The 54,421-nt window shown below is 69.2% G+C and carries 58 protein-coding genes (1 of these 58 running past the window's edge); 29 read left to right on the top strand and 29 right to left on the bottom strand.

Translation table 11 applies throughout. The features are described from left to right. The first annotated feature begins 280 nt into the window (after window positions 1–280). On the top strand, window positions 281–1,468 hold the full coding sequence (locus tag ACZ3HL_RS04545; RefSeq protein WP_465528756.1) for a DDE-type integrase/transposase/recombinase: 1,188 nt from the start codon (window positions 281–283) through the stop codon (window positions 1,466–1,468). A gap of 112 nt (window positions 1,469–1,580) precedes the next feature. Here the strand turns inward: ACZ3HL_RS04545 and ACZ3HL_RS04550 are convergent, their stop codons facing one another. After that, window positions 1,581–2,825 carry an alpha/beta hydrolase gene (locus tag ACZ3HL_RS04550; RefSeq protein WP_465528760.1) on the bottom strand — a complete coding sequence of 415 codons (1,245 nt, stop codon included), beginning with the start codon at window positions 2,823–2,825 and terminating at the stop codon, window positions 1,581–1,583. Window positions 2,826–2,890: 65 nt separating this feature from the next. Between ACZ3HL_RS04550 and ACZ3HL_RS04555 the strand changes: the two genes are divergently transcribed. The 7 genes from ACZ3HL_RS04555 to ACZ3HL_RS04585 all read left to right on the top strand — a co-directional run bounded on the left by ACZ3HL_RS04555 (window position 2,891) and on the right by ACZ3HL_RS04585 (window position 9,841). After that, window positions 2,891–4,282, top strand: coding sequence for a WS/DGAT/MGAT family O-acyltransferase (locus ACZ3HL_RS04555; protein ID WP_465528762.1), 1,392 nt, complete (start codon window positions 2,891–2,893; stop codon window positions 4,280–4,282). A 202-nt stretch (window positions 4,283–4,484) separates the two neighbouring features. Beyond that, on the top strand, window positions 4,485–5,549 hold the full coding sequence (locus tag ACZ3HL_RS04560; protein ID WP_465528764.1) for an acyl-CoA dehydrogenase family protein: 1,065 nt from the start codon (window positions 4,485–4,487) through the stop codon (window positions 5,547–5,549). Window positions 5,550–5,553: 4 nt separating this feature from the next. Continuing rightward, on the top strand, window positions 5,554–6,726 hold the full coding sequence (locus ACZ3HL_RS04565; protein WP_465412097.1) for an acyl-CoA dehydrogenase family protein: 1,173 nt from the start codon (window positions 5,554–5,556) through the stop codon (window positions 6,724–6,726). After that, the gene (locus tag ACZ3HL_RS04570; RefSeq protein ID WP_465528766.1) at window positions 6,723–7,637 is read left to right on the top strand and encodes a bifunctional MaoC family dehydratase N-terminal/OB-fold nucleic acid binding domain-containing protein; all 915 of its coding nucleotides are present in this window, start codon (window positions 6,723–6,725) and stop codon (window positions 7,635–7,637) included. The genes ACZ3HL_RS04565 and ACZ3HL_RS04570 overlap by 4 nt, the downstream gene beginning before the upstream one ends. Continuing rightward, window positions 7,634–8,029, top strand: a complete 396-nt coding sequence (locus tag ACZ3HL_RS04575) for a MaoC family dehydratase (RefSeq protein ID WP_038516056.1) — start codon at window positions 7,634–7,636, stop codon at window positions 8,027–8,029. Before ACZ3HL_RS04570 ends, ACZ3HL_RS04575 begins: the two co-directional genes overlap by 4 nt. Continuing rightward, window positions 8,029–9,198, top strand: coding sequence for a lipid-transfer protein (locus tag ACZ3HL_RS04580; RefSeq protein WP_465528768.1), 1,170 nt, complete (start codon window positions 8,029–8,031; stop codon window positions 9,196–9,198). Before ACZ3HL_RS04575 ends, ACZ3HL_RS04580 begins: the two co-directional genes overlap by 1 nt. A gap of 73 nt (window positions 9,199–9,271) precedes the next feature. Beyond that, complete coding sequence (locus ACZ3HL_RS04585; RefSeq protein ID WP_465412100.1) at window positions 9,272–9,841, top strand: DUF5134 domain-containing protein; 570 nt, start codon at window positions 9,272–9,274, stop codon at window positions 9,839–9,841. Window positions 9,842–10,000: 159 nt separating this feature from the next. Here ACZ3HL_RS04585 and ACZ3HL_RS04590 read toward each other — a convergent pair whose 3' ends face one another. From ACZ3HL_RS04590 to kstD, 7 genes are all read right to left on the bottom strand, one after another. Next, window positions 10,001–10,462, bottom strand: a complete 462-nt coding sequence (locus ACZ3HL_RS04590; protein WP_465412501.1) for a riboflavin kinase — start codon at window positions 10,460–10,462, stop codon at window positions 10,001–10,003. 101 nt (window positions 10,463–10,563) lie between these two features. Next, window positions 10,564–11,313 carry a class I SAM-dependent methyltransferase gene (locus ACZ3HL_RS04595; RefSeq protein ID WP_465412503.1) on the bottom strand — a complete coding sequence of 250 codons (750 nt, stop codon included), beginning with the start codon at window positions 11,311–11,313 and terminating at the stop codon, window positions 10,564–10,566. A 52-nt stretch (window positions 11,314–11,365) separates the two neighbouring features. Beyond that, window positions 11,366–12,229 (bottom strand): MaoC/PaaZ C-terminal domain-containing protein, encoded by an 864-nt coding sequence (locus ACZ3HL_RS04600; protein WP_465528770.1) that lies wholly within the window; start codon window positions 12,227–12,229, stop codon window positions 11,366–11,368. A gap of 213 nt (window positions 12,230–12,442) precedes the next feature. Beyond that, entirely contained in the window at window positions 12,443–13,468 is a 1,026-nt protein-coding gene (locus tag ACZ3HL_RS04605) for a 2Fe-2S iron-sulfur cluster-binding protein (protein WP_465528772.1), read from the bottom strand. Continuing rightward, window positions 13,465–13,725, bottom strand: a complete 261-nt coding sequence (locus tag ACZ3HL_RS04610; protein ID WP_465528774.1) for a hypothetical protein — start codon at window positions 13,723–13,725, stop codon at window positions 13,465–13,467. Before ACZ3HL_RS04610 ends, ACZ3HL_RS04605 begins: the two co-directional genes overlap by 4 nt. Then, the gene (locus ACZ3HL_RS04615; protein WP_465412103.1) at window positions 13,722–14,861 is read right to left on the bottom strand and encodes a Rieske 2Fe-2S domain-containing protein; all 1,140 of its coding nucleotides are present in this window, start codon (window positions 14,859–14,861) and stop codon (window positions 13,722–13,724) included. Before ACZ3HL_RS04615 ends, ACZ3HL_RS04610 begins: the two co-directional genes overlap by 4 nt. Then, window positions 14,858–16,528 (bottom strand): 3-oxosteroid 1-dehydrogenase, encoded by a 1,671-nt coding sequence (gene kstD, locus ACZ3HL_RS04620; RefSeq protein ID WP_465528776.1) that lies wholly within the window; start codon window positions 16,526–16,528, stop codon window positions 14,858–14,860. The genes ACZ3HL_RS04615 and kstD overlap by 4 nt, the downstream gene beginning before the upstream one ends. A gap of 99 nt (window positions 16,529–16,627) precedes the next feature. Here kstD and ACZ3HL_RS04625 point away from each other — a divergent pair, with 99 nt between their 5' ends. The 5 genes from ACZ3HL_RS04625 to hsaB are packed head-to-tail and all read left to right on the top strand — an operon-like array spanning window position 16,628 to window position 21,755. Then, window positions 16,628–18,226 (top strand): FAD-binding protein, encoded by a 1,599-nt coding sequence (locus ACZ3HL_RS04625; protein ID WP_465528778.1) that lies wholly within the window; start codon window positions 16,628–16,630, stop codon window positions 18,224–18,226. Window positions 18,227–18,266: 40 nt separating this feature from the next. Then, window positions 18,267–19,442: a 3-hydroxy-9,10-secoandrosta-1,3,5(10)-triene-9,17-dione monooxygenase oxygenase subunit gene (gene hsaA / locus ACZ3HL_RS04630; protein ID WP_465528780.1), complete on the top strand. Its 1,176-nt coding sequence runs from the start codon at window positions 18,267–18,269 to the stop codon at window positions 19,440–19,442. After that, window positions 19,442–20,290, top strand: coding sequence for a 4,5:9,10-diseco-3-hydroxy-5,9,17-trioxoandrosta-1(10),2-diene-4-oate hydrolase (gene hsaD / locus ACZ3HL_RS04635; protein ID WP_465528782.1), 849 nt, complete (start codon window positions 19,442–19,444; stop codon window positions 20,288–20,290). The genes hsaA and hsaD overlap by 1 nt, the downstream gene beginning before the upstream one ends. Further along, a complete protein-coding gene (hsaC, locus tag ACZ3HL_RS04640; protein WP_465412108.1) occupies window positions 20,290–21,204 on the top strand; it encodes an iron-dependent extradiol dioxygenase HsaC in 915 nt (304 codons plus the stop codon). The genes hsaD and hsaC overlap by 1 nt, the downstream gene beginning before the upstream one ends. Then, the gene (gene hsaB, locus ACZ3HL_RS04645; RefSeq protein ID WP_465528785.1) at window positions 21,201–21,755 is read left to right on the top strand and encodes a 3-hydroxy-9,10-secoandrosta-1,3,5(10)-triene-9,17-dione monooxygenase reductase subunit; all 555 of its coding nucleotides are present in this window, start codon (window positions 21,201–21,203) and stop codon (window positions 21,753–21,755) included. Before hsaC ends, hsaB begins: the two co-directional genes overlap by 4 nt. Here the strand turns inward: hsaB and ACZ3HL_RS04650 are convergent. Next, window positions 21,721–22,752, bottom strand: coding sequence for a fatty acid desaturase family protein (locus tag ACZ3HL_RS04650; RefSeq protein ID WP_465528787.1), 1,032 nt, complete (start codon window positions 22,750–22,752; stop codon window positions 21,721–21,723). The genes hsaB and ACZ3HL_RS04650 overlap by 35 nt on opposite strands. Window positions 22,753–23,337: 585 nt before the next feature. Here ACZ3HL_RS04650 and ACZ3HL_RS04655 point away from each other — a divergent pair. Beyond that, a complete protein-coding gene (locus tag ACZ3HL_RS04655) occupies window positions 23,338–24,375 on the top strand; it encodes an HNH endonuclease signature motif containing protein (protein ID WP_465529107.1) in 1,038 nt (345 codons plus the stop codon). 471 nt (window positions 24,376–24,846) lie between these two features. On the opposite strand, the gene ACZ3HL_RS04660 is transcribed toward ACZ3HL_RS04655, so the two are convergent. Continuing rightward, window positions 24,847–25,215 carry a nuclear transport factor 2 family protein gene (locus ACZ3HL_RS04660; protein ID WP_465412112.1) on the bottom strand — a complete coding sequence of 123 codons (369 nt, stop codon included), beginning with the start codon at window positions 25,213–25,215 and terminating at the stop codon, window positions 24,847–24,849. A gap of 62 nt (window positions 25,216–25,277) precedes the next feature. Between ACZ3HL_RS04660 and ACZ3HL_RS04665 the strand changes: the two genes are divergently transcribed. Beyond that, on the top strand, window positions 25,278–26,183 hold the full coding sequence (locus ACZ3HL_RS04665; protein ID WP_465412113.1) for an RNA polymerase subunit sigma-70: 906 nt from the start codon (window positions 25,278–25,280) through the stop codon (window positions 26,181–26,183). On the opposite strand, the gene ACZ3HL_RS04670 is transcribed toward ACZ3HL_RS04665, so the two are convergent. Genes ACZ3HL_RS04670 through ACZ3HL_RS04695 form a run of 6 tightly spaced genes read right to left on the bottom strand, consistent with a single transcriptional unit; the run spans window position 26,174 to window position 31,933 of the window. Further along, window positions 26,174–26,581 carry an HIT family protein gene (locus ACZ3HL_RS04670; protein WP_465528789.1) on the bottom strand — a complete coding sequence of 136 codons (408 nt, stop codon included), beginning with the start codon at window positions 26,579–26,581 and terminating at the stop codon, window positions 26,174–26,176. The two genes, ACZ3HL_RS04665 and ACZ3HL_RS04670, sit on opposite strands and share 10 nt — an antisense overlap. A gap of 4 nt (window positions 26,582–26,585) precedes the next feature. Continuing rightward, entirely contained in the window at window positions 26,586–27,557 is a 972-nt protein-coding gene (locus ACZ3HL_RS04675) for an acyl-CoA dehydrogenase family protein (RefSeq protein ID WP_465528791.1), read from the bottom strand. Continuing rightward, the gene (locus tag ACZ3HL_RS04680) at window positions 27,554–28,483 is read right to left on the bottom strand and encodes an acyl-CoA dehydrogenase family protein (protein WP_465528794.1); all 930 of its coding nucleotides are present in this window, start codon (window positions 28,481–28,483) and stop codon (window positions 27,554–27,556) included. The genes ACZ3HL_RS04675 and ACZ3HL_RS04680 overlap by 4 nt, the downstream gene beginning before the upstream one ends. Continuing rightward, on the bottom strand, window positions 28,480–29,613 hold the full coding sequence (locus ACZ3HL_RS04685) for an acyl-CoA dehydrogenase family protein (protein WP_465529109.1): 1,134 nt from the start codon (window positions 29,611–29,613) through the stop codon (window positions 28,480–28,482). The genes ACZ3HL_RS04680 and ACZ3HL_RS04685 overlap by 4 nt, the downstream gene beginning before the upstream one ends. Next, on the bottom strand, window positions 29,613–30,446 hold the full coding sequence (locus ACZ3HL_RS04690) for an enoyl-CoA hydratase (protein WP_465528796.1): 834 nt from the start codon (window positions 30,444–30,446) through the stop codon (window positions 29,613–29,615). Before ACZ3HL_RS04690 ends, ACZ3HL_RS04685 begins: the two co-directional genes overlap by 1 nt. Then, the gene (locus tag ACZ3HL_RS04695) at window positions 30,443–31,933 is read right to left on the bottom strand and encodes a FadD3 family acyl-CoA ligase (RefSeq protein WP_465528798.1); all 1,491 of its coding nucleotides are present in this window, start codon (window positions 31,931–31,933) and stop codon (window positions 30,443–30,445) included. The genes ACZ3HL_RS04690 and ACZ3HL_RS04695 overlap by 4 nt, the downstream gene beginning before the upstream one ends. A gap of 72 nt (window positions 31,934–32,005) precedes the next feature. Here ACZ3HL_RS04695 and ACZ3HL_RS04700 point away from each other — a divergent pair, with 72 nt between their 5' ends. Genes ACZ3HL_RS04700 through ACZ3HL_RS04715 form a run of 4 tightly spaced genes read left to right on the top strand, consistent with a single transcriptional unit; the run spans window position 32,006 to window position 35,642 of the window. After that, window positions 32,006–33,124, top strand: a complete 1,119-nt coding sequence (locus ACZ3HL_RS04700) for an acyl-CoA dehydrogenase family protein (protein ID WP_465528800.1) — start codon at window positions 32,006–32,008, stop codon at window positions 33,122–33,124. Further along, the gene (locus ACZ3HL_RS04705) at window positions 33,121–33,888 is read left to right on the top strand and encodes an SDR family oxidoreductase (RefSeq protein WP_465528802.1); all 768 of its coding nucleotides are present in this window, start codon (window positions 33,121–33,123) and stop codon (window positions 33,886–33,888) included. The genes ACZ3HL_RS04700 and ACZ3HL_RS04705 overlap by 4 nt, the downstream gene beginning before the upstream one ends. A 7-nt stretch (window positions 33,889–33,895) precedes the next feature. Beyond that, complete coding sequence (locus ACZ3HL_RS04710) at window positions 33,896–34,498, top strand: TetR/AcrR family transcriptional regulator (RefSeq protein ID WP_016332873.1); 603 nt, start codon at window positions 33,896–33,898, stop codon at window positions 34,496–34,498. Next, the gene (locus tag ACZ3HL_RS04715) at window positions 34,491–35,642 is read left to right on the top strand and encodes an acetyl-CoA C-acetyltransferase (RefSeq protein WP_465528804.1); all 1,152 of its coding nucleotides are present in this window, start codon (window positions 34,491–34,493) and stop codon (window positions 35,640–35,642) included. Before ACZ3HL_RS04710 ends, ACZ3HL_RS04715 begins: the two co-directional genes overlap by 8 nt. Here the strand turns inward: ACZ3HL_RS04715 and ACZ3HL_RS04720 are convergent. Continuing rightward, the gene (locus ACZ3HL_RS04720; RefSeq protein WP_465529111.1) at window positions 35,626–36,768 is read right to left on the bottom strand and encodes an MFS transporter; all 1,143 of its coding nucleotides are present in this window, start codon (window positions 36,766–36,768) and stop codon (window positions 35,626–35,628) included. The genes ACZ3HL_RS04715 and ACZ3HL_RS04720 overlap by 17 nt on opposite strands. 67 nt (window positions 36,769–36,835) lie before the next feature. Here ACZ3HL_RS04720 and ACZ3HL_RS04725 point away from each other — a divergent pair, with 67 nt between their 5' ends. Further along, a complete protein-coding gene (locus ACZ3HL_RS04725) occupies window positions 36,836–37,288 on the top strand; it encodes a winged helix-turn-helix transcriptional regulator (protein ID WP_465528806.1) in 453 nt (150 codons plus the stop codon). A 505-nt stretch (window positions 37,289–37,793) separates the two neighbouring features. On the opposite strand, the gene ACZ3HL_RS04730 is transcribed toward ACZ3HL_RS04725, so the two are convergent. From ACZ3HL_RS04730 to ACZ3HL_RS04750, 5 genes are read right to left on the bottom strand one after another with little or no spacing between them, the layout of a single operon-like run. Beyond that, window positions 37,794–39,116, bottom strand: coding sequence for an NAD(P)/FAD-dependent oxidoreductase (locus tag ACZ3HL_RS04730; RefSeq protein WP_465528808.1), 1,323 nt, complete (start codon window positions 39,114–39,116; stop codon window positions 37,794–37,796). Beyond that, entirely contained in the window at window positions 39,109–39,345 is a 237-nt protein-coding gene (locus ACZ3HL_RS04735; protein ID WP_007033644.1) for a ferredoxin, read from the bottom strand. The genes ACZ3HL_RS04730 and ACZ3HL_RS04735 overlap by 8 nt, the downstream gene beginning before the upstream one ends. 18 nt (window positions 39,346–39,363) lie before the next feature. After that, a complete protein-coding gene (locus tag ACZ3HL_RS04740; RefSeq protein ID WP_465412124.1) occupies window positions 39,364–39,969 on the bottom strand; it encodes a ferric reductase-like transmembrane domain-containing protein in 606 nt (201 codons plus the stop codon). Continuing rightward, window positions 39,962–40,729 carry a DUF4142 domain-containing protein gene (locus ACZ3HL_RS04745; RefSeq protein ID WP_465412125.1) on the bottom strand — a complete coding sequence of 256 codons (768 nt, stop codon included), beginning with the start codon at window positions 40,727–40,729 and terminating at the stop codon, window positions 39,962–39,964. Before ACZ3HL_RS04745 ends, ACZ3HL_RS04740 begins: the two co-directional genes overlap by 8 nt. Then, complete coding sequence (locus ACZ3HL_RS04750; protein ID WP_465528810.1) at window positions 40,713–41,273, bottom strand: hypothetical protein; 561 nt, start codon at window positions 41,271–41,273, stop codon at window positions 40,713–40,715. Before ACZ3HL_RS04750 ends, ACZ3HL_RS04745 begins: the two co-directional genes overlap by 17 nt. Window positions 41,274–41,531: 258 nt before the next feature. Between ACZ3HL_RS04750 and ACZ3HL_RS04755 the strand changes: the two genes are divergently transcribed. From ACZ3HL_RS04755 to ACZ3HL_RS04770, 4 genes are all read left to right on the top strand, one after another. Continuing rightward, the gene (locus ACZ3HL_RS04755; protein ID WP_465412127.1) at window positions 41,532–42,083 is read left to right on the top strand and encodes a sigma-70 family RNA polymerase sigma factor; all 552 of its coding nucleotides are present in this window, start codon (window positions 41,532–41,534) and stop codon (window positions 42,081–42,083) included. Next, window positions 42,080–42,835 (top strand): anti-sigma factor family protein, encoded by a 756-nt coding sequence (locus ACZ3HL_RS04760; RefSeq protein ID WP_465412128.1) that lies wholly within the window; start codon window positions 42,080–42,082, stop codon window positions 42,833–42,835. Before ACZ3HL_RS04755 ends, ACZ3HL_RS04760 begins: the two co-directional genes overlap by 4 nt. Before the next feature lie 203 nt (window positions 42,836–43,038). Beyond that, window positions 43,039–44,154 (top strand): DUF1996 domain-containing protein, encoded by a 1,116-nt coding sequence (locus ACZ3HL_RS04765; protein WP_465528812.1) that lies wholly within the window; start codon window positions 43,039–43,041, stop codon window positions 44,152–44,154. A 207-nt stretch (window positions 44,155–44,361) separates the two neighbouring features. Further along, window positions 44,362–44,919, top strand: a complete 558-nt coding sequence (locus ACZ3HL_RS04770) for a sugar O-acetyltransferase (RefSeq protein ID WP_465528814.1) — start codon at window positions 44,362–44,364, stop codon at window positions 44,917–44,919. Here ACZ3HL_RS04770 and ACZ3HL_RS04775 read toward each other — a convergent pair. Beyond that, on the bottom strand, window positions 44,916–45,383 hold the full coding sequence (locus tag ACZ3HL_RS04775; protein WP_465528816.1) for an Lrp/AsnC family transcriptional regulator: 468 nt from the start codon (window positions 45,381–45,383) through the stop codon (window positions 44,916–44,918). The genes ACZ3HL_RS04770 and ACZ3HL_RS04775 overlap by 4 nt on opposite strands. Window positions 45,384–45,486: 103 nt before the next feature. Here ACZ3HL_RS04775 and ACZ3HL_RS04780 point away from each other — a divergent pair, with 103 nt between their 5' ends. Beyond that, on the top strand, window positions 45,487–45,963 hold the full coding sequence (locus ACZ3HL_RS04780; protein ID WP_465528818.1) for a DUF2000 domain-containing protein: 477 nt from the start codon (window positions 45,487–45,489) through the stop codon (window positions 45,961–45,963). Window positions 45,964–46,164: 201 nt separating this feature from the next. Here the strand turns inward: ACZ3HL_RS04780 and ACZ3HL_RS04785 are convergent, their stop codons facing one another. The 5 genes from ACZ3HL_RS04785 to ACZ3HL_RS04805 are packed head-to-tail and all read right to left on the bottom strand — an operon-like array spanning window position 46,165 to window position 50,362. Next, window positions 46,165–46,956, bottom strand: a complete 792-nt coding sequence (locus ACZ3HL_RS04785; protein ID WP_465528820.1) for an alpha/beta fold hydrolase — start codon at window positions 46,954–46,956, stop codon at window positions 46,165–46,167. 31 nt (window positions 46,957–46,987) lie between these two features. Then, a complete protein-coding gene (locus tag ACZ3HL_RS04790; RefSeq protein ID WP_465528822.1) occupies window positions 46,988–48,034 on the bottom strand; it encodes an NAD(P)H-dependent flavin oxidoreductase in 1,047 nt (348 codons plus the stop codon). Next, window positions 48,031–48,756, bottom strand: a complete 726-nt coding sequence (locus tag ACZ3HL_RS04795; RefSeq protein ID WP_465528824.1) for a CoA-transferase subunit beta — start codon at window positions 48,754–48,756, stop codon at window positions 48,031–48,033. Before ACZ3HL_RS04795 ends, ACZ3HL_RS04790 begins: the two co-directional genes overlap by 4 nt. Beyond that, entirely contained in the window at window positions 48,753–49,613 is an 861-nt protein-coding gene (locus ACZ3HL_RS04800) for a CoA transferase subunit A (protein WP_465528826.1), read from the bottom strand. Before ACZ3HL_RS04800 ends, ACZ3HL_RS04795 begins: the two co-directional genes overlap by 4 nt. Further along, the gene (locus ACZ3HL_RS04805; RefSeq protein WP_465412136.1) at window positions 49,613–50,362 is read right to left on the bottom strand and encodes an enoyl-CoA hydratase family protein; all 750 of its coding nucleotides are present in this window, start codon (window positions 50,360–50,362) and stop codon (window positions 49,613–49,615) included. The genes ACZ3HL_RS04800 and ACZ3HL_RS04805 overlap by 1 nt, the downstream gene beginning before the upstream one ends. 91 nt (window positions 50,363–50,453) lie before the next feature. On the opposite strand from ACZ3HL_RS04805, the gene ACZ3HL_RS04810 reads away from it, so the two are divergent. After that, window positions 50,454–51,251, top strand: coding sequence for an SDR family oxidoreductase (locus tag ACZ3HL_RS04810; protein ID WP_465412137.1), 798 nt, complete (start codon window positions 50,454–50,456; stop codon window positions 51,249–51,251). Further along, the gene (locus tag ACZ3HL_RS04815) at window positions 51,248–52,153 is read left to right on the top strand and encodes an SDR family oxidoreductase (RefSeq protein ID WP_465528828.1); all 906 of its coding nucleotides are present in this window, start codon (window positions 51,248–51,250) and stop codon (window positions 52,151–52,153) included. Before ACZ3HL_RS04810 ends, ACZ3HL_RS04815 begins: the two co-directional genes overlap by 4 nt. A 157-nt stretch (window positions 52,154–52,310) precedes the next feature. Here ACZ3HL_RS04815 and ACZ3HL_RS04820 read toward each other — a convergent pair whose 3' ends face one another. Beyond that, window positions 52,311–53,180 carry a GNAT family N-acetyltransferase gene (locus tag ACZ3HL_RS04820; protein ID WP_465528830.1) on the bottom strand — a complete coding sequence of 290 codons (870 nt, stop codon included), beginning with the start codon at window positions 53,178–53,180 and terminating at the stop codon, window positions 52,311–52,313. 63 nt (window positions 53,181–53,243) lie between these two features. On the opposite strand from ACZ3HL_RS04820, the gene ACZ3HL_RS04825 reads away from it, so the two are divergent. Together ACZ3HL_RS04825 and ACZ3HL_RS04830 are read left to right on the top strand one after the other, a co-directional pair. Continuing rightward, window positions 53,244–54,089, top strand: coding sequence for an SCO6745 family protein (locus tag ACZ3HL_RS04825; protein ID WP_465528832.1), 846 nt, complete (start codon window positions 53,244–53,246; stop codon window positions 54,087–54,089). Between the two features lie 40 nt (window positions 54,090–54,129). Continuing rightward, window positions 54,130–54,421, top strand: partial view of a pyridoxamine 5'-phosphate oxidase family protein gene (locus tag ACZ3HL_RS04830; protein WP_465412141.1) — the 5' portion only. The gene runs 194 nt beyond the window's last position; only the first 292 of its 486 coding nucleotides appear in the window; its start codon is at window positions 54,130–54,132; its stop codon lies off the right edge, out of view.

Consider the following 54,421-nt stretch of genomic DNA (forward strand, 5'->3'; position numbering starts at 1 on the left):
TAGCTCAGGGGTGGGGGGCGCGCACCCCCATGTGCGTGACGGGGGGTGCCCCGAAAGTGGCTTTCGCGACGCCCGGCGGAGAGCGTTGGGGCACCCTGGGGCCACGATCGGCCGCGCTGGCCTCGCCCCAGGCCACAGGTTGCGAAAGCCACTTTCGCAACCTTCAACGTTGTGTTGAGTCTCAGCTGTTGTGACACGGTTGGTGTCTCGCGGCTGGTGACACACCCTGGTCGGGTGATGGTGCGTGATCTGTCGCCTGAGCGGCGTTGTGGTGATGGCCATGGCGCGGAACAGGGCGATGATGCGGTTCATGGACGCGATGCTGACGGCTGAGGTGTCGATCGAGAATGTGTCGGAGTGGTGCCGGGTCAACGGTGTCGATAGGCGGACGTTCTATCGGCATCGTGCCCGGATCCGGGCCGAGGGGCAGTGGCAGCGGCGCTCGACCCGGCCCAAGACGACGCCGCATGCGACGCCGGAGCCGGTGGTGGCCGAGATCGTCCGGCTGCGGAAAGCACTGGCCCCGGAGAACGGGGCGGACCCGATCCGTGACCGGCTGCTGGACCTGGCCGCCGAGCAGGACTGGGCCGCGCGGGGCTGGCCGGTCCCGGCACGGGCCACGATCAACCGGATCCTGGCCCGCAAGGGGCTGCTGGAGACGAACTCCCGTAAACGGCCCCGGTCCTCCTATCGCCGGTTCTGCTATGCCCGGCCCCGGGACTGCTATCAGATCGATGCCACCGAGGTCACCCTGACCACCGGGGCCACCGCGGTGGCGTTCGAGGTCCTCGACGATCACAGCCGGATGCTGGTGGCCAGCCACGCCGCCCTCGCTGAAACCGCCCGTGACGCGATCACCACGATCACCCAGGCGGTCAATGACCACGGCGCGCCCGCGATCGTGTTGTCCGACAACGGATCCGCGTTCACGTCACGCTCCCGGCGCCCGAACACCGGCCCGTCACAGTTCGCCCGCACCGTCACCGGCTGGGGCACACGCCTGATCCATTCCAGCCCGTATCACCCGCAAACCTGCGGCAAAGTCGAACGGCATCACCAAACCTTCAAACGCTGGCTCGCCCACCACCCCGCCCAACCCGGGACCCTGACCGAACTCCAAACCCTGCTCGCCGTCTATCGCCAGCACTACAACCACCGCCGCCACAGCGCCCTCGGCCGGCGAACCCCAGCCCAGGTCTGGGCCACCGCCGACTGCCACGGCGGACCCCAGCACCTGCCCATCCAGGACGACGCCACCGTCCACCGGCTCAAAGTCAGCACAGCCGGCACCGTCAACCTCGGCAAACGAGCCCGGCTACTCATCGGCCGCGACCACGCCGGACACACCATCACCATCATCCGCGACACCCACCACGCCACCGCCTACACCACCAACGGCAACCCCATCGGCCACATCCACCTCGACCACACCAAGACCTACCAAGGCCAACTCACCCCAGCCGCCTAACCTGTGACACAACAACCAAGACAAACCCGCGGCAGATCTACCGAGACACGACACAACCTTCAACGTTGCGAAAGTGGCTTTCGCAACCTCGCACCGCGGCGGCAACCGCCACTCACGACCCGGAGCGGCGCCGCCAGGTGCGGTAACTCCACTCCAGGAACCGTTCCACCCCGCGGACGACGTGGGCGCTGCGGATCGAGGGGAAGACGTCGAAGGCGTGCTGCGCGCCGGAGATCTCCGCGTACGCGACCTCACGCCGGGACTTGTCCCGCAGGCGCCGCACGAATTCGCGGGCCTCGCCCACCGGCACCAGCGAGTCGTGGGCGCCGTGGATGACGAAGAACGGCGGCGCGTCCTCGGTGATCCGGTCCAGCGGTGACGCCGCGATGTAGTCGTCGAGGAACTTCACCGGATCCCGGTCCGCCTCGAAGACGTGCCGGGCGATCAGCGTTTTCAGCCGGGCCTGGCTGGAGCGCCGTCCGCTGGTCGCGGCGAAGTCGTACACGCCGTAGTGCGGGGCGCACGCCTGGATGCTCGTGTCGGCTTCGGTGAAGCCGGGCTGCAACGCCGGGTCGTTCGCGGTCAGGGCCAGCAGCGCGGCGAGATGCCCGCCCGCGGAACCGCCGGTGACGGCGACGAACGACGGGTCGCCGCCGTAGGACTCGGCGTTGTCCCGGATCCAGGCCAGCGCGCGTTTCGCCGCGACGATATGCGCGGGCCAGCGGGCGGCGGGGGAGAGCGGGTAGTTGATCGCGATGCAGATCCAGCCGCGTTTGGCCATGTGCAGCATCAGCGGGAGGCCCTGCTGGTCCTTGTTGCCGATCACCCAGGCGCCACCGTGCACCTGCAGCAGGATCGGCGCGCCGGTGACCGGCTCGCGCGGGGCGTAGACGTCGAGCAGGAACCGCTTCCCGCCGGGCGCGTAGGCGATGTTGCGGGTCCGGCGGACGTCGGGGTCGCGCATGCGGAACGGCATGGCCAGCTGGCCCCACGGCGTCGCGAGGTCGGTCGGGCTCGGCGGGTGCTCTAGTTCCTCGATGTAGGCCTCGCCGATGCCTTCGGTGAGCGCCGTCTCGATCTCGTCGCGGGCTCGCTGGGACTGGGCGATCAGGGTGCCGAGCCCGGCCGCCGACGCCGCCGCGAGCGCGAGCCCGGCCTTGCTCGAACCGCCCCGGTGCCGGGCGACATGCGCCGCCGCGTCGGCTGCGGTGAGCGCGAGCAGATGCGGCGCGAGCTCCCCGGTGAGCCAGCCCGCGAAGAACGCCGGGATCGCCGTGCGGGCACCCCTCGGCGGCTTCAGCGCGTTCGCGGTGAGCGCGAGCTGGAGGGCCTGGCGGACGACGAAACTCGGCTGCATGGGCACCGATCCTACCGCCGGGTGACCGCCTAGAACGGGTTGCAAAGTTCACTTAAGGTGCTCTTATGCAGAGATTGAGCGGTCTGGACGCGAGTTTCCTCTACTTGGAGACACCGGCCCAGGTCCTGCACATCTGCGGGCTGCTCACCTTGGACGGTTCGACCATGCCCGGCGGCTACGATTTCGAACGCTTCAAGGAGAAACTGGCCGAACGGGTCGAGCTGATCCCGGCGTTCCGGCGCAAACTGCACAATCCACTCTGGAATCTGGCGCATCCGGTCTGGGTGGAGGACGAGGACTTCGACCTCGAAGCCCACGTTCACCGGATCGGCGTACCCGCGCCCGGCGACCGGCGGGAACTGGCCGAACTCTGTGCCCACATCGCGGGACAACGACTGGACCGCGCGCAGCCGCTCTGGCAGTTGTACGTCATCGAAGGCCTGGCCGGCGGCGAGGTCGCGGTCCTGCTGAAGATGCATCACGCCAGCGTCGACGGGGTCGGCGGCGCCAGCCTGATCAGCTACCTCGCCGGGCTCGAACCGGATGCCCCGCCGCCGGAGATCGCGCGGAACGAACGGGACAACGCGAGCGTGCCCGGTAGGCGCGCGCTGTTCGGCGCGGGGCTGACGTCGTTCGCGAAACGCCCGGTCGAGCTGGTGAAGCTGCTGCCCGACCTGCTCGAACTCGTGCCGAGATGGCTGGGGAAAGCGTTGCAGGGCAAGGGAATGCCGGTTCCGTTCACCGCGCCGCGCACGTCGTTCAACGGGACGATCACCGCGCACCGCAGTGTCGCCTATGCCTCCCTCGACCTCGACGACGTCAAGCAGATCAAGGACGCCTTCGGGGTGACCGTCAACGACGTCGTCCTCGCCGTGGTTTCCGGCGCGCTGCGGCAGTTCCTGCGAGACCGGGGCGAACTGCCGGAGGATCCGCTGGTGGCGACCGTGCCGGTGTCGGTGCACGGCCGGACCGAACGCGAGCACGGCAGCAACAAGGTCTCGGCCTTCTTCGCCTCGTTGCCGACCCATCTCGACGATCCCGCCGCGCGGGTGTTCATGCTCGCGGAATCCAACCGGCTGTCCAAGGATCATCACCACACCATCGACGCCGACATGCTCCAGGACTGGGCGCAGTTCTCGGCGGCGACCATGTTCGGCCTCGCGGTACGCGCGTATTCCGCGCTGCGCCTGGCCGAACGGCATCCGGTGGTGCACAACCTGGTGGTCTCCAACGTGCCGGGGCCGCCGATGCCGCTGTATCTGCTGGGCTGCCAGGTCACCGGGCTCTATCCGCTCGGCCCGGTGTTCCACGGCGCCGGGCTGAACGTCACCGTGCTGTCCAACGCGGGCCGGGTCGACGTCGGCCTGCTCGGCGCCCGCGAACTCACCGGTGACCTGTGGCCGCTCGCCGACCACTTCCCCGACGCGCTCGCGGAACTGCTCAAAGTCATGCCCTGAGAACCCTCCTGCCGGGAGCCTGCCGCCGGTGTGTCGTCCATCCAGTCACGCGTGTCGTCCGGCTGATCACGCGTGTCGTCCGTTTCGGCACGGGAAATGCCGCCGTCCTCGGTTTCCCGAGGGGGTTGCCGTCACGCCTCCTTCCGGTTAAGACTAGAACAGGTTTCAATATTGTGCCCGTTCGCCCCGGTGAGGAGCCAGTGTGGACTTCCAGTTCGACGAGACGCAGACCGAGGTCACCGCGCTGGCCGCGCGCGTCCTCGGCAAGGAGCGCGAGCCCGGTGACACGTGGCGCGCGCTCGCCGACGCCGGTCTGCTGGCGCTGGCGCTGCCCGCCGAACTCGGCGGTGACGGGCTCGGCGTCGCCGAAGTCGCCTTGGTGCTGACCGAACTCGGGCGCGTCGCCTCACCGACGCCCGCGCTGGCGTCTCTGGCCTTCGGAGTCCTTCCGGTGACCGCGCTCGGAGGCGCCGATCAGCGTTCGGCGCTGCTCCCGCCGGTCGCCGCGGGCGACGCCGTGCTCACCGCCGCGCTGCACGAGCCTTCCTCGCCGTTCACCACCCGGCCCGCGACCGTCGCGGAATCGGCCGGGGACTGGCGCCTGAGCGGCGTCAAGATCGGCGTGCCGTTCGCGGCGGAGTCGGCCCGGATCCTGACGCCCGCCTCGCTGCCCGGCGGTACCGGCGTCTTCCTCGTCGATCCCCACGCGGACGGCGTGACGCTGACGCCCACGAGAACCTCTTCCGGCACACCGGATTACACGATGACGCTCGACTCGGTGACCGTCACCGACGCCGATCTCCTCAACGGGCACGGCCCCGGCGAGTCGATCGCGACGTTGCACCGGTTCGCGCTCGCGGGCGCCGTGGCGTTCGGTGACGGGCTGCTCGCCGGTGCGCTCGCGCTGACCACCAAGCACGTCGGCGAACGGGAGCAGTTCGGGCGGCCGCTGGCGGCGTTCCAGGCGGTGGCGCAACAGATCGCCGACGTCTACGTCGCCTCGCGGACGGTCCAGCTGGCCGCGCGGTCGGCGGTCTGGCGGCTCGCGGCGGGGCTCGACGCCGAGGCGGAACTCGACATCGCGGCCTACTGGCTGGCGGAGGAGGCGCCCGCGGCGCTGGCCGTCTGCCATCACCTGCACGGCGGGATCGGCGTGGACGAAACCTATCCACTGCACCGGTTCTCGTCGGCGGTCAAGGATCTGGGACGAACGCTCGGCGGCGCCTCGCATCGGCTGGCCGGTCTGGGCGAACTGGTGGCGGGGTGAACCGATGCTGATCGAACTGACCGCGGCGCAACACGAGTTGCGCTCCGAACTGCGAAAGTACTTCGCCGGGCTGGTGAGCGCCGACGAGCGGCGCGCGATGCTGCGGGAGCGGCACGGCCCGGTGTACCGCGAGATCGTGCGGCGGATGGGCCGCGACGGCCGGCTCGGCGTCGGCTGGCCGGAACAGTACGGCGGCCGGGGCTTCGGCGAGATCGAGCAGCACATCTTCGTCGACGAGGCCGCCCGCGCCGACGTCCAGCTGCCGTCGGTGACCTTGCAGACCGTCGGGCCCACGCTTCAGGCGTACGGCACCGAGGAACAGAAATCGCTGTTCCTGCCCAAGATTCTCGCCGGTGAAGTGCATTTCGCCATCGGCTACACCGAGCCCGACGCGGGAACGGACCTCGCGGCGCTGCGCACGACAGCGGTGCGCGAAGGAGACGAATACGTCGTCAACGGCCAGAAGATCTTCACCACCGGCGGGCACGACGCCGACTACATCTGGCTCGCCGTCCGCACCGCGCCGGACGCGCCGAGGCACAAGGGGATCTCCATCCTCATCATGGACACGCGCGACCCGGGCTATTCGTGGACGCCGATCATCACCTGCGACGGCGCGCACCACGTGAACGCCACCTACTACTCGGACGTCCGCGTGCCCGCGAACATGCTGGTGGGCAAGGAGAACGAGGGCTGGCGGCTGATCACCACGCAGCTGAACCACGAACGCGTCATGCTCGGCCCCGCCGGGAGGATCGGCGGCCTCCACGACCGCGTCCGCGACTGGGCGGCGTCCAGGAAGGCGCCGGACGGGACACCGTTGCTCCAGCTGCCCGACGTCCGGGCCGTGCTCGCGGAAACCCTGGCGACCGCCAGGGTCAACGAGCTGCTGAACTGGCAGGTCGCCGCGTCGTCGGCGGCCGGGCCGGTGGCGGTGGCCGACGCTTCGGCCACCAAGATCTTCGGTTCCGAACGCATCCAGCGGCTGGCCAGGAGACTGGAGGAGATCGTGGCACGACACGGCGATCAGGCCGACGCCGAAACCGCGGAACTGGCGCTGTGGCTGGACGTGGTGGCCAAACGCAATCTGGTGCTGACCTTCGGCGGCGGCGTCAACGAGATCCAGCGCGAGCTGATCGCCACCGCCGGGCTCGGCCTGCCGAGGGTGCCGCGATGAGCATCCAGGAAGCCGCCGAACGTATCGCCGCGCGCGGGGAATCCGCGCCGAGGGCCGCGCGCGACGCGGTCAACCAGGCGATGGTGAACAACTGGGTCGAAGCCATCGGCGACCGCAATCCGGTGTACGTGGACGAAGAGTTCGCCGCCAAGAGCGTCCACAAGGGACTCGTCGCGCCGCCCGCGATGGCGCAGGTGTGGACGATGGGCGGGCTGCACTGGACGAGGGCCTCGGACGACCCGCTCGGCGCGATGATGGAGGTGCTCGACGAAGCCGGGTTCACCTCGGTCGTCGCGACGAACTCCGAGCAGAACTACTTCCGCTACCTCCGCCACGGTGAACGGGTCGAAGCGACCGCGAAACTCGAAAGCGTGGTCGGGCCGAAGCGGACCGCGCTGGGCGAAGGCTGGTTCGTGACGACGAAGACCACCTGGTACGTCGGCGACGAGGCCGTCGCGGACATGGTGTTCCGGGTGCTGAAGTTCCGCCCGCCGGGCGCCGAACCCGCCAAGACGGCCGCCCCGGTGCTGCGGCCGGTGATCAGCAAGGACACCGAGTTCTTCTGGGCGGGCCTGCGTGACGGCGAACTGCGGATCCAGCGGTGGGGCGAGACCCTGCGGCATCCGCCCGGCCCGATGCCGCCGGACGGCGACCTCGGCGCGAAGCCGGATTACGTCGTCGCGTGCGGACGGGGCACGGTCTACAGCTACGTGGTGCACCACCATCCGAAGGTCCCGGGCAAGGATCTGCCGTTCGTCGTCGCGCTCGTCGAGCTGGAGGAGGGTGTCCGGGTGATGGGCGAGCTGCTGGACGCCGATCCCGATACCGTCCACATCGGACTCCCAGTGGAGGCGGCCTTCGTGAAGATCGACGAGGAACTGACCTTGCCCGCTTGGAGGGTCGCGCGATGAAGGACTGTTCGGTCGGCACCGAGCTGCCGCCGCTGACGATCGAGGCCACCCCGACCTTCGTGGTGAGCACCGCGCTGGCGACCCGCGACTTCCAGGACGTCCACCACGATCGCGACGCCGCCGTCCAGCGCGGTTCGAAGGACATCTTCCTCAACATCCTCACCGACACCGGCCTGGTGCAACGGTTCGTGACCGACTGGGCCGGTCCTGAGGCGTTCGTGCGCTCGATCAAGATCCGGCTCGGCGTGCCCTGCTACGCCTACGACACGCTGACCTTCACCGGACGGGTCACCGAACGGGACGGCGACGACGTGGTGGTCTCGGTGTCCGGTGTGGACAGTCTCGGTGAGCACGTGGTGGGCACCGTGGCGATCACGTTGGGAGGCGAGTGATGACCCTGTCCGGACGGGCGGCCATCGCCGGTATCGGTGCCACGGAGTTTTCGAAGGATTCCGGGCGCAGTGAGCTGCGGCTGGCGGCGGAAGCGGTTTCGACCGCCCTGCGGGACGCCGGGCTCGCTCCGTCCGATGTGGACGGACTGGTGTCGTTCACCATGGACGGCAACAGCGAGATCGCCGTCGCGCGGGAACTGGGCATCCCCGAACTCAAGTTCTTCAGCCGGATCCACTACGGCGGCGGGGCCGCGGCCGCGACCGTGCAACAGGCCGCGATGGCCGTCGCGACCGAGGTCGCGGACGTCGTCGTCGCGTACCGGGCGTTCAACGAACGGTCCGGGATGCGGTTCGGGCAGGTGTCCTCGGCGGCGGCGGGGCAGGTGAACTCCTCCGGCGTCGACAACGCGTTCCATTATCCGATGGGGATCGCGACCCCGGCCGCGACCGTCGCCATGCTCGCCCGGCGGTACATGCACGAGTACGGCGCGACCAGCGAGGACTTCGGGCGGGTGGCCGTCGTCGACCGCGCCCGCGCGGCGACCAACCCCCAAGCCTGGTTCTACGGCAAGCCGATCACGCTCGAAGACCATCAGGCGTCCCGTTGGGTCGCCGAGCCGTTGCATCTGCTGGACTGCTGCCAGGAGAGCGACGGCGGGGTCGCCCTGGTGATCGTCAGCGCCGAGCGGGCGCGTGACCTGCCGCACCGGCCCGCCGTGATCGCGGCGGCCGCGCAGGGGAGCGGGCCGGACCAGTACGTGATGACCAGCTACTACCGCGACGATCTCCCGGCGCTGCCCGAAATGGGTGTCGTGGGGCGGCAGCTGTGGGAGCAGTCCGGGCTGGGGCCCGGCGACATGGACCTCGCCGTGCTGTACGACCACTTCACCCCTTACGTCCTGATGCAGCTGGAAGAACTCGGCTTCTGCGGGAAGGGCGAGGCCAAGGACTTCATCGGCGGCGGCACCCTGGAACTCGACGGGAAACTCCCGCTCAACCCGCACGGCGGACAGCTGGGGGAGGCCTACATCCACGGGATGAACGGGATCGCCGAGGGGGTCCGGCAGCTCCGGGGCGACGCGGTCAACCAGGTCGGCGGGGCGTCACGGGTGCTGGTGACCGCCGGCACCGGCGTACCCACGAGCGGACTGGTCCTGACCGCGGGCTGACATCACCTCAATGCCCGATGGTGTACTAGAGCGGCACCTGCCACGGTGAAGGGGTTACCGGCCGGGAGGTGCCATGTCTGGACCAATCGTCGTCGCGTGGACCCTGACCGCGGTGTTCGCCGCGCTCGTCCTGCCCTGCGTGCTGAGACTGGTCCGCCTGGACTACGGCAGGCAGGGTGCGGCGGTCCGCAACGGCGACCTGGCCGAACTCCTGCTCGTCGTCGCGATGGTCGCGATGCTGTCGCCGGTCGGCGGCCCGATCCCGGCGGCGGGCTGGCAGGCGGTGCTGGCGCTGACCGCGGGCTGGTTCGCCGTCTCGTGGTGGAAGGGGCGGCGCTCGGGGCACACGTCGTGCGGGCATCACGCCGTCTCGGCCGTCGCGATGCTGTTCATGGTGACGTTCATGCCGCACAGCGACGTCACCCACGGGCCGTGGCTGGTGATGTCCGGCCCCGGCGCCACTTCGGCCTTGTGGCTTTCGCTGATCTTCGGCGCCGTGGCCGCGTATTTCGCGGCGGACGCCGTGCGCGCCGGGGTGGTCGCGGCGCGGGGCGTGGGGGACTCCGGTCAGACGTCGCGGCGGGTGTGCCGGGTGATCATGGGGCTCGGCATGGGCTACATGCTGCTGGGCGCGGCCGTCTGATTTCCCGGTGTGTGTTGCGAAAGCCACTTTCGCAACACCACCAGGCACGGGAGCGAGTGAGGCCAGGGAGACGCGTCGGCGTTGACGATGAAGACGGTTCTCTTGAGCGGTACGGCAAGGGTCGTGCGTGGCGATTCGGCTTCTAACCCGAATCGCCACTCACGAGGCGTGCGGGACGCGGCGCACGACCCCGGCCTCGGCGGTGCCCGCGTCGGGCAGGCCGTCGGCCGGGTTGTCCGAGGCCCACTTCGCGGCGTCGGCGATGTCCTTGTTCAGTGCGACGATCAGCGCCTCCGACGACGGGTACGCCTCCTGCTCGCGCAGGTGATGGCCCAGCCAGACGGTCAGCACCTCGCCGTAGAGGTCACCGCTGAAGTCCAGCAGATGCGCCTCGACGAGCCGGTAGCCGTCGGCGCCGTAGTAGGTCGGCCGCCTGCCGACCGAGACCGCCGCCGCGATCCGGGTGCCGTCGGCGCGTTCGGCCCAGCCCGCCCACACTCCGTCGCCGACTTGGCCGTCCTGGTCGCGCAGCGCGATGTTGGCGGTCGGGAAACCCAGTTCCCTGCCGCGCTGATCGCCCTTCTCCACCTGGCCACGGACCACGAAGTACTCCGCCGTCATGCCGCTCCCGTCCCCTGCCGTCACGAAAGCCATGAATACCATGCCTCGCAGCCGGGGTCGACCGCCGCTCACGCCGCGGGAGACGTCCACTGTGTACTCGGTCACGCGGTGACGAGCCGGTACCCCAGGTCGAGTTCCGTCCGGCCGAGCAGGCCGACGTGATGCCGGTGCCAATGCCCGTCCGCGAGATCGGCGCGCAACCGCTCGACGGCCGTCGCGACGACGTTCCGGTCCAGCAGGGCCACCCCGGACATCCCCGCGCGCACGCGTTCGGACAGGTAGGCCTCCGGCCTGCGCCAATACGCGCCGAGGAACCCGTCGACGCAGTCCGACGGCACCGGTAGCGGAGCCACCGAAGGCGTCCGCCCGGCCGCGGTCAGTTCCTCGACGACCCGGTCGAGACAGGCCAGCCTGCTCTCGTGCTCGGCGATCTCCGGCAGGTAATCCCGCACCAGCCAGAACCGCGCGAACACCGCCTGATCCCAGGTCACGATCACCTGGCGGCGGGACACCCGCCGCAGCTCGGCCAGCCCGGCGGTCACGTCGGTCCAGTGATGCACGGTCAGCACCGCCAGAGCGGCGTCGAAGGCACCGTCGGGGAAGGGGAGCCCTTCCGCGCACGCCTGCACGGCCGGGGCCGCGCCTGCCGGACGCTGCGCGATCATCCGCCGCGACGGCTCGACGGCCACCACGTCGCGGTCTTCCGGCTCGTAGGAACCGGCTCCGGCCCCGACGTTGACCACCGAGCGCGCGTCGCCGAGAGCGGCGGCGACGGCGGCCGCGATACGGGGATCCGGGCGTCTCGATCGCGCGTAGTCCCGGCCGAGTTCGGCATACGGGTCCGAGATCAAGGGGCGCACCTGCCAGAGTCTAGCCAGAGCACCTACCTGCGGGAACGAGGATTCAGTCTGTCGTGGTCAAGAAAGTGTCGGAAAGGACGGGCGCCTCGTCCCGGTCCGGTGCCGTGGTGGTGATCATCAGCCCGGCGGGCTCGCGCCAGACCCGGGTCCGCAGCGGCTCGCCGGGGAAGACGACGCCGGCGAACTTGGCCGAGAACGACGCGACGCGGGCGGTGTCGCCGTCGAGGAATTCGTCGGTGACGGCCTTCGCGACGACGCCGTAGGTGCACAGGCCGTGCAAGATCGGCTTGTCGAACCCGGCGGCCGCGGCGAACGCGGGATCGGCGTGCAGGGGGTTGCGGTCCCCGCAGAGCCGGTAGAGCAGCGCCTGCTGTGGCGACGTCGGGGTGTCGATCACCGCGTCCGGCTCCCGCGATGGGAGCTCGACACGGTCGGACGGGCCGCGCTCGCCGCCGAAACCCCCTTCGCCACGCGCGAAGATACTCGACCGCAATGTCCACAATGGAGTGCCGTCCGAGTCCGTGGCGACCGTCTCGTTCACGATCACGGCCGCCTTGCCCTTGTCGAAGACGTCGACGATCCGCGTGCGCGCCACGGCCTTGCCCGACGTCGGGATCGGCCGGTGCGCGATCACCTCCTGCTTGCCGTGCAGCACTTTCCCGAGGTCGACCTCGACACCGGGGAACGAGACCGCCGGTGGTTCGAACACGCGCAGGTTCGCCGCCACGGTGGCGAACGTCGGCAGGACCTGGAGGCCGTCCTCGTAGGTGTAGCGCAGTTCGCGCGGGCTCGTCGGGTCCGCGCCCGCGCCCAGCGCCAGGTGGTAGAGCTGCACGTCCGACGCGGTCCAGGCGAAGCTCACCTCGCCGAGGTCGGCGCCGATCGCGACCGAAGGATCGATGGGCACGGGGAAACTCCTAAGGTGCTGTGGGTGCGTTCGGGGCAGGGCGAACTCGCGTGATCGGGGTCGTAACTCGCGTGATTGAAGGCGTAACTCGCGGGCCGTGGGTCATACGGCTCTGATCACGCGAGTTACGGCTGGAGACACGCGAGTTACGGCTCTGATCACGCGAGTTACGGCTCTGGGCACGGGCTTGCCTGAAGAAACCACCGGGAGCTCCTACTCGTAGGTGACGGTGACCTCGTCGGTCAGCGGCAGGGACTGGCACGCCAGCACGATGCCTTCGGCGATGTCGTCGCCGTCGAGGACCTCGTTGTTCAGCATCTTCACCTCACCGGAGGTGACGCGGCAGGCGCACGCGCTGCACTGGCCTTCGCGGCAGGAGTACGGCGCGTCGAATCCCTTTTCCAGCAACAGGTCCAGCAGTTTCGTCCGGCGCGGCCAGGTGAGCTTCTTCGTCTCCCCGTCGAGGGTGACCTCGACTGAAGCCGGGGTCTCGGCCTCTTCGACGGCGACGGGCTCGGCCACTTCGAACGGATTTCCGCCCAGGGAAAGGAACCGCTCCAGGTGGATCCGCTTGCGCGGCAGTCCGAGGTCCTTGAGCACCGTGCGCGCGGCGTCCATGAACGGGCCAGGCCCGCAGATGAACGCCTCGTGCGCGGTGTACGGCGCCACCAAGGCACGCAGGTGCGCCTCCGTCGGCAGCCCTTGCAGGCTCTCCAGCCAGTGCACGACGACCAGCCGGTCGGAGTGCCGGGCGGCGAGGTCCGCCAGCTCCCGGGCGAAGATCACCGAACCTTCGTCGCGATTGGCGTACAGCAGCACCACCTTGCCGGTGCCGTGTTCCAGCGCGGACTTGAGGATCGACATCACCGGCGTGATACCGCTGCCGCCCGCGAGCAGCAGGAAGTCCTCGTCGAGCGACGCGGGGCTGAACACCCCGGCCGGCGGCAGGACCTGGACCTCTTGGCCGGCCCGGAGGTGGTCGCAGAGCCAGTTCGACCCGTAGCCGTCGGCGGTCCGCTTGACGGTGACCTGCACCCGGCCCTCGTGCGGCGCGCTGGAGAGCGAGTAGCAGCGGGCCACCGAGCCGGTCCGGTCGCTCGGCACGCGCAGGGTGAGGAACTGCCCTGGTGCGTAAGCGAAAACGGAGGCGTGCTCGGCCGGGATCTCGAACACGATCGATCGCGCGTCGGCCGTCTCGGCGATCACCTCGGCCACGGTCACGGTGACGGGGCCGTTCATTCGGGCACCTCCAGCAGGCCGTCCTTCAACGCGGCGTCGATGCTGTCGCTGAGATTGCCGCAGGTGTCGAGCAACGCCGTCTGCGCGCCGGACGCCTTCTCCTCGGCGAACACCGGGCAGCTGCGGGACGCGTCGCTCGTCCACTGGATGCTGGTGTGCTGCATGCTGTTCTTCTTGACCAGCACGCACGTCCCGCACGCGCGGCAGCTCAGCGGCTGAAGCCCGGCGGTGAGGAATTCGACGGTCTCGGGCTTCACACCCCGGCCTCTTCCGCCTGCTGCCGTGCCAGGTTGCCGGCCACCTCCGCCGCCCAGACCTCGTTGGCGCGGCTGGTGTCCACTTCGAACTCGAACCGGCGGGTCATGTCCTCGGTGACGTCGGCGGCGTCCACATAGAACTGGTCGTACCAGCGGCGCAGCTGGTAGACCGGCCCGTCCTCCTCGCACAGCAACGGGTTGTCGATCCGCGTCTTGTTGCGCCAGATCTCCACGTCCTGGAGGAAGCCGACGCCGATGCCCTTGGCGAACTTCCCGGCGATCTTGTCCGCGTGCTCGTCCGAGACGCCCTCGAACTTCTTCACGCTCACGCCCCACTGCAGCACGAACGAGTTCTCGGTGACCGGGTAGTGGCAGTTGATCAGCACGTTCTCGATCTCGAAACCCTGGTACGTGTTGAGCAGCTTGTTGATCATGTACGACGGTCCGAAGTACGACGCCTCCGACCGCAGCAGGTTCTCCTCGCCGCCGTAGTTCGACGCCATGCCCTTGTCCGGGCGGCCCTTCGTGTTCAGGTACTGCGTGGCGACATGGCCCTCGAACACGTTCTTGAAGTAGGTCGGGAAGGCGTAGTGGATGTAGAAGAAATGCGCCATGTCGACCATGTTGTCGATGATCTCGCGGCAGTTGGAGCCCTCGATGAGCACCGAATCCCAGGTCCAGTTGCTCCACTCGCCGGTGAAGATGCCTTCGATCCGGGGAATGACGACGTCCTCGGGCGGCGGGTTGCCCTCCGGGTCGTGCCAGACGAACAGCTGCTTGTTCTCCTCCAGCACCTGCCACGACTTCGTCCGCGCCCGCAGCGGAACCCGTTTGGCGTAGGGGATCGACACGCATTTGCCGTTGCCGTTCCAGCGCCAGTCGTGGAACGGGCAGGCGATCTCGTCGCCCTTGACCTCGCCCTGGGTGAGGTCGCCGCCCATGTGGCGGCAGTACCCGTCGAGCACGTTCAGCTTGCCGGACGAATCGGCGAAGACCACCAGTTTCGTCCCGAACGCCGTGATGGCGTGCGGCTTCCCGTCGCGGAACGACTCGGCGAGGCCGAGACAGTGCCACCCGCGCGCGAACCGCGAAGGGGGCGCGCCCGCGTCGATCTGCCGTACGGATTCCGTCGTCATCGGCTGCCTCCCGCTTTGGTGTGATCTTGCTGCGCGAGATGCTCGGCCGCAAGGTAGCCGAACACCATCGCCGGGCCGATCGTCGCGCCGGGGCCCGCGTAGGTGCGGCCCATCACCGCCGCGCTCGTGTTGCCCGCCGCGTAAAGCCCGTCGATCACCGACCCGTCCTCGCGCAGGACGCGCGCGTGCGGGTCGATCCTCAATCCGCCCTTGGTGCCCAGGTCGCCGGGCACGATCTTCACCGCGTAGTACGGCGCGACGTCCAGCGGGCCCAGGCTCGGGTTGGGCTTGTTCCGCGGGTCGCCGTAGTAGTGGTCGTACGCGCTGCGCCCGCGGTGGAAGTCCTCGTCCACGCCGCTCTTCGCGAAGCCGTTGAACCGCCGCACGGTGGTCTCCAGCGCGTCGGCCGGGACCTCGATCCGCTCGGCGAGTTTCGCGACGGTGCTCGCTTTGACCGCGATGCCCGCTTTGAACCAGCGGCCGGGCAGCGGCTGGCGCGGGCCGAGGCCGGTGAACATGTACCGGTTGCGGTTGCGCTGGTCGAACACCAGCCAGGTCGGGATGTTCACGCCGGGGCCGTCACCTTCGCCGTACATCGCGTGCACGGCCTCGACGTAGGGCGCCGACTCGTTGACGAAGCGTTCGCCCCGCGCGTTGACCATGAGGCAGCCCGGCCGCGACCGCTCGGCGAGCGCGAACCACGGTCCGCCGGTGAGCGGGATCGACGGACCCCACCAGGCGTCGTCCATCAGGTCGGCGGCCGCGCCGAGTTTGAGCCCGGCGTCGATGGCGTCGCCGGTGTTGGCCTCCGCGCCGACGGTCCACTCCGTGCCGATGGGCGCGCGCTGGTACTTGACCCGCATCTCTTCGTTGCGCTCGAACCCGCCCGCGCCGAGGACGACGCCGAGCCGCGCGCGGATCAGCTTGTCCTCACCCTCGTGGCGGACGACGACGCCGGTCACCCGGTCGCCTTCGCTCTCCAGGTCCACCAGCGGCGTGTTCAGCCAGACGGGGACATCCGCCCGGCGCAGACCTTCACGCAGACCGGCCGCAAGCGCTTGCCCCATGGAAAGCAGCCGCTGACGGCGGATCCGGCCGGCGAGCCAGCGCCCGCCCAGGCTCAGCACCCGGAGAACGCCGCGCGGATGCCGGGCGAGCAGGCTCAGCCACCGGTAGTCCGCCTGGGTGATCGGGGCGCCGAGCGGGGGAGCGCTGTACGGCGGCTCCAGATTCGCGAGCTCCGGCCCGAGCAGGTTGCCGTCGAGCGCGGCCGGTTCGACCGAGCGTCCGCCCGCCCGCCCGCCGGGGGCTTCCGGGTGGTAGTCCGAGTAGCCGCGGACCCAGCGGAAGCGCAACGGCGTCTTGTCGCAGACGAAGGACAGGACCTCGGGGCCGCGGTCGAGGAAGGCCGACCGGAGTTCGGCGGGGACCACGTCACCGACGATCGCTTCGAGGTATTCGCGTGCCCGTTCCGGGGGGTCTTCGATCCCGGCCGCCCGCAGCGCGTGGTTGCCGGGGATCCAGACGCCGCCGCCGGAGCGCGCCGTCGAACCGCCGAAGTGGGCGGCCTTCTCCACGACCAGGACCTCGAGTCCCCGGTGGGCTGCGGACAGTGCGGCGGTCATCCCGGCGGCACCACTGCCGACCACGATCACGTCGTACTCCATACGCCCCTCACCTGAAACACGTTGTAGGAAGCATGTAGCAGCATCCGCGCTGCTCCAGTCACCATAGACGAGAACGTGTTCTAGTTCTAGGGTGGGGGCATGGACTCCCTCGTCGCGGATGTGGTGATCGTGGGTTTCGGTGCGGCCGGCGCCTGTGCGGCGATCGAGGCCGCCGATGCCGGTGCCCGGGTGCTGGTGCTGGACCGCTTCTCCGGCGGTGGCGCGAGCGCGGTCAGTGGTGGTGTCGTCTACGCCGGTGGTGGGACGGCGCAGCAGCGGGACGCGGGTGTCGACGACAGCGTCGACGCGATGTACGACTACTTGCGACTCGAGGTCGGCGACGTCGTCTCCGAAGAGACCCTGCGGCGGTTCTGCGCCGGCAGTACGGAGATGATCTCCTGGCTGGAAGGCAACGGTGTGCCCTTCGAGGGCAGTCTGTGCCCATACAAGACGTCCTATCCGAGCGACAAGCACTATCTGTACTACTCGGGCAGCGAGGCGGCGGGCGGTTTTCGTGACGCCGCCAAGCCCGCGCCGCGCGGACATCGCGTCAAAGGGCCGGGTACGTCGGGAAAACTGCTGATGAAACGCCTCAGGGAGGCGGTCCGGAGCCGCGGGATCCAGGTGCTGCCGCAGACCGCCGCGCGGAACCTGATCGTGGACGCCGACGGGGCCGTGACCGGTGTCGTCGTGTCCACCCTGCGGGACGCTCCCGCTCGGGTGCGGGCCGCGCACGGACGGCTGTCGGCGTATGCCGCCAAACCGGGGATTTACGTGCCCTCGCTGCGGAAGTCGCTGCATCGGCGGGCGGAGCGCATCGAGCGTCGCTACGGCCGTGAGCTGCGGATTTCCGCTTCGCGCGGGGTCGTCCTCGCGGCGGGCGGGTTCATCGCGAACCGCGAGATGGTGCGCGAGCACGCGCCCGCGTATCGCGGTGGGCTCGCGCTCGGGACGTCGGCCGACGACGGATCCGGTATCCGGATGGGGGTCGAGGCGGGCGGGGTCACCGCGGAACTCGGGCGTATCTCGGCCTGGCGGTTCATCACGCCGCCGTCGGCGTTCCTCGGCGGCCTGCTCGTCGACAAGACGGGTGGCCGGATCATCGACGAGTCCCGGTACGGCGCGGCCGTCGGCGAACGCATGATCACCGAGCACGAAGGGCGCGGCTGGCTGCTGGTCGACGCCGCCATCGTCCGGGAGGTCCGGCGGGACGCGCGCGGGCAAAGTCAATGGTTCCAAGGACTTCAGGTGCGGTACCTGCTGCGGCAACGGGTCGTCGCCGGTTCGCTCGACGAGGTCGCGCGCAAGGCCGGTGTCGATCCCGGCGGGCTGGCCGCCAGTGTCGAGGCGGCGCGGTCCGGCGCGGATCCGACGGGCAAACCCGCGGAGTTCGCGCGGCCGCTGGACCGGGCGCCGTACTCCCTGATCGACGTCTCGATCAAGCCGAACCTCGGCTATCCGTGCCCGATGCTGACGCTGGGCGGCCTGGTCGTGGACGAGGAGACCGGGGCGGTGCGGTCCGCCGCCGGTGCCCCGATCCGCGGGCTGTACGCGGCGGGCCGGACCGCGGTGGGAATCTGTTCTAGGTCCTACGTGAGCGGTCTGTCGTTGGCCGACTGCGTGTTTTCCGGTCGGCGTGCCGGACTGCACAGTGCCCTCGACCGGGGATCGGTCGACAAAAACGAGAACGTGTTCTAGTCTTGGATTCGGTTCACCGAGCACGAGAGAGGGAACGCATATGAGCGAGCACGCCGCGCAGGACGTGATCGCGGGGATCCGGGAGCTGCTGCCGGTCCTGCGGGAGCGGGCGCAGGAGGCGGAGGACGCCAGGCGCGTTCCCGAAGAGTCCGTCAAATCCCTGCAGGAGACCGGGTTCTTCAAGCTGCTGCAGCCGAAGACGTTCGGCGGCCTCGAAGCCGACCCGGTGAGCTTCTACACCGCCGTCAAACTCGTCGCGAGCGCGTGCGGGTCCACCGGCTGGGTCGCCTCCATCCTCGGCGTCCACCCGTGGCACCTCGGCCTGTTCGAGGCGCAGGCGCAGCAGGACGTCTGGGGTGACGACCCCGACGTCCGGATCTCCTCGTCGTACGCGCCGATGGGCAAGGCGGACGTCGTCGACGGCGGCTACCGGCTCAGCGGACGCTGGAGTTTCTCCTCCGGCTGCGACCACGCGACCTGGGTGCTGCTGGGCGGGCCGGTGTTCAAGGATCGCAAGCCGGTCGACTTCTGCACCTACCTGGTGCCGATCTCCGACTACACGATCGAGGACGTCTGGGACACCGTGGGCCTGCGCGGCACCGGGTCCAACGACATCATCGTGAACGACGTCTTCGTGCCGAAGCACCGTGCGCTCAGCTTCATCGCGACGTCGAAGTGCAAGACACCCGGACAGGAGATCAACCCCGGGCCGCTGTACAAACTTCCCTACGGTTCGGTGCATCCGAGCACGATCACCGCGCCGATCATCGGGATGGCGCAGGGCGCCTACGACGCGCACGTCGAGTACCAGGGCAAGCGGGTCCGCGCGGCGTACGCGGGTGAACAGTCCAAAGAGGACCCGTTCGCGAAGGTGCGCATCGCCGAGGCGGCGAGCGAGATCGACGCGGCCTGGCTCCAGCTGACGCACAACATCGACGAGCTGTACCAGCTGGCGTGCAAGGGGGAGAAGCTGCCGTTCCCCACCCGGCTGCGGGTCCGGCGTGATCAGGTCCGCGGCACGGAACGCGCGATCTTCGCCATCGACCGGCTCTTCGAGAACTCCGGCGGCCGCGCCTTGCAGGCCGGAACCCCGATCCAGCGGTTCTGGCGCGACGCCCACGCCGGCCGGGTGCACGCGGCGAACGACGCGGAGCGCGCCTACGTCATGTTCGGAACCGGCGCCTTCGGGCTGCCCGTCGAGAATGCGATGGTCTGATGACCGAGGGCAAGTACGTCACTGTCCAAGATGGACTCAAGCTGCACTACCACGAAGCCGGTACGGAACATCCGGAGACGGTGATCCTGCTGCACGGTGGCGGGCCCGGCGCGTCGGCGTGGAGCAACTTCGGCCGCAATCTGCCGGTGTTCGGCAAGAACTACCGGACCCTGGCCATCGACCAGCCGGGCTTCGGCCGCTCGGACAAGCCGACCGAGCATCCGCAGTACTTCCGCCACAGCGCGGACGCCGTGGTCGGGCTCATGGACGAACTCGGCATCGAGCGGGCGCATTTCGTCGGCAACTCGCTCGGCGGCGGTGCCTCCGTGCGGCTCGCGCTCAACCACCCGAAACGCGCCGGACGCCTTGTCCTGATGGGGCCGGGCGGGCTGAGCGTGAATCTGTTCGCGCCCGATCCAACCGAGGGCATCAAGAACCTCGGCCGGTTCAGCGCCCCGCCGGGCCCGAGCCGCGAGAAACTCGAAACCTTCCTGCGGATCATGGTGCACGACCAGTCGCTGATCACCGACGAACTGATCGACGAGCGGTTCGCCGCCGCGAGCGCGCCGGAGTCGCTGGCGGCGATGAAGGCGATGGGCAAGTCGTTCGCCCAGCCCGACACCTACGAAGAGGGCATGCTGTGGCGTGAGGCGCATCGCCTGCGGCAGCGCGTGCTCCTGATCTGGGGCCGGGAGGACCGCGTCAATCCGCTCGACGGTGCGCTGCTCGCGCTCAAGACGATCCCCCGTGCCCAGCTGCACGTGTTCGGCGGCTGTGGGCACTGGGCGCAGCTGGAGAAGTTCGACGAGTTCAACCGGCTGGCACTCGACTTCCTGGGAGCCTCCTGATGGGTATCCGATCGCTCGCCTACCTCCGCATCGAAGCCACCGACATGGCCGCGTGGCGTGAATACGGGCTGAAGGTCCTCGGCATGGTCGAGGGATCCGGCACGAATCCTGAGGCGCTTTACCTGCGCATGGACGACTTCCCGGCGCGGCTCGTGATCTTCCCCGGTGAGCACGACCGGCTCGCCGTGGCGGGCTGGGAGGTCGCCAACGCCGGCGAACTCGACGAGATCCGGGCTTCGCTCGACGCGCACTCGGTGCCGTACAAGGAAGGAACGCCGGATCAGCTGGCCGATCGCCGGGTCGACGGACTTGTGTCCTTTGAGGACCCATCGGGCAATACGCTCGAAGTGTTCCACGGTGTCGCGTTGCAGCACCGGCGCGTGGTGAGCCCGTACGGGCACAAGTTCGTGACCGGTGAACAAGGACTCGGGCACGTCGTCCTGTCCACCCACGACGATGACGCTTCCCTGCGGTTCTACCGTGACATCCTCGGATTCCGGCTCCGTGACTCGATGAAACTGCCGCCGCAGATGGTCGGCAGGCCCGCGGACGGCGCTCCGGCTTGGCTGCGGTTCTTCGGCTGCAACCCGCGTCACCACAGTCTCGCGTTCCTCCCGATGCCGACTCCGAGCGGCATCGTGCACCTCATGGTCGAAGTGGAGAACACCGACGACGTCGGCCTCTGCCTCGACCGGGCCATCCGCCGGAAGGTGCCGATGTCGGCGACCCTGGGGCGGCACGTCAACGATCTGATGCTCTCGTTCTACATGAAGACCCCCGGCGGCTTCGACGTCGAATACGGCTGCGAGGGGCGTCAAGTGGACGACGAGAGCTGGATCGCCCGAGAGAGTACGGCGGTTTCCTTGTGGGGACACGACTTTTCAGTCGGCGCCCGTCCGCCGGGGCAGTCGTGACCCCGGTGACGGACCTCGGCGCGGACATCGATCCGGCGCGGTTCCGGACGGTGCTCGGGCATTTCTGCACCGGCGTCGCGGTGGTGACCGGGCACGACGGCAGGACTCCGGTGGGCTTCGCGTGCCAATCGTTCGCGGCGCTTTCGCTGGATCCGCCGCTGGTGCTTTTCTGCCCTGCCAAGACTTCCCGGACCTGGGCGGTGCTCGCCGAGTCCGGCCGGTTCGCCGTCAACGTGCTCGCCGAAGACCAGCAAGAGGTCAGCGCGGTGTTCGGCGCGCGGGGCGCGGACAAGTTCGCGTCGGTCGACTGGACCCCCGCCCCGTCCGGATCCCCGTTGCTGACCGGGGCTCTGACGTGGATCGACTGCACGCTCGAAGCCGTGCACGAGGCGGGTGACCACTACGTCGTCGTCGGCAGGGTCACCGCGCTCGGGGAACCGTCCGACGATCGGCCGCTGCTGTTCCATCGCGGGCGGTACACGGTGACCGAGCCGGTGACGGACGCGCTCGCCGCGCTCATGCCCTGGCCGCGTCCCGACGATTGGCTCTGATCGGCTCGCCGGCGTCGTGCAGGCTGCGCAACGCGAGCGAGTAGGACTCGATGAGCCCGGTCTCGTGATACGGGACGCCGATCTCGTCGCAGTAGCGTTGGACGATGGGCCGGGCGCGGCGAAGATGCGGCGACGGCATGCTCGGGAACAAGTGGTGCTCGATCTGGTAGTTGAGCCCACCGAGCGCGACGTCGACGATCCGGCCGCCGCGGACGTTGCGTGACGTGAGCACCTGCTTGCGGAGGAAGTCGAGCTCGGTGTCACCGGACAGGATCGGCATGCCCTTGTGGTTGGGCGCGAAGATCGATCCCATGTAGACACCCCACAGTGCTTTGTGGACGATGAAGAAGACGAGCGCCTTGCCGGGGGAGAGGACCACGAGCAGCGCGCTGAAGTAGAGCGCGAAATGCGCCAGCAGCAAGGCCGCTTCGAGCCCGCGCCGCCGGAGGCCCGGCTTCGCGACCGCGCGGATCCCGGAGAAGTGCAGGTTCAGGCCTTCGAGGGTGAGCAGCGGGAAGAACAGGAACGCCTGGTAGCGGCCGATGAACCGCGGAAGTCCCTTACTGGCCCGCGCCTGGTCCTTCGACCACACGAGGATGTCCGGATCGACGTCGGGGTCGAGGTCCTCGTGGTTCGGGTTCGCGTGGTGACGGGTGTGCTTGTCCATCCACCAGCCGTAACTCATGCCGACGCCGAGGTTCCCCGCGATCCGGCCGGCGATCTCGCTCGGGCGGCGGGTGCGGAACACCTGACGGTGCGCGAGATCGTGCGACAGCAACGCGATCTGGCCGAACATCACCGCCTGGAACACGGCGATCCCCAGCTGCCACCAGGAATCCCCGATCGCGAAGAAGGCGATCCAGCCGGAGACGAAGAGGGTGGCGACCAGGCCGATGCGGAAGACGTAGTAGCCGGGACGGCGGTCGAGGAGGCCCGCTTCGCTGACGCGGCGGGACAGACGGGCGAAATCGCTGCCTGTGCGGAGGTTTGCGGTCACCGTTGTGAGTCTCGTCGGGGGTGGGGGTGGGGTGAATGCGGTGCGCCGGTGGGTTGGTGCGGGGGTTGGCCCTACCCTCGGTCCACCGGTCCGGCCACGAATTTGCTGAAGTACCTGTGGGGATCCTCGGCTAGGTCTGCGGCACATGCTTGGGAAACCCCCGTACCGTCTTTACGAAGATCGACGCGCAAAGGGGCACTGGACCGATCTCGGGTTTCGGAGCGGTTTCGACGCCTGCCGGGACGCGAAGCGTTCAGCAGAGTGCTTCGACGATTCCCCTGTGGATTCACTCTGGCAATGTGGCAGTAGTGAGAATGTCGATGGAATGCCGAACACGACTACAGCTCGGAGCGCATGCTGGGTGTGGTGCGCTCACCAGATGAAACCTTCCCGCGGCGGATTCGATAGCGATCGAACGCATGTTCGAGTATGATCTTGGTCATGACCCAGTCTCTTGTTTTTGATCCGAAAGCCTCTCGTTTTCTCGATGCCGCGTACGGCGAGGAGGTGTTGCTTCGTCGTGCGCAGGGTCGGCAGGTGCATTCGATAGCCGGGTTCGCCGCGGTGGGTGGTTCGCGAAGATCCGTGACCGAGGAGGTCGCGTTGGCCTTCTCGGTCTCTCGTAATCAGGCGTACCTGCTGGTGGAGACCTCGTGTGCCTTGGTCGGCCGCTTGCCGAACACGTTGGCGGCGCTGGAGAACGGTGACATCGATCTGTACAAGGCGTCGAAGGTCAGCCAGCTGACCCGTGAGGTGTCCGACGAGGTCGCCGCCCTGGTGGACGCGTTCATGACCAAGCGGCTCGCCGACCGCGATCCGACGGCGATCCGGAAATCGGTGGATCACGCGGTGCAGAAGTTCGACCCCGACGGTTATCGGGACCGTGCTGAGAAGAAACGCGCGCTGCGGCATGTCTCGCTGGAACACGAAGACGAGATCATGTCCAAGCTGTCGGGCTGGCTTCCGTCCGAGGTGGCGAGTTCGATTTACGCGTCGCTGAGCCGCGCCGCCCAGACGCGTCGCAGATCCGACAAGTCCCGGACGCTGGATCAGCATCGGGCGGATATCTTCGCTGAACGGCTCTTGGCGGAGGACGGTCATGGCCAATCTCGGGCGCACGTCCATGTCTATGTCGACCTGCTGACCTTGACCGGTGCCCGTGAAGATCCCGCGACCCTGGCCGGTTACGGCCCCATTCCGGGCTGGCTTGTCCGGGAGATCGCCGCCGCTCCCGGCTCGACCTGGTCGCGGCTGATCACCGACCCCACCACCGGACAACTCCTCGAAGCCGGCCCCGGCACCTACCGGCCCCCGGTCTCACTCGCCCGCCTCATCAAGGCGCGCGACCGGGAATGTACCCACCCCGGCTGCCACCGGCCCGCCGAGTTCTCCGAGATCGACCACATCACCACCTGGGCTCGCGACGGCCACACCGACCACCACAACTGCCACGCCGCCTGCAAGATCCACAACATGCTCAAAGAAGAACCCGGCTGGACCGCGCAACCGAACGGCAACGGCGGCATGACCATCACCACCCCCACGGGGCGCACCTACACGGCGGGCCCCGAACCACTCCACGACCCACGACCGGAGCCGGAAGACGACACCCCGCCCTCCTAACCGGCGCAGACACCTTGATGCCACCCGGAGACACCCGGGTGGGGACATCGGTGTGCTCAGGGGCAGGTCAGTGGGCGCCATGCGGTTAGCGCCTACTGGAGCCACCGGGGCGTGTCCTGAGCAGTTGTGCGGTGGGCAAAGGCCTGGTGGCCACCGGGAACGCGCCGGGCGGCACCGGCGCGCCAAGGACCCGGTCCGGTGGGGAGCAGATGAGCACTCTTACCCTCCACCCCGGACAGCGACACCGGTGCGCAGGTTAGTGCGGTTGGGCCTCACCGTGGGCACGCCCTGAGTCCGCCGGGCGCCCAACCGGCGGCGACACCCACGCCCCGCACAGGTTCGCCCGGTAAGGACCTCTGGCGCCGGCGCGTCCAGACCGCAGAGCCACTTCCCCGGAAACCATGCGCGTGAAGGCCCCCTTCCCGTCGCTGAGCCGAGGGAAGGAGTCCTTCACGCGCCACCAAGCACCGCCTAAGACCCCGCGGCAGCCTCCCGCGCCGCATCGAAAGGAGCGCGGTCGAACACGATCCGCAACTCCACGATCTTCCCCTCCCGCACCGTCAGCAGCTCGGCCCCGGGCGCGCTCGCCACCGGCAGGGTCGCCGTGTCGTACATCAGCAACGCGGTCGTCTCGTCCCCGAACGCCGAGAGCAGCGTCGAGCCGGTCAGGATCTCGGTGAACGGGCCCATGAACCCGCGAAACGCCGCAGCGCCGGAAAGCGGCCCGCCGGGCGTGTGGCAGACGATGTCGTCGGCGACGTGGGTCATCGCCTTCTCGAAGTCCTTGCCCGTCCACGCGTGGTGGTAGGCGAGCGCGACATCCAAGGCGGGACTGGTCATGATGGTTCCTTTCGTCGGTCTTCACCCAGTCAGACACCACTCCAGCCGCGAAAGGAACGGTCGTGAGCACCAGGGCGACAGACGAGCAGGGGTTTCGCGAGCTCGCCGACACCTATCGGCACGAGCTCCACCTGCACTGTTACCGGATCCTCGGGTCCCTCACCGACGCCGAGGACGCCGTCCAGGAGACGCTCCTGGCTGCCTGGCGCGGCCTCGACGGCTTCGAGGGGCGCTCATCGCTTCGCACCTGGCTGTACCGCATCGCCACCAACCGCTGTCTCAACGCACTGAGGGACGCCGGTCGCCGTCGCCCGCCCGAGCCGGTGCCGCCGTTCGATCCGCCGGAGCCGAGCCGCCGCGGTGAGGTGACCTGGTTGCAGCCGTATCCGGACGAACTCGCCGACAGCGAGCCCGGCCCCGAAGCGCGCTACAGCACCAGGGAGGCGGTCGAACTCGCCTTCATCACCGGACTCCAGCTCCTCCCGCCGAGACAAGCCGCCGCGCTCGTCCTGCGCGACGTCCTGTGCTTCCCCGCCGGGGAGGTCGCGAGCATGCTCGGCACCACCGAGACGGCGGTCAAAGGCATCCTTCAGCGCGCCCGCGCCTCGCTCGACAAGCATCGCGACCGGGCCGGGCATCGGCCGTCACCCGGCGAACGCGAGCTGACCAGGCGCTTCGCCGACGCGTTCACCGCGGGCGACCTCGACGGCGTCCTCAGCCTGCTCACCGACGACGCCTGGCTCGCCATGCCGCCGGCACCGCACGAGTACCACGGCCGCGAAGCGATCGCCGGTTTCCTTCGCGTCACCATGGCCGTTCCCGTGGACGGATTCACCATGACGCCGGTACGGGCGAACAACCAGCCCGCCTTCGTCTGCCGTCACGGTGAGACCCCGGCCGGACTGATGGTGCTCACCCTCGACGGCGACCGTATCCGCGCCATCACCCGGTTCCTGGATCAGAAGTAGCCCGCCAGGCGGCCGCGCAGCGCGCCGATGTCCACGGCCGGCGTGCCCGTCCACGAGGGACCGTCCATCCACGCGAGCTCCGAGGGCGTTCCCCGATAGCGCACGAACACGTGCTGATGGAAATGCGCGACACTCCGCCCCGCGATGGCCGAGAACACGTGCTCCGGAGCCAGTTCCGCGCGCAGGCCCCGAGCGGCGCACCAGGCCGCCCGCGAAACCGCCGAGACCTCGTCCGGGGTCAGCTCGTCCAGCGCCGCCACATGCCGCCGGGTCTCGACGAACAGGTAGCCGGGGAAGGTACCGGGCCGGTGCGACACGACGATCGTCTCGTCGGCCCAGACGACCGGTCCCACCAGCGGGCCTTCGCCACGGTGCTTGGCACAGATCGCGCACTCCACGAGCTCACGATAACGGCGGCCGCACCCGTCCGAGGTGGTCTCCCGGCGAGCCGAACAGGTGCGCCGCGCCATGCGCCCGCTTGAAATAGCGGTGCGCCGGATGCTCCCAGGTGATCGCGATCCCGCCGTGCAGCTGGATCATCTCGCCCGCCACCGTCGCCAGCGCCTCCGAGCAGTGCACCTTGGCCACCGCGGCCAGCCTGCTCGACTCGGGAGCCGCGTAGGCCGCCGAGCGCGCGGTTTCCACCAGGACGTGGAGATCGGCCATCCGATGCTTCAACGCCTGGAATCCGCCGATCGGCCTGCCGAACTGGTGCCGCTGCTTGCTGTACTCCACCGTCAGCTCGAACGCCCGCGCCGCGGCCCCGGCCTGTTCGGCGGCCAGGACGGCGCACGCGACGTCCCGGAGCGCCCCGAGGTCGACGGGGCCGATCAGCCGGGCAGAGGCACCGTCGAAGCGAACCCTCGCCAGTCGCCGCGTTTCGTCCATCGCCGGGGTCCGCTCTCGCCGCGCATCGGTGACTTCGTACAGCGAGCCGCCGGCCACGACGAGCAGGATCTCGGCCTCGTCGCCGTGGAGGACGTAGTGCGCCTCACCGTCCACCACGGAGTCGGCGACGCGGCAGGCAGGAGCATCCCAGCGACCTTCGGCGTCGGTCCAGGCCACCGCGCCAACGACACCTTCGGCGAGGCGGGGGAGCAGCCGCTCGCAAGCCTCGTCGTTGCCCGTGGCCAGGACGGCGTGCACGGCGAGCACGGCCGAACCGAGGAACGGGACGTCGGCGAGGACCCTGCCCAGTTCCTCCGCGACCACCTGCAGTTCCGTCGTCCCGGCGTCGAGCCCGCCGAACCGCTCGGGAACGGCCAGCGCCGCCACCCCGATCTGCTCGCACAGTTCGGGCCAGGGATCCGCTTCCCGGTCCAGCAGTTTCCGCACGCTGTCGCGCAGCGCGTCCTGCTCGGCGGTGAACGTCATGACAGCACCCGCTCCCGGTGGAACCGCGGCGTGCCCCACGCGCCGACCAGCGCGCGGACCCTGGTCAGCCGCAGGCCGAGCGCGTGTTCCGCGGTGTAGCCGATCGCGCCGTGCACCTGCAGGCCGGTCCGGGCGGCGAGATGCGCGGCGTCGCCGCAGGCCACCTTGGCCGCGGAGACGTCACGCCGGTCCAGGGTGACGGCCGCACCGAACAGCAGCGGCTCGGCCAGCGTGAGCGCGGTCGCCACGTCGGCGAGCAGGTGTTTGACCGCCTGGTACCCGCCGATCTCACGTCCGTACTGCTTGCGTTGCGCGGCATACGCGACGGACGTGTCGAGCAGCCATCGTCCCGCGCCGAGGAGTTGCGCCGCGGTGGCGAGACAGCCGAGTTCGAACGCGCGCTCCGCGTCGAGCGCCGTGCCGAGATCATCCCCGGCCACGGGCCGGAACAACCGACGCGAACCGTCCACAGAGGACAAGTGTGAACCAGGGGTGAACGCGCGAAGCCTGCCGTTCTCGACGGCGAGACGGGCGTCCGCGACGTCGGAATCCAGGGCATACGGCACATGCGGTGCGAAGACGACCGATGCCAGTGTCTCGCCGGACGCGACCGACGTCAGCAGTTCGTCGTCGAGCAGGGACGGCAGGACGGCCACGGTGTCGGTCCACGGCCCCGGAACGCAGTGATAGCCGAGCCGTTCGAAGCCGACGGCCAGATCCACCGGGGTGGCGCCGAGGCCGTCGTACTTCTCGGGAACCGTCAGTGCGGACACGCCGAGTTCCGCCAGCCGCCGCCAGATCTTGAGGCCGGGCCCGGCATCGCCCGACGCCCAGGACCGGTTCGCCGAATCGGTGTCCACACCGGACAGTAGATCGCGCAGGCTGTGGGAGAACTGCTCCTGCTCGCCGGAGAGTGCGAACCTCATCGAGCCCCCTTCGGCAGGCCGAGCAGCCGTTCGGCGACGATGGACCGCTGGATCTGGTCGGTCCCGCCGTAGATCGGCCCGGCCAGGGAGAACAGCCAGCCGTCGCTCCAGGCGCCCCGCAGTTCGGCGTCCGGGCCGAGGATGTCCAACGCGGTCTCGTGCAGGGCGACGTCGAGGTGCGACCAGAACAGCTTGTTGACACTCGATTCCGGGCCGAGCTCGGCGCCGTCCGAAAGCCGGGTGACCGTGCCCAAGGTGTACAGCTGGTAGGCCCGTGCGCCGATCCACGCGTCGGCGACCCGGTCCGCGGTGTGCGCCGGCCTCCCGGCGTCCTGCCAGAGTGAGACCAGCCGATCGGCCGCGGCGAGGAACCGGCCGGGACTGCGCAACGACAGGCCGCGTTCGTTGTTCGCGGTCGTCATCGCGACCCGCCAGCCCTCGCCCGGCGCGCCGATGACGTCCTGGTCGGGGACGAAGACGTCGTCGAAGAAGAGCTCGGCGAACCCCGGTTCGCCGTCCAGCTGGGGGATCGGCCGGACGGTGACGCCCTCGGCTCGGAGATCCACCATCAGATAGGTGAGTCCCTTGTGCCGCACCGACTCCGGGTCACTGCGGAACAGGCCGAACGCGCGGTCGGCGAACGTCGCCCGCGAACTCCACGTCTTCTGCCCGCTGACCCGCCAGCCGCCGTCGCAGCGGGTCGCGGTGCTCCGGAGGGCGGCGATGTCGCTGCCCGCCTCGGGTTCCGACCAAGCCTGAGCCCAGACCTCTTCGGAGCGCGCCATCTTCGGCAGGATGCGGCGCTGCTGTTCTTCCGTGCCGTGGGAGAACAGCGTCGGCGCGAGCATGAAGATGCCGTTCTGGTTGACCCGCAACGGTGCTCCCGCCGCGTAGTACTCCTCCTCGAACAGCACCCACTCCAGCAGGCTCGCGTCCCGCCCGCCGAACTCGCGCGGCCACGAGACGACCGACCAGCGGGCGTCGGCCAGCTTCGCTTCCCACTCGCGGTGCTGGGCGAATCCTTCGGCGGTGTCGAACGACTTCAGCGGCTCGGCGGGAACGTTCGCGGCGAGCCAGGCACGGGCTTCCTCACGGAAGGCGAGCGTCTGCTCATCCAGGTCGAGGTTCATCATGAACTCGCGTCCCGCATCGAGCGCGCGTCCTGCCCGCCCAGCGAGTCACCGCCGGAAATCTCGGCGTTGTGCGCGTGCGCGAAGTGGTGCAGCCCGAACACGGAGTCCATTCCGGACCGGAGACCCATCAGGTCCTCGGCCTGGTTCACGGCCTTCTTGGCGAGTGCGAGCCCCATCCGCGGCATCACCGCGATCTTCTCCGCCAGCGCCATCGTCTCGGTTTCGAGGTCAGCGCGCGGGACGACGCGGTTCAGCATGCCCCAGTCCTTGGCCTGCCGCGCCGTGAAGCGCTCACCGGTGAACAACACTTCCTTGGCCGCGCGCGGACCGAGCACCCAGGGGTGCGCGAAGTACTCGACACCGGGAATCCCCATGCGCACCACGGGATCCGCGAAGAAGGCGTCGTCGGAGGCGACGATCATGTCGCACACCCACGCCAGCATCAGCGCACCCGCGATGCACGCGCCCTGCACGCTCGCGATGGTCGGCTTCGGGATCTCGCGCCACCGGCGGCACATACCGAGGTAGACCTCGGATTCGCGGGCGAACCGCTGATCGCCGCCCTCGGCGCCGACATGGTCCCACCACAGGACCGCCTTGCGCTCGAACGAGACGTCCACGTCGCGCTCCGGCGTCCCGATGTCGTGCCCGGCGGAGAAGTGCTTCCCGGCGCCGGCCAGCACGATCACCTTGACCTCGGGATCGTCGACGGCTCGGGTGAACGCCGCGTCGAGCGCGTAGGTCATCGCCGAGTTCTGCGCGTTCCGGTACTCCGGCCGGTTCATCGTGACGACGGCCACCGGCCCGCGTCGCTCGTACTCGACGGTCATCCGTTTTCCTCCCGCAACACGCGTTTCAGCACCTTCCCCGACAGATTCCGCGGAAGCTCCGCCACGAACTCGATGTACCGGGGGAGCTTGTAGTTGGCCAGATTGGCTTTGCAGTGCGCCTGCACGTCCTCAGTGGACAGTTCGGCGCCGGGGCGGAGCCGGATGTAGGCCTTGCCCGCCTCGCCGTACACAGCGTCCGGAACACCGATCACCGCGGACTCCGCCACGCCGTCCAGCCAGCCGAGCGCCTGCTCGATCTCGGCCGGGTACACGTTGAATCCCTTGCAGACGTACATGTCCTTGATCCGGTCGACGATCCGCAGATAGCCGCGCTCGTTGAGCACCCCGACATCGCCGGTGTGCAACCAGCCTTCGGCGTCGATGGCTTCCGCGGTGGCGTCCGGATCGTCGAGGTAGCCGAGCATCACGTTCGGCCCGCGCAGCAGGACCTCGCCGTACTCGCCGAGTTTCACCTCGAAGCCCGCCGTCGCACGGCCGGAGAAGTGTGCCACCAGTTTCGCGTCGTCTTCGGGGCGGGACATCGTGGCCACCACGGCTTCGGTGAGCCCGTACGCGGTGAGCACGGTGTCGAAACCCAGCCCGGTCCGCATCCGCTCGACCAGCGCGACCGGCACGGTCGCCGCCCCGGTGACGGCGAGCCGGAGGCTGGACAGATCGTGGTTCCCGCGTTCGGGCGCGTCCAGCAGGACCTGGTAGATCGTCGGCGCGCCGGGGAGCACCGTGATCCGCTCGGTTTCGACGAGGCGCAGGGTTTCCCGGACGTCGAAGGTGCGTTGCGGCAGGATCGTCGCGCCGCGCAGTACCGCGGCAAGGATCCCCGCCTTGTAGCCGAAGCTGTGGAAGAACGGGTTGATGACGAGGTAGCGGTCTTCCTCGGTCAGCCCGCCGCAGCCGGCCCAGGCTTCGGCGACGCTCAGCGCCTGCCGGTGGCTGCTCATCGCGCCCTTGCTGCGCCCGGTGGTCCCGGACGTGAACAGGATGTCGCTGACGTCGTCCGGTTTCGCGGGACTGACGAAATCGCTGTCGAGACCGGAGAGGGCGTCCCATTCCGTCACGCCGTCGACCGGCTCCTCCGCGCCTTCGACGGGGATGCGCAGGACGGTGCCGGGGCGGGCGGAGCCGAGGTCCGCCAGCCGGTCCGTGCCGAGGAACGTGCCGGTGATCGCCAGCGCGGAAACGTTCGCGCGGTCGAGAACGTCGATGGTCTCGCGGGCGGTGAAGCGGGTGTTGACCGGGATCAGCGTCGCCCCGGCGTACAGCGCGCCGAGCCCGGCGACGACCCAGTGCCAGGTGTTGGGAGAACAGATAGCGACCCGTGCGTGGCCCTCGAAGAACCGCGCCGCCTGCCGCACCCGGCGGGCGAGTTCGGCGTAGGTGAGCCGGACTTCGCCGTCGACCAGCGCCTCCCGCGCGGCGAAGCGCTCCGCGGCCCTGTCGAGCGCCGCCGGGATGGTTCCTTCAGTCATCGAAGTCTCCCTAGCAAGTGCTTGGTAGGGTAGCCTACGCAGCAGGCTCTGGTTTGGCTAGAGGAGGCAGGCGTGGCCCAAGACGGTTTCCGTGACCGTGTGCGCACCTGGCTGGCGGAGAACCTGCCGCCGGAACTGCGCGGCCTGGGCGGTCCGGGGCGAGAGCACGAGGCCTTCGACGAACGCGTGGAATGGGAGCGGCGGCTCGCCGCGGCGGGCTGGACCTGCGTCGGCTGGCCGGTCGAACACGGCGGGCAGGGCGCGACCCTCGAACAGCAGGTCGTCTTCCACGAGGAGTACGCGAGAGCGGGCGCGCCGGCGAGAGTCAGCCACCTGGCGCAGGAACTCCTCGGCCCGACCCTGATCGCGTTCGGGACACCGGAACAGCAAAAGCGGTTTCTGCCGCCGATCGTGGCCGTCGACGAACTGTGGTGCCAGGGTTATTCCGAACCCGGCGCCGGATCCGACCTCGCCGCCGTGTCGGCCACGGCGACCCTCGAAGGCGACGAGTGGGTGCTGAACGGCCAGAAGGTGTGGACGTCGCTCGCGCATGTGGCCGACTGGTGTTTCGTGCTGGCCCGTACCGAGCCCGGTTCGAAACGCCACAAAGGACTGTCCTATCTGCTCGTCCCGATGAACCAGACCGGCGTCGAGGTGCGCCCGATCCGGCAGCTCACCGGGACTTCCGAGTTCAACGAAGTCTTCTTCGACGGTGCCCGCACGGCGAAGGACCTCGTGGTCGGCGAGCCCGGCGACGGCTGGCGCGTGGCGATGGGCACGCTCGCGTTCGAGCGCGGCGTCGCGACACTCGGCCAGCAGGTCGGGTTCCGCCGGGAACTCGAAGAACTCACCAGGATCGCGCCGGACGACCCGGTGATCGCCGAACGGATCGATCGCGCCTGGGTCGGCCTGGAGGTCATGCGGGCACAGGCGATCCGCACCCTCGGCGACTCGTCGCCCGGCGTGGCGGAGGTGTCCAAACTGGTCTGGGCGAACTGGCATCGTGATCTCGGGGAGCTCGCGATGCTCGTCCGCGGCGCGCGGGGAATGCTCGCGGAAGACGGGCTCGACGCCTGGCAACGACTCTTCCTGTTCACCCGGGCCGACACGATCTACGGCGGCTCCAACGAAATCCAGCGCAACGTCATCGCCGAGCGAGTGCTCGGCCTGCCGAGAGAGGTGCGACCGTGATCCCGGTGCCGAAGTACCCCGAGGGGGCGAACCTCCTGCGGGACAAGGTGGTCGTGGTGACGGCGGCGGCCGGCACCGGGATCGGTTCCGCGGTGGCGAAACGCGCGCTGGAGGAAGGCGCCCGCGTCGTGATCAGCGACTGGCACGAGCGACGCCTCGGCGAGAAGGCGGCCGAACTCGGCGACGTCCACGCGATTCCCTGCGACGTCACGCGAGAAGATCAGGTGCAGGCGCTCATCGACGGAGCCGCCGCGCACTACGGCCGGGTCGACGTGCTCATCAACAACGCCGGCCTCGGCGGTACCAAGTCCATTGTGGACATGACCGACGAGGAATGGGCCCGCGTCATCGACGTGACCCTCAACGGCACGTTCCGCGCGACGAGGGCCGCGGTGAACCGGTTCATCGCCCAAGGCGACGGCGGGGTGATCGTCAACAACGCGTCGGTGATCGGCTGGCGCGCGCAGGCCGGGCAGGCCCACTACGCGGCCGCGAAGGCGGGGGTCATGGCGCTCACGCGGTGTTCGGCCGTCGACGTCGCCGAGCACGGCATCCGGGTCAACGCGGTCGCGCCGAGCCTGGCGATGCATCCGTTCCTGGCCAAGGTGACCAGCGAGGAACTGCTCACCGAACTCACCGCGCGCGAGGTCTCGGGGAGGGCGGCGGAACCCTGGGAAGTGGCGAATGTGATGGTGTTCCTCGCCAGTGAGTACTCGTCGTACCTCACCGGTGAGGTCTTGTCCGTGAGTTCGCAGCATGCGTGAGGTAGCGATGAAAGCCAGTCCAGGGTCCCGCCGCGCCGAACTGCTCGCCCTGGCGGCGAAGCTGTTCGCCGAGCGCGGTTACGTCTCCACCACCGTGCGGGACATCGCGGACGCGGCGGGCATCCTGTCCGGCAGTCTCTATCACCATTTCGACTCGAAGGAGTCGATGGCCGACGAGATCCTCACCGGATTCCTCGACGAACTCTTCGGTGCCTACGCCGAGATCGTCGCGGAAGGGAAAGGCCCGCGGGAAACACTCGAAGCCGTCGTCGTGGCGTCGTTCGAATCCATTCACCGGCGGCCCGCCGAGGTGGCGATCTACCAGTCCGAGGCGAAACACCTCATGCAGCTGCCGCGGTTCGGCTACCTCAACGACCGCAACACCGAGTTCCGCAAACTGTGGAACGGGATCCTCACCGACGGCATCGCGGCCGGCGTGTTCCGCGAGGACCTCGACGTGGAACTCACCTACCGGTTCATCCGCGACACCGTCTGGGTGGCGGTGCGCTGGTACAACCCCGGCGGCACGCTGAGCGCGGACGACGTCGCGCAGCAGTACCTCGGGATCCTGCTGGACGGTATCGCGACCAAGAGGAGGCGCCGTGGGTGAAGCATATGTACTGGACGCGGTCCGGACCCCTGTCGGCAAACGCGGGGGAGCGCTCAGCGGTGTCCACTCCGCCGATCTCGGCGCCCACGTCGTCCAGGCCGTCGTGGAACGCGCGGGCGTCGAGGCCGACCTGGTCGACGACGTCATCCTCGGCTGTTGCGACACGCTCGGCCCGCAGTCCGGGAACATCGCACGCACGGCGTGGCTCGCGGCGGGTTTCGGGCACCATGTGCCGGGCGTGACGATCGACCGGCAGTGCGGTTCGAGCCAGCAGGCCGTGCACTTCGCCGCGCAGGCGGTGTTGTCCGGCACGATGGACCTCGTCCTCGCCGGCGGCGTGCAGAACATGAGCGCCATCCCGATCAGCGCGGCGATGCTGGCGGGCCGCGAGTACGGCTTCGAAGACCCGTTCTCCGGCTCGAAGGGCTGGCAGGAGCGGTACGGCAGTGTCGAGGTCTCACAGTTCCGTAGTGCGGACATGATCGCCGAGCACTGGGATCTGACCCGTGAGGCGATGGAGGAGTTCGCCCTCCGCAGCCATCAGCGGGCGATCGCGGCCATCGACGAAGGCCGGTTCGCCGCCGAGATCGCGCCGTTCGCCGGTGCCGCCCTGGACGAGGGGCCCAGGCGCGACACCAGCTTGGCGCGGATGGCCGGGTTGAAACCGCTGAGCGAGGGTTCGCGTATCACGGCGGCCGTGGCCAGCCAGATCTCGGACGGCGCCAGCGCGACACTTATCGCGTCGGAGAAGTTCGTCGAGGACCACGGACTCACTCCGCGCGCCAGGATCCACCACCTTTCCGTGCGGGCGGCCGATCCGGTATGGATGCTGACGGGGCCCATCCCGGCGACCGCGCACGCGCTGCGGAAGACGGGGCTGGGCATCGACGACATCGACCTGTTCGAGGTCAACGAGGCGTTCGCGAGTGTCGTCCTGGCGTGGATCGAGGAGACGGGCGCCGATCCGGACCGCGTCAACGTGAACGGCGGCGGGATCGCGCTCGGCCACCCCATCGGCGCGACCGGGACGAAGCTGTTCGCGACCCTGCTGCACGAACTCGAGCGGCGAGGCGGGCGTTACGGGTTGCAGACGATGTGCGAGGGCGGCGGGACGGCGAACGTCACGATCATCGAGCGTCTCTGACACTCCACACCGCGAGCGCGAGAGCGCTGAAGGCCGCACCGAGCAGGCAGACGCCGGTCCAGCCGGCGGCGGCGTAGACGGCGGTCGAGCCGATGGCGCCCAGGCCGCTGCCGACGGAGTAGAAGATCATGTACCCGCCGATCAGCCTGCTTCCGGCGTCCGGCCGGAGCGGGTAGATCAGGGTCTGGCTCGTGACGTGCACGGCCTGGACGGCGAGGTCCAGCAGGATCGCGCCCGCGGCCAGCGCCCACAGTGACGAGCGGGTGAAACCCAGCGGGATCCAGGAAAGGACGAGCAGGCCCAGCGCCAGGCCGGTCGTCCACCGCGCACGGCCGCGATCGGCGAGTCGTCCGGCGGGCGCCGCCGCCAGCGCGCCCGCGGCCCCGGCCAGCCCGAACGCGCCGATCGCGGTGTGCGACAAGCCGTCCTCACTGAGTGGCAGGGCGACCGAACTCCATAGAGTGCCGAAGGCGGCGAAGATCAGCAGCGCGAGTGTGCCGCGCGTCCGGAAGACGGGCTCCTCGACGAAAAGCGACCACGTGGAACGCAGCAGCCGCCCGTAGTTCATGGCCTTTCCCGGGGCTGAGGCGGGAAGTACGCGATACAGCACGATCGCGATCAGCACGGTCACGCCCGCGGACACGACGTACACGGCGCGCCAGCCGGCGAGATCGGCCAGCGTGCCGGACACGGTGCGCGCGAGCAGGATCCCGAGGACGACCCCGGTCGTCACGAGACCGACCACGCGCCCGCGTTCGCCGGGTTCCGCCAGCGACGCGGCGAACGCGACCAGGAGCTGCGTGACGACCGCCAGCACACCGATCGCCGCCATCCCCGCGAACAGCACCACGCCGTTCGCGGCCGTCGCGGCGACGAGTTCGGCGATCGCCAGCAGGGCCAGCTGACCGGTGACGAGCCGTCGCCGGTCGAGCAGGTCACCGAGCGGGACCAGCAGGAACAGGCCGAGGCCGTAGCCGAGCTGCGTGAGCGTGACGATGCCGCCGACGGTGGATGTCGCGATACCGAGGTCCGCGCCCATCGTGACGAGCAACGGCTGGGCGAAGTAGATCGTGGCGACGGCCGTCCCGGCGGCCACGGCGAGCAACAGGACGACACCGCGGTGCACGAACCCTCCAGATGGTTTCAACTTGCTACCAACGGACGGTAGAGGACTTTGGTAGTAAGATGCAACCATGGTGAAGCGGACGACGTTCGACGAAGCTTCGTGCCCGGTGGCGCGCTCGGTCGACACGATCGGCGACTGGTGGTCACTCCTGATCGTGCGCGACGCCTTCGACGGCGTCCGCCGCTTCGGGGAGTTCCAGCGCAGCCTCGGCGTCGCGAAGAACATCCTGTCCGCGCGGCTGCGGGCGCTCGTCGGACACGGGGTGCTCGACATGGTCCCGGCTTCGGACGGGAGCACGTACAGCGAGTACGTCCTGACGCCGAAGGGACGAGACCTGTTCCCGGTGATCGTCGCGCTGCGGCAATGGGGCGAGGCGCACTTCTTCTCCGAGGGGGAACCGCGGTCGGAACTGGTGGACCGCGACGGCGGGCTTCCGTTGCGAGAGCTGGAGATCCGGGCTTCGGACGGCCGTGTCGTCGGGCCGGAGGACACCGTGGTCGTGAAGCCGCCCGCCTCGTGAGTGGTAAGGACGGTTAGAACCGTCCTTACCACTCACGAGGACCGGGAGCGGCGGCCCGCTGTGGTGCCGTGAGAAAGCGGCGTTGCGAAAGCCACTTTCGCAACGTTGAAGGTTGCGAAAGTGGCTTTCGCGTCGTCAGCGGGCTGCCCAGATGGTTTGGAGGGTATGTCGCGAACGCCGCCGGTCCACGAGCGGACTGCCCCTCGAGCTGCCGCGGGAAAGCCACTCCCGCAACACCGTCCGTCGCGGAAACCGCTGACCCGAAAGCGAAAGCCGCCTTCCGACGTCATGGATCGGGGCCCTCCCAGGTGAGTCAAGCCTGGAAGGGCCCCGACCGGAAGCGGGGAGCCCGGAGGGCGGTACCCGGCGGAGCCCGAATCACCGTCGGTCCCGGTACCTCCCGGCGTCCCCAGGGGGTGGCGGTGGGTGCGGAGGCCCGGCAACCCACCGCCACCTGAGGGACCGCGGCCGCCGCGCGCGGCCCCGGTCCGTTCGCGATCCCGGGTCACCCGGCGGGAACGCGAGCCCAGGGCATCCTTCCCGGCGCGGGAACGGCCTCGGTCGGGGTCTCGGACAGGAAGTCCCGCTCGAACGGGGCCAGGACGTCCTCCCCGATCGGCGTCTCCGCCAACGAGGGAACGGCGGGCGCGGGGAACACCGGCTCGGGCACCGGCAGCCGCCGGTCGAGTTCGGCGGTCCAGTGCATCATCGCCTTCGGCCGGTCCCAGCCCGCCGCGCCGATCAGCCTGCCGTCGCGGACGAAACCGGTGACCCCGTCGGAGAGTTCGATCGTGTCCCTGCCCAGCGACGGCATCCCCACGGTCTGCAACCGCGCGTCGTACAGGGACGACCAGGCGCGGGGGAGCGGAGTGTAGGGCCGCGCGTTGCCCCGGCCCAGCATCAGGCTTTCCGCCGCCGCGCGCCCGGATTCGACGCCGTTCATCCAGTGCTCGACCCGCCGCGGGGTCTCGTCGATCCGCAGGTTCGGCCATTTCGCGACGTCACCGGCGACCACGACGTCCTCCGCCCCGGTGGCGAACAGGGTCGCTTCGCACAGCACGCCGTCGTCGATGGTCAGCTGCGACCCGCGCAGCCAGTCCACGGCCGGCACGCTGCCGATCGAGAGCACCACGCAGCTGGCCACCAGGAACTGGTTGTTGGTCAGGTGCAGCCCCACCGTCTCCTTGGTGCTGATCCAGTTCCGCACCTCGGTGTTCATCGCCAGCTTGGCGCGATGGTGCTGATGCTCCTTGGTGAGCGCCGAAGCGATCCGCTCCCCGAAGCGGTGCAACGGCGCCTTCGCGTGCCCGATGAGCGTGACGTCCCGGCCCATGTACCGCATCGACGCGGCGAACTCGTTCCCGATCAGGCCGCTGCCGATCACCACGACGGACTTGTTGCTGTTCCCCAGTGCCCGCCGGACGGCCAGTGAATCCTCCACGGTGCGCAGCACACGGACCCGGGGGTCGTGGCGCGGCGACCCGGGAAGGTGGCGGGGGTAGACGCCGGTCGCGATGATCAACCCGTCGTACCAAAGGGATTCACCGCCGGGCAGGTGGACGGTGCGCTCCTTGCTGTCGAGCCAGGTCGCGCGGGTGCCGAGCCGCCAGTGGACGTCCAGGTCGACGTACGGCTCCAGGCTCGCGGCCACCGGTTTCACCCCGCCGGTGATGAGCTCCTTCGACACCATCGGCCGGTGGTACGGCTTTCGTGGCTCGTCGCCGACCAGCACGATCTCGCCGTCGAAACCGAGTTCCCGCAACCGTTCCGCCGAGCGGAGACCGGCGACGCCCGCGCCGACGATGACGATCCGATCTCCGTCACTCATCGTCGTACGCTCCTTCTCCCTTGACTCTGATGGCTTGTTTCGGGCAGAGCCGGGCGGCAGAGATGGCCTGGTCCAGCCCGTCCCGGTCGACCATCCGGCGGATGCGGAGCTTGCCGTCCGGTCCGATCTTGAACGTGGATGGCGCCTCCATCTCGCAAAAGCCGAAGATCTCGCACCGCTCGTTGTCGACGCTGACGCGGGTGCCGCGCCGGATGCTTCCGAAGATCATTTCTCGTTCTCCAAGTCGTCAGACCAGCTCTTCGACCAGGCCGAGCCGTTCCAGGTACCGGGTCGGCGTGAACCGCAGCGCGGTCAGCAGCACCACGGGGATCAGCAGCGTGATCCCGCCGAACCACAGCAGGCCGAGATGCCCGTTGGCCATGGCGCCGAAGAACGCGTGCAGCGCGGTGATCGCGACCGCCGGATAGGCGAGCCGGTGGATCCACAGAAAGCGCCGGTAGGAGCTGAACCGGCTGATCCCGCCGGTCAGCGCGACCGCGATCATCACCTCGAGCCCGACGACACCGAGTTCGTGCCGCGCCAGCGTGCCCGGCAGGAGCGGGATGGTGACCTGCGCCAGGGTGAAACCGTCGGGCAGGAACAGGAACGACATCGCGTGCACGACGCCGAACGACAACGTGAGGATGCCGAGCACCATATGCGAGTTGCGCAGTGCCTTCCGCCCGGTCAGCGACTTGATCCAGCCGGTCGCGGTGAACACGCCCCAGCACAGGGTGAGGCACATGAAACCGTACGAGATCCGGGCGGAGGTCTGCGCCATGCCCTTGATACCGGCATCGGTGTCCGATTTCTGGGTCAGCACGATCACCACCTCGGACCACTGGTCATACATTGATCTCTCCTGGGGCACTGGGAACCGGATCCGGTTCGGGGGCGGCCGCGCGGTCGCGGGCCCGGGTGTTCTTGCCGCGCAGCGTCCGGAGGGCGTAGAACAGCCCGCCGCCGAGCACCACCGTGAGCAGCAGGCCGAGGGCGAAGTCGCCGAAGCCGACGTCCATCGCGGCGTTGGCCGAATTCGACTGCGGCACCGGGGCTTCCGGCATCAGCGACTGATCGACGACGCCGGTGCTCTCCAGCAGGGCCATATGCCGCAGCACCGCCTGGTTGGCCGTCGTGGCGTAGTCACGGACGACGTCGTTGCGGGTACCGGCCCTGACCTGCGCGATGACGGGAAACAGGATCCCGTGCGCGTACCGGAGCCGGTTCGCGAAGATCCGGTCGAACTCGCTGTCGTCGCGAGCGGCCTTCATCTCGCCGAGCCATGCGGCCTGCTGATCCGAGGGCTCGGACGGCAGGGCGATGCCGAACCGGTCGGCGATGGCGTGCGTCGCGGTGTCGAGCCTGCCGTGGTCGATCATCAGCGTCCGGCCGACTTCGCGGGTCCGCTGGCTCTTCCCGCGTTCCTGCGCCCACATCCCGGCGGGCATTTCCCACAGCCCGGCCAGTTTGACGTTGACGATCAGGTTCTTGTCCGCGGCGGAGAGTTCTTGGGCGTGCGCCTCGCCGACCGGGCCGAACAGGCTCGCGATGGCCGCCGTCAGCAGGACGAGCAGCGGGCGGACGGGTCTGGGGAGGTCAGATGCCGAGGTCATCGGCCTGCCAGGTGTCCGCGGTGAGCAGCACTTTCGTGCCGTCCGGTTTGGCGGGGAACCACGCGCCGTCGGCGCCTTGCCCGCCGGTGTTGCCGGGCATCGCGTCGTTCACATTGCGATAGAGCGGCCAGCCCGCGAGCGTGACCTGCTCGGTGCCGTCGTCCCTGGTGACGGTGCCGACCAGGGCGCGGTCGATCCCGGTGACCACGAGGTCGCCGCCCGCCTTGGCGGGAATCCAGGTCCGCGCGCAGGTCTCCGTGCAATTCGACTTCGGTGGATCCACCGAGTCCTTGTCGTAGCGGTAAAGCGTGAAACCTCCTGTGTCGGTGACGATCGGTCCGAGGTCGAACAGGATCGCCGCCGTGACACCGGGGACCGGTTCGGCCGCGGGGTCGGGCATGCCGGGGATCTGCGCCGCTCCGGCGGCCGGAGCCGCGCCCGGAGAGCCGTTCGGTCCCGCGGTACCGGTGGTGCAGGCGGCGGTCAGCGCGACCGCGGCCAAGGTGAGGGTAAGAGGTGTGACCGAGCGTGACACGGGGTTCACGGAAATCCTCCTGTCGGGGCCAGAGGAGAACGCCATCACCGCGGGGAGATGGTGTGCAGGCAGGTTCAAGTCCACTATGGACAGTCATGATCCACAGTGGATTCGGCGGTGCGGGGGACAGCGCCGGGTCGGGGTCTTCGGTAGGGGATACGGTCACGAGCGGGAAACGGTTCAAAAAACTTTCCCGCGCCCGGAGAACCGGGCGGGAACGGTTTTGGTACTGGACTTATCGCCCCCGGGCCCACAAAGATGTGCCGCGTGGGACGCCACTCTCGGATACTGCAGCCAACGGTCGATCATGAACCCGCGTCGAACGGGCATGACGACCTCGTCAGGGCGTTGTACCAGGAGTTCGGATCCAGCCTGATGGCGTTCGTGCTGAAGTTGACCGGCCACGATCGCCAGTGGGCCGAGGACGTGGTCCAGGAGACGCTCATCAAGGCGTGGCGCAACGCCGGCAAACTCGACCGGCAGCCGGAAATGCTGCGCGCGTGGCTGTTCACCGTGGCCAGGCGCATCGTCATCGACGGCTGGCGGAGCCGGAGCGCCCGCCCTCAAGAGGTGGAGGAACTGGAGTCGGATTCGATCGGAGTGCCGGACGAATCGGAGAAGACGCTCGCGGCCATGATCGTTTACGAGGCCCTGCGCAATCTTTCCCCGGAACAACGCGAGGCCGTTCAGCAGACCTATCTTCGTGACCGCACCGTGAACGAGGTCGCGGCGACGCTCGGGGTCCCGCCGGGTACGGTGAAATCGCGGATTCACCACGCTGTGCGCGCGTTGCGCAGGGCGCTGCAGGAGCGGGGGTGAGCGAGGTGTCCGGAACCGTCCACACGGACATCGCCGCCTACGTGCTCGGCGTCCTCGGCGAGGAGGACCACGCCAGGTTCGAAGCGCATCTGCTGGAGTGCCCCGAGTGTCAGGTCGAGCTGGTGGAGATGTACCACCTGCCCGACATCCTCGACATGGTCAAGAAAAGCTGGCCGGATCCGCCCGTCAAGGGCCCGGGCCCGCGGGTGCTGCGGATGCTGCTCGCGGACGCGGCGAAGGCGGGCCGCCGCCGCAAGGTCGTCCGGCTCGCGACGGCCGCCGCCGTACTCGTGCTCGTCGTCGGCGGACCGCTCGCCGTCCTGTCGCTCACCGGCCGTGAACCGGTCGTGACGCAGGCCGCGCCCACCGTCGTCACGTCGGTGGTGCCGCCTCCGTCGTCGTCGCGGGAACGCGAGAACGGGCCGGACGGCGGCGCCGCCCCGTTCGGCTGGTCCGAGGCGGGCAACGCGGTCGCCGCGGAGGTCACGGTGCAGGAGAAGGAGTGGGGCAGCGCCGTCGAGCTCGAACTGCGTGGTCTCGTCGGGCCGATGATCTGCCAGCTTTTCGCCTACTCCCACGGCGGAGAGACGTACGTCGTCAACAACTGGAGCGTGCCTGCCAAGGGGTACGGCGTGCCCGGATCCCCGGCTCCGCTCGTCATCACCGGTTCGACGGCGTTGCGGAAGGCCGACATCGAACGGTTCGAGGTGCGCAAGCGGGACGGCACCGTACTGGCCGTCGTGCGCCGGTAGTCTTATAACGGAAAGATAACGGCCGGATCGCGTTTTGAACCGATCCCCGGCTGGAGCCGTATTCCCCAGTAGCCGGATCTGGACCGGCGGGCGAACAGAAGGGTTCGTCGCGAATTCGGTGAATTCCCGTATTCGACAAATGCGTGGCTCATGCCCGGGTGCGAGTGTTCGGCGTGTCCGGAAACGAATGAGGTGAGCAGCTAATGGCACGAAATCAAGGGCGCCATCGGATCGCCCGCAGTACCAAGATCGCGACCGCGGCGCTGGGCCTGTCGATCGCGGTCGGGGCTCTGGTGGTGTCCACCACGACCGGCGACCCCGAACGCGCCGCCGCGGACGAGGTGGACAAGTCGCAGTTCGTCGACATCACCAAGGTCCGGCCGAACGTCGACGAGCCGGAGCCGGGCCGGAACGCCTCCACCGGTTCGTTCACCGTCGACTGCGGCCGGAACGAGAACGGGCATTTCAATCCCGACAACTTCATCGCCCAGCCGGGTGTGCGCAACGGTGCCCAGCACCTGCACGACTACGTCGGAAACCTTTCCACGAACGCGGATTCGGACAACGACAGCCTGCTCGGCGCCGGCACCACCTGCCGCAACGGCGACGAGTCGACGTACTTCTGGCCGGTGGTGCGGATCGACACCGGAGAGGAAGCCGCTGAGCAACAGCGGCAGGGTGGCCGGGACCGGAACCGCGACGGTGACCGGAACCGGCAGCGGAACCAGGACGAGCAGGAACAGGCTCAACTGGAAGAACCGAACGCGGACAACGAACTCGCCGGCAACGACGGGGAGATCCAGCGTCCCGCGGTCGTCGACATCACCTTCAAGGGCAATGCCCGCGAGAAGGTGAAGGAGATGCCGAAGTTCCTCCGTATCCTTTACGGTGACGCGAAAGTCAGCACCAACGGGCCCGCCAACGCGCGGGAGAGCTGGACCTGCACCGGCTTCGAGAACAGGCTCATCAAGCAGTACCCGATCTGCCCCGAGGGCAGCGACGTCAAACGGGTGCACACGTTCCCGAGCTGTCTCGACGGCGACAACATCGACAGCGAAAACCACCGGGACCACATCAAGTACCCGGACGAGAACGGCGAATGCGCGAACGGCCTGACCGCCGTTCCGGAGCTCACCATCTCGCTGACCTACGACATTCCACGGCGGATCCAGGTCAACGGTCAGTACAAAGTGGACTCGTTCCCCGAAGAGGACCACAACCCCTTCTCCGACCACGACGATTTCGCGAACGTGATGCCGGACCGGATCATGGACCGTCTCGTCGACTGCGTCAACGAAGGCCGTCAGTGCCGCGAATGACGCCCTGAAACGGAAGCAGGAACCGGCGAAGAGAAAGGATGATACTCCGGCCCGGCGGGTCCCCCCTACACCTCACCCACCCGCCGGGCCGGCCCTACCCGGAAACCGATCGACACAACTGAAGAACGCTTCGCAAGCATTCACCCGTCCTGTCGGCGGCTTCCCCGGGAGGCCCGCCGGCAGGACGCTTTTCGGTAGGTTGGCGGCATGGGTGAGCAGAAGGACCGCATGCTGCGCGGCGAGCTGTACCGGGACAACGACCCCGAGCTGGTGGCGGACCGCAGGCGCGCGCAAGCACTCGTCGACCGGTTCAACGGCACGGGCGCCGAGGAGGCCGGTGAGCGGGACACGATTCTGCGCGAACTGCTGGGAAAGCTCGGCGAGGGCTCCTGGATCATGCCGCGGTTCCAGTGCGACTACGGCAATCTGATCGAGATCGGCGCCAACAGTTTCCTCAACTACGACGCCATCCTGCTCGACTGCGCGCCGATCAGGATCGGCTCGGACTGTTCGATCGGCCCGCGCTGCCAGCTGCTGACCGCGCTGCATCCCATGGAGGATCACGAACTGCGACGGCAGCGCTGGGAGTCGGCCGCGCCGATCACCATCGGGGACAACGTCTGGTTCGGCGGTGGCGTCATCGTGTGCGCCGGCGTGACGATCGGGGACGACGTGGTGGTGGGGGCGGGCAGCGTCGTCACGCGTGACCTGCCGTCGAAGGTGTTCGCCGCGGGCAACCCGGCCCGCGTCGTCCGAGAGCTTTAGCGGTCCACCGGCGTGATCCTGGTGCGCCTGCTGTGCTCGAACACCATCGAAGTGCGCACGTCGGCCACCTCGGGGCGTTCGGTCAGCTTGTCGATCACGAAGGCGTAGAGGCTGTCGTTGTCGGGCACCGCCACATGCAGGATGAAGTCCTCGGTCCCGGTGGTCACGTAGAGCCCGACGAGGTCGGGCAGCGTGTTGACCCAGTTCCGGAAGCCTTCGATGTTGCGCCGCGAGGGCGGGCGCACCCGCACCGCGATGAGCGCCTGCACCCCGCGGCCGATCGACGGCAGATCCACGTCCAGCAGCGCCCCGCGGATCACGCCGCGTTCCCGCAGCCCGCGGGTGCGGTCCAGCGCGGTGGTCGGCGAAACGCCCACCGCGGCGGCCACTTCGCGGTTGGTCTTCCGTGCGTCCGACTGCAGTTGCGCCAGGATCGCCTTATCAAGTTCGTCCAGTCGCGCCATCTCGGCCCTCTCGCCGTATTAAGTACGAACGTGGTGGACTGTACTCGTATGTCGTCTTAGCTTGGCCTTGTTCATCCGTTGAAGTGAGCAGGAGATCAGCTGAATGTCCGAGTACGGTACGGCCATCGGATTCGCCCCCGACGAGATCGACCTCGCCGCGTCCACCCGGCAGGCCCGGTTGAAATGGGTCATCGTGGTCAACCGCGAGCTGCCGCCGGGCCGGGCGGCGAACGCGGCCGTCTGCACCGCCGTCGCCACGGCGAAGTCGGTGACCGGGCTCCTGGGGGACGAAGCGGTCGACGCGAACGGCGAGCACTACTCGGGTCTGCCGTGGACCGGTTGCTCGGTGCTGGCGGCCGACGCCGCGCAACTCCGGGCCATCCGGACCAAGGCCGCGGCCTCGCCGGGCTGCCACGTCGCCGACATGCCCGCGATCGCCCAGCAGACCCGCGTCTACGCCGATTTCCTCGCGACGATGAAGGAGATCCCGACCGAAGAGTTGGACTTCTGCGCGATCGGCATCGTCGGCCCGCGCAACCGGATCGACAAGCTCGTCGGCAAGTTGCCGCTGATGCCGTGATTGGGCGGACGACACGCGTGATTGGACGGACGACTCGGTGTGGAACCCGGCCGCGGTCGTGTCGTCCGTCCAATCACGTATGTCGTCCGCCGGATCACGCGTGTCGTCCGATCGGTCACGAGACCCGGCCCACCCGGGTCCGGCGCCGCCCCGGCGACACCACCTCCAGAACCCACGGCTGTCCCGCGGCCGGCCGAAGACTCAGCTTTCGAGCAGAGCCCGCAGCGCTTCGGTGAACTGGGCGGGGTTCCGCTGCGGCGCCAGATGCGCGCCCGGCACCTCCGTGAACGGCAGCCCCAGTTCGAGCGCGAGGATCTTCGCGGGCTGGTAGTGGTAGTGCCCTCGGCTGCCGACGCCCGCGACGGGGACGATCTCGGTCCTGCTCCGCCGTAGTGCCCGCAGATCGGGAAGGTAGTCGAGGATCTCGGCCAGCTCGCGGCCGAACAGCCGTTTCCAGTCGTCCTCGTTCGGCAGCCGGATCGCGCGCAGCTCGGGCAGCGCGGCGCCGGCGATCCCGTCGGTGAACCGTTTGAACGCCCCCATCAGGTCACCCGCCTGCGCGAGCCGGACCTGGGCGTTGGCCTCGTCGAGCCAGCCGAGCGCGTCCGGCAGCAGCTGGATGGCGGGCGGTTCGTGGGCGACCAGCACCGTCGCCGCGTCCGGGTAGCGGGCGACGAGGTCGAGGCCGATCATGGCGCCCGCGCTGGTCCCGAACACGTTCGCGGGGCCGCCTCCGACGTGCTGGAGCACCGCGTGGGCGTCGTCGGCCTGCTTCGGCACGCTGACCGGGCCGGTGCTGGTGTCCGTGCTGCGGAAGTGACCGCGCCGGTCGTAGGTGACGACGGTGTAGTCGTCCGCGAGCAGCTTCGTCATCGCCCGGAAGGTGTCCGCCGAGCCCAGCCCGCCCGCGATCAGGAGCAGAAGCGGCCCTTCACCGGCACTGCGGACGTACAGCTCACCGTCCTCGACCGGACAACGACTCTCCGAGATCATGGCCGAAGTCAAGCACAGCGGGCCCGGCCCCTCACTCCGAGGCCAGCCGCCGCAGGATGCCGGTGGCGTCGGCGACGATCGTCTCGATCAGGTCGCCGACCGCGGGCAGGTCGCCGAGCAAGCCGACGACCTGCCCGGACGCCAGCACCCCGGCGCTCCGGTCGCCCTCGACGAGCCCGGCGCGCAACAGCATCGGCGTGTTGGCGGCCATCAGGACCTGCGACCAGGTCCGGTCGCCGCCGCGTTTCATCCGCAGTCCTTCGGTGGCCAGCGAGCGCCACGACAGGCCGGTCAGCTTGCGGAACTTCGCCGCGTTGCGGGCGGAGCGGGCGAGGCCGCGCACCGGACCGGCGGACTCGAGCGCGTCGACCAGTTCCGTGCGGAGTACGCGATGCGGCATCCCGTCCACCTTCCGGGTGACGACGGTGCCGTTGAGGTCACGGGCGAGGTAGGCCTGCTTGATCTCGTCGGGGACGGTGCTTTCCCTCGTCAGGAGGAACCGGGTGCCCATGGCGACGCCGGCCGCCCCGTAGGCGAGCGCGGCCGCCAGGCCCCGGCCGTCGAAGAAGCCGCCGGCGGCGACCACCGGGATGTCGACCGCGTCCAGCACCGAAGGCAGCAGCAGGGTCGTCGCGACCCCGCCGGTGTGCCCGCCGCCCTCGCCGCCCTGCACGATGACGGCGTCGGCGCCCCAGCCCGCGACCTTCTCCGCGTGCCTGGCCGCGCCGACCGAAGGCACGACGAGGACGCCGTTGTCCTTGAGCCGCGCGATCATGTCCTTCTTCGGCGCGAGCGCGAAGGACGCGACGCGGACCTCCTCGGTGATGAGCAGCTCGACCCGGCGCGTGGCGTCGTCGGCGTCCGCGCGGAGGTTGACCCCGAACGGCTGGGACGTGCGGCTCTTGACCTCCTTGATCGCCGCCGCCAGCTCGTCGTAGGACATCGTCGCGGACGCGAGGATGCCGAGGCCGCCTGCTTCGGCCGTCGCGGACACCAGCCGCGGACCGGCGACCCAGCCCATCCCGGTCTGCACGATCGGATGCCGGATCCCGGCCAGTTCGGTCAGCGCGGTCTTCACGACGGGACTTCCTTGTCCCGCAGGGACTTCGGATCCAGGCTGGTGCGGATCAGGAGCAGTTCGGTCTCGGTCGGCAGCCGGGATTCGGTGACGCCGTCGGTGATCAGCGGGAACGACGTCGCCTCGACGACCTCGTCCACGGAAACCCCCGGATGCACGGAAAGCAGCCTCGGCGCGTGGTCTTCACCGCCGAAGTCGAGCACCCCCAGGTTGGTGACGACGCGATGGATGTCGTGATATCGCAGCCCCGCCTCGCGTGCCCTGGCGTAGCCGACACCGGACACGACGTCGACCTTGTCGACGAAGACCCGCTTGCCGTGCCTGGGGACCCAGTAACTCGTGCGGTGGTTGGCCGTGTTGCCCGGCCCGCCCCGGACGCCGAGAAGTTGTTTCCTGGGCCGGGAATGGTCGCCGATCGCCGAGATGTTCTGGTTGCCCTCGCCGTCGATCTGGTTGGCACCCATCACCACATGCCGTTTTCCGCGCGGTACCACGGTGTCGAGGACCTTGCGGAACGGTTGCCAGCCTTCGACGACGGCGTCCGGGGTCATCAGATAAGCCTCGCCGTCGGACAGCAGGATGTCCGGCTCGAACGTCAGCCTGGCGAGCCTGGCACCCAGCGACGGGATGAAACCCATGGGGCTCACCACGATCTCGCCGTCCCCGCGGAACAATTCGGCGCAGGCCACGACGGCCACTTCGGCACGGCTGATGTCACTCACGCGGACTCCCCGAATTCGGCGACGGCATTCTGGTAGTGCGCTTCGTCGCCGGACAGGAACCTGTCGACGAATTTCGGCCACGCGTCGAGATCCTTGGCCGCTTCGGCGTAATGACGCTGGAAACGCTCATCGCGCCCGTAGTCCGGGACGGCGGTGGTGAAATGCGCGCCGTTCGGCGTCTCGGCCACCCCGGTGACGAGCATCCGGCTCAGCAGCAGGCTCTGCACCGGGCCCGCTTCGGTGAGCTCGGCCGTCTCGACGATCTTTTCCGTTGATACGTAACACTTGCCGGCGGCGAGCGCGAACAGCTCGTCGAAGTACGGATCGGGTCCGAGGTACTGCGCGTTGCCCCGGGCGTCGGCGCGGTTGAGGTGGACGAAGGCGGCGTCGAGCTTGAGCGCGGGCACGGCGAGCAGCTCCTCGGCGTCGTCGTACGGCGAGCGGACGGTGCGCAGCGACGGGTTCAGGTCCAGCACACCGGAGCCGAGGCCCGCCCGGGTCGGCAGGAAGGGAAGCCGTTGCGCGGCAGCGGAAAGGCCGGTGCCGAACACGCCTTCGTCGTATTCCGTGACGGTGATCGACCCGGCTTCCCGCGCCCGTGAGAACCACGGGTCGTAGGGGATCGAGTCCAGGGTGACGAAGCCGAAGACGAGATGCTTGATCTTGTCCGCCGACGCCAGCAGCCCGACGTCCGGACCGCCGTAGGAGACCACGGTGAGGTCCTTGACCGGAGAACGCAGGATCGCGCGCACGAGCGCCATCGGCTTGCGCCGCGAGCCCCAGCCGCCGATCCCGATCGTCATGCCGTCCTTCAGCTCGGCGGCGATCTCGTCCGGCGTCATCCGCTTGTCGGCCATCACTTCCCCTTACCGTCCAAGAACTCCTGGCGCGCGCCGTCCGAAACGCCTGCCAGGTTCAGTTCGAAGGTGAATCCCTGCTCGAAGCGGTAACTGCGGTGCACGGGCTGGACGTCGATACCGTTGATGGCCTGTTTCGCGGCGCGGATCACGCGGGTGTCCTTCGCCGCGATCTGCCGCGCGACGCCGAGCGCGGTCTCGTCGAGTTCCTCTCGCGGGACGACGGCGTAGACCGAACCGTGGTGGTGCAACTGGGCCGCGGTGATCGTCGAAGCCGTGTAGTACAGGGCCCGCATCAGATGCTGGGGGACCAGCCGCGCGAGATGCGTCGCCGCGCCCAAGGCGCCGCGATCGACCTCCGGGAGCCCGAAGGTGGCGTCTTCACTGGCGACCACGACGTCCGCGTTGCCGACGAGGCCGACCCCGCCGCCGAGGCAGAAGCCCTGCACCGCGGCGATCACCGGGACCGCGCAGTCGTACACCGCGGAGAACGCAGCCGCGCAACCCTCGTTCGCGCCGATCAGCGCGCCATACCCCGGGTCACGCTGGATCTCCTTGATGTCGACCCCGGCGTTGAACCCGCGGCCCTCCGCGCGCAGCACCACCACGTGGGTCGCCGGATCGCGTCCGGCGTCGGTGACGGCGGACGCGAGGGCGAACCATCCCTTCACGCTCAGCGCGTTCACCGGGGGCGCGTCGACCGTGACCACGGCGACGCCGGGCTCCGGTGAGTGGGTGGAAACGGTCATCGGGCACCCTTCTCCGCTACCAAACCTAGCACTTGCTTGGTACGTTAGCAGGACGTCCGGTCCGGGTACAGCGACGTGAAGGAGGCCCGGCATGGCACTCGAACTCCGGCTCGACGGCGCCGTGGTGCTGGTGACCGGTGGGGTCCGCGGCGTCGGCGCCGGTGTCACCAGGACCTTCCTGCGCGCCGGGGCCGAGGTCGTCACCTGCGCGCGCACCGAACCCGAGCGGCCCGTCTGCGCCGGGGACGGCGCGTCGACGTTCATCTCCTGCGACGTCCGCGACCCGAAAGAGGTCGACGCGCTCGTCGAAGAGGTCGTCCGGCGGCACGGCAGGCTCGACGTCGTGGTCAACAACGCGGGCGGCGCGCCGTACGCCGAGGCGGCGAACGCGTCGCCGCGGTTCCACGAGAAGATCGTCGCGCTGAACCTGCTGGCGCCCTTGACCGTCGCCCGCGCGGCGAACGCGATCATGCAGCGCCAGGAAAGCGGCGGCGTGATCGTGAACATCAGCAGCGTCAGCGCGACGAGACCGTCGCCGGGCACGGCGTCCTACGGCGCGGCGAAAGCGGGTCTCGACAACCTGACCGCGTCACTCGCCGTCGAGTGGGCGCCGAAGGTACGGGTCAACGGGCTCGACGTCGGCATGGTGCGGACGGAGCACTCGCATCTGCACTACGGCGACGAGGCAGGCATCGAGGCGGTGGGCGCGACCGTCCCGTTAGGACGGTTGGCCGATCCGGACGAGATCGGTTCCTGCGCGGTGTTCCTGGCCTCCCCGCTGGCTTCCTACGTCAGCGGCGCCTGCCTGACCGTGCACGGCGGAGGAGAGGTTCCTGCCTTCCTCGCCGCTTCCAATTCCCTGGTGAAAGAACGAAAGGAGCCGGTGTGAGCGGGATCGCCGACGGCCGGATCGTGGTGGTGACCGGAGCCGGTCGCGGTATCGGGCGGGCGCACGCGCTCGCGTTCGCCGCCGAGGGCGCGCGGGTGGTGGTGAACGACCTCGGCGCCGGGATCGACGGCAGCGGCGGGTCGGCGGGGCCCGCGCAGGACGTCGTCGACGAGATCGAGGCGCTCGGCGGCAAGGCGGTCGCGAACACCGACGACGTCGCCTCGTGGGACGGCGCCGCGGCACTGGTGCGGACGGCCGTCGAAACCTTCGGTGGCTTGGACGTCCTGGTCAACAACGCGGGTTTCCTGCGCGACCGGATGCTGGTCAACCTCGGCGAGGACGAGTGGGACGCGGTCATCCGTGTCCACCTGAAGGGGCATTTCGCGCCGACGCGGCATGCCGCCGAATACTGGCGAGCCGAGGCGAAAGCGGGCCGGACGCGGGCCGCGCGGGTGATCAACACCAGCTCGGGTGCGGGTCTGCTCGGCAGCGTCGGGCAGGGGAACTACGCGGCCGCGAAATCCGGGATCCTGGGGCTCACGCTGGTCGCCGCCACCGAATTCGCGCGCTACGGCGTCACCGTGAACGCGATCGCCCCGGCCGCCCGCACCCGGATGACCGAAGTGGCCTTCGCCGACGACATGGCCGCGCCGGAGGACGGATTCGATGCCATGGCCCCGGAAAACGTGTCGCCGCTGGTGGTGTGGCTCGGCAGCGAGGAGTCGTCCGGCGTGACCGGCAGGGTGTTCGAGGTCGACGGCGGCCGCGTCTCGATCGCGCAGGGCTGGCGGCACGGTGCGGTGCGGGACAAGGGTTCCCGGTGGTCACCCGCCGAACTCGGGCCGGTGGTGGCGGAGTTGCTGGCGGAGGCTCCCGTGCCTGAACCCGTATACGGGGCTTAGTCTTCTCGGTCCTGTCTAGTCACAGGGGCGGCACCGGCTGTTTCACGTGGTCGGGTCGCGCGGCGTGTCGTCCGCCTGATCACGCGTGTCGTCCATCCAAGCACGCGTGTCGTCCACCGGATCACCGGAAGAACGTGCCCGAGGCGTCCCTGCACCCTCACGAGGCATCCCGCGTCAGATCCCACACCTCGGGAAGCCGCCGGAAGCCGCCCGATTCGTAGGTCGCGACGGCGGCGACATTGGAACTCGGTGTGTTCACGCCCGCGCTGGACGAGCCGAGTTCCCGGAGCGCGGCCGCCGCGGCGAAGGTGATCGCCTTGCCATGTCCGTGCCCGCGATGGTCCCGATGCACGCCCATCGGTTCCAGCACACCGGGTTTACCCCGTCCGGCCGACCACACGGCGACCGCCGCGACGGCGTCGCCCCGTTCGTCGTACCCGACCAGGTACCGGGAGTCGGCGTACGGCGCACCGGTCGCCATCGTGCGCCACTTGGCGGGGGTGAACGTCGAGCCGTCGAACGCTCCTCGCATCACGTCGGCCCATACGTGGCAGTTGTCCGGTCCGATCGTCTCTATCCGCAGGTCCGGGGCCTGCACCGGTTCGGTGAGGTCGCGGCGCAGCGGGGTCCACGGTTCGCCGGTGCGCCAGCCGTGTGAGGGCAACAGACCCTGGAGCAACGCGTCCATCGGTGCCTCGACGGACACCTCTCCCGCCGGCAGCACACCGCGTTCCGGCGCGATGATGTCTTCGGTCAGCTGTCGCGCCAGGTCTTCGTCCCGGCGGACGTCGGGCGCGGTCGTCAGTCGCAGCAGATCGGCTCCGTCCAGGAGCCCGACGGCGAGAATCCGCCCGCCCCGGCGCCAGATCCGGACCGCCGCGGCCGTCGCCTCCGCCCCCGAGCGCCAGAACCAGCCGAGGTCACCCGGATGCACTTGCCAAGCCATTCCTTCGGATTGCCACTCTCGCAGCGCTTCCACGGCCTCGTTCAGTCCGCCGGGTCCGGGCTTCTCCACGGTGATCACCATTCCGCGATCACACACCACACCGCGATCGGCCGCATCCGGTTTTCGGCGAGGCAAGATGGAGGCGTGAAGTCACTTCAGCGCCGTCTCTGGGAAGCGGTCGAGCCGCTGCACGCCGTCGTCTACTTCGCCCCGGAAACGGCGGCCGCGGCCAAGGCGGTGGGCCTGCCAGGCTGGTGGATGGGCTATTTCGCCGGCCGGGTCGCGCCGCTCGGACCGCTGCCGGAACCGCCCGCGACCGCGATGCTCTTCGGGTTCGCCCCGAGGATGGTCGCGCGATCTCTGCCCGACGCGTGGAAATTCGCCGAACCGGCGGCCGTCCTGAAGAGCCGGATGGACGCCGTCGAGGAAGCCCTGAACCGGATCCTGCCCACCGGCGCGCCTCTTGCGGAACTCGCCGATCTGCTGGAACGAGCCGTCACCGGCTGTGACTACGCGGCCAGACCGCTCGCCGCCGCCTGGTCCTCGGTGACCAGGCCCGCCACGCCTGCCGGCCGGGTCTGGCTCGCGGCGACGGTGTTGCGCGAGCATCGCGGGGACGGTCACGTGCTCTCGGCCGTCGCCGCGGGGCTGCGCGGGCTCGACACCACGCTGACCCACATCGGCAGCGGAGCGGTGACCCGCGAGGTCGTCCAGGTCAACCGCGGCTGGTCCGACGACGAGTGGGACGAGAGCGTCACGCGGTTGTCCGACCGGGGCGTCCTCGATCGTGATCTGACGCTGACCGGTCCGGGAATCGCGCTGCGCCAACGGATCGAGGACGAGACCGACCGGCTCGCCACCGGTCCGCTCGAAGCACTAGGTGAGGACGGGGCCGCCGAGGCCGTGCGGATCGCCGTCCCGCTGAGCCGCCGCATCTTCGACACCGGAGCGATCCCGCTGCCGAACCCGATGGGGGCGCCGCGGCCCTGAGGTCTCGAAACTGTCGGACCCCGGTGGGACGCTCTTCCGCATGGCGACGTGGCAGCAGTTCAGTGAAGAGGCACCCGCGCTGGCGGAGAAGATCAAAGAGCGGTTCACCGCGGCGAAGTCGCATGTACTGGCGACGGTCCGGCGGGACGGCTCACCCAGGGTCAGTGGCAGTGAGGTCGATTTCCGTGAGCGGGACCTGCTGATCGGTTCGATGATCGGCGCGATGAAGGCGAAGGATCTGCAGCGCGACGGCAGGTTCGCGATCCACGCCGCCTCGGCGATCGACGAGGGCGGCGCGGACGCGAAGGTGTCGGGAAAGGCCGTCGAGATCA

Source organism: Amycolatopsis sp. NPDC000009, assembly GCF_055563465.1.

Coding starts and splice junctions, on each gene's coding strand:
- ACZ3HL_RS04545 (WP_465528756.1), top strand. CDS start 281: ATGGCGCGGAACAGGGCGATGATGCGGTTCATGGACGCGATGCTGACG.
- ACZ3HL_RS04550 (WP_465528760.1), bottom strand. CDS start 2,825: ATGCAGCCGAGTTTCGTCGTCCGCCAGGCCCTCCAGCTCGCGCTCACC.
- ACZ3HL_RS04555 (WP_465528762.1), top strand. CDS start 2,891: ATGCAGAGATTGAGCGGTCTGGACGCGAGTTTCCTCTACTTGGAGACA.
- ACZ3HL_RS04565 (WP_465412097.1), top strand. CDS start 5,554: ATGCTGATCGAACTGACCGCGGCGCAACACGAGTTGCGCTCCGAACTG.
- ACZ3HL_RS04570 (WP_465528766.1), top strand. CDS start 6,723: ATGAGCATCCAGGAAGCCGCCGAACGTATCGCCGCGCGCGGGGAATCC.
- ACZ3HL_RS04575 (WP_038516056.1), top strand. CDS start 7,634: ATGAAGGACTGTTCGGTCGGCACCGAGCTGCCGCCGCTGACGATCGAG.
- ACZ3HL_RS04580 (WP_465528768.1), top strand. CDS start 8,029: ATGACCCTGTCCGGACGGGCGGCCATCGCCGGTATCGGTGCCACGGAG.
- ACZ3HL_RS04585 (WP_465412100.1), top strand. CDS start 9,272: ATGTCTGGACCAATCGTCGTCGCGTGGACCCTGACCGCGGTGTTCGCC.
- ACZ3HL_RS04590 (WP_465412501.1), bottom strand. CDS start 10,462: ATGACGGCGGAGTACTTCGTGGTCCGTGGCCAGGTGGAGAAGGGCGAT.
- ACZ3HL_RS04605 (WP_465528772.1), bottom strand. CDS start 13,468: ATGAACGGCCCCGTCACCGTGACCGTGGCCGAGGTGATCGCCGAGACG.
- ACZ3HL_RS04615 (WP_465412103.1), bottom strand. CDS start 14,861: ATGACGACGGAATCCGTACGGCAGATCGACGCGGGCGCGCCCCCTTCG.
- kstD (WP_465528776.1), bottom strand. CDS start 16,528: ATGGAGTACGACGTGATCGTGGTCGGCAGTGGTGCCGCCGGGATGACC.
- ACZ3HL_RS04625 (WP_465528778.1), top strand. CDS start 16,628: ATGGACTCCCTCGTCGCGGATGTGGTGATCGTGGGTTTCGGTGCGGCC.
- hsaA (WP_465528780.1), top strand. CDS start 18,267: ATGAGCGAGCACGCCGCGCAGGACGTGATCGCGGGGATCCGGGAGCTG.
- hsaD (WP_465528782.1), top strand. CDS start 19,442: ATGACCGAGGGCAAGTACGTCACTGTCCAAGATGGACTCAAGCTGCAC.
- hsaC (WP_465412108.1), top strand. CDS start 20,290: ATGGGTATCCGATCGCTCGCCTACCTCCGCATCGAAGCCACCGACATG.
- ACZ3HL_RS04660 (WP_465412112.1), bottom strand. CDS start 25,215: ATGACCAGTCCCGCCTTGGATGTCGCGCTCGCCTACCACCACGCGTGG.
- ACZ3HL_RS04675 (WP_465528791.1), bottom strand. CDS start 27,557: ATGACGTTCACCGCCGAGCAGGACGCGCTGCGCGACAGCGTGCGGAAA.
- ACZ3HL_RS04680 (WP_465528794.1), bottom strand. CDS start 28,483: ATGAGGTTCGCACTCTCCGGCGAGCAGGAGCAGTTCTCCCACAGCCTG.
- ACZ3HL_RS04685 (WP_465529109.1), bottom strand. CDS start 29,613: ATGAACCTCGACCTGGATGAGCAGACGCTCGCCTTCCGTGAGGAAGCC.
- ACZ3HL_RS04690 (WP_465528796.1), bottom strand. CDS start 30,446: ATGACCGTCGAGTACGAGCGACGCGGGCCGGTGGCCGTCGTCACGATG.
- ACZ3HL_RS04695 (WP_465528798.1), bottom strand. CDS start 31,933: ATGACTGAAGGAACCATCCCGGCGGCGCTCGACAGGGCCGCGGAGCGC.
- ACZ3HL_RS04710 (WP_016332873.1), top strand. CDS start 33,896: ATGAAAGCCAGTCCAGGGTCCCGCCGCGCCGAACTGCTCGCCCTGGCG.
- ACZ3HL_RS04725 (WP_465528806.1), top strand. CDS start 36,836: ATGGTGAAGCGGACGACGTTCGACGAAGCTTCGTGCCCGGTGGCGCGC.
- ACZ3HL_RS04730 (WP_465528808.1), bottom strand. CDS start 39,116: ATGAGTGACGGAGATCGGATCGTCATCGTCGGCGCGGGCGTCGCCGGT.
- ACZ3HL_RS04735 (WP_007033644.1), bottom strand. CDS start 39,345: ATGATCTTCGGAAGCATCCGGCGCGGCACCCGCGTCAGCGTCGACAAC.
- ACZ3HL_RS04740 (WP_465412124.1), bottom strand. CDS start 39,969: ATGTATGACCAGTGGTCCGAGGTGGTGATCGTGCTGACCCAGAAATCG.
- ACZ3HL_RS04745 (WP_465412125.1), bottom strand. CDS start 40,729: ATGACCTCGGCATCTGACCTCCCCAGACCCGTCCGCCCGCTGCTCGTC.
- ACZ3HL_RS04765 (WP_465528812.1), top strand. CDS start 43,039: ATGGCACGAAATCAAGGGCGCCATCGGATCGCCCGCAGTACCAAGATC.
- ACZ3HL_RS04770 (WP_465528814.1), top strand. CDS start 44,362: ATGGGTGAGCAGAAGGACCGCATGCTGCGCGGCGAGCTGTACCGGGAC.
- ACZ3HL_RS04775 (WP_465528816.1), bottom strand. CDS start 45,383: ATGGCGCGACTGGACGAACTTGATAAGGCGATCCTGGCGCAACTGCAG.
- ACZ3HL_RS04780 (WP_465528818.1), top strand. CDS start 45,487: ATGTCCGAGTACGGTACGGCCATCGGATTCGCCCCCGACGAGATCGAC.
- ACZ3HL_RS04785 (WP_465528820.1), bottom strand. CDS start 46,956: ATGATCTCGGAGAGTCGTTGTCCGGTCGAGGACGGTGAGCTGTACGTC.
- ACZ3HL_RS04800 (WP_465528826.1), bottom strand. CDS start 49,613: ATGGCCGACAAGCGGATGACGCCGGACGAGATCGCCGCCGAGCTGAAG.
- ACZ3HL_RS04805 (WP_465412136.1), bottom strand. CDS start 50,362: ATGACCGTTTCCACCCACTCACCGGAGCCCGGCGTCGCCGTGGTCACG.
- ACZ3HL_RS04810 (WP_465412137.1), top strand. CDS start 50,454: ATGGCACTCGAACTCCGGCTCGACGGCGCCGTGGTGCTGGTGACCGGT.
- ACZ3HL_RS04820 (WP_465528830.1), bottom strand. CDS start 53,180: ATGGTGATCACCGTGGAGAAGCCCGGACCCGGCGGACTGAACGAGGCC.